The organism is Pectobacterium sp. F1-1 (genome assembly GCF_025643735.1).
Taxonomy (GTDB): Bacteria; Pseudomonadota; Gammaproteobacteria; order Enterobacterales; family Enterobacteriaceae; genus Pectobacterium; species Pectobacterium colocasium.
Genome location: NZ_CP104733.1, coordinates 2,998,912 through 3,056,582 on the forward strand (window position 1 = coordinate 2,998,912; position 57,671 = coordinate 3,056,582).

The 57,671-nt window shown below is 49.5% G+C and carries 53 protein-coding genes, 2 tRNA genes and 4 pseudogenes (2 of these 59 only partly in view); 30 read left to right on the plus strand and 29 right to left on the minus strand.

The genetic code is table 11. The annotated features are described in order from the left end of the window. The 4 genes in view from NAL19_RS13250 to yceD are tightly spaced (at most 29 nt apart) and all read right to left on the minus strand, a layout consistent with a single transcriptional unit that may run on beyond the window. On the minus strand, window positions 1-746 hold the 5' portion of the coding sequence (locus NAL19_RS13250) for a beta-ketoacyl-ACP synthase III (protein ID WP_263057602.1). It extends 208 nt beyond the left edge of the window; the window shows 746 of its 954 coding nt (coding positions 1-746); the start codon lies at window positions 744-746; its stop codon lies off the left edge, out of view. Between the two features lie 6 nt (window positions 747-752). After that, window positions 753-1,799: a phosphate acyltransferase PlsX gene (gene plsX, locus NAL19_RS13255; RefSeq protein WP_225085017.1), complete on the minus strand. Its 1,047-nt coding sequence runs from the start codon at window positions 1,797-1,799 to the stop codon at window positions 753-755. A gap of 29 nt (window positions 1,800-1,828) precedes the next feature. Next, on the minus strand, window positions 1,829-1,999 hold the full coding sequence (rpmF, locus tag NAL19_RS13260) for a 50S ribosomal protein L32 (protein ID WP_011093369.1): 171 nt from the start codon (window positions 1,997-1,999) through the stop codon (window positions 1,829-1,831). A gap of 16 nt (window positions 2,000-2,015) precedes the next feature. Then, the gene (gene yceD, locus NAL19_RS13265; protein ID WP_263057603.1) at window positions 2,016-2,537 is read right to left on the minus strand and encodes a 23S rRNA accumulation protein YceD; all 522 of its coding nucleotides are present in this window, start codon (window positions 2,535-2,537) and stop codon (window positions 2,016-2,018) included. Between the two features lie 140 nt (window positions 2,538-2,677). Here yceD and NAL19_RS13270 point away from each other — a divergent pair, with 140 nt between their 5' ends. Next, a complete protein-coding gene (locus tag NAL19_RS13270; RefSeq protein WP_263057604.1) occupies window positions 2,678-3,262 on the plus strand; it encodes a Maf family protein in 585 nt (194 codons plus the stop codon). Window positions 3,263-3,324: 62 nt separating this feature from the next. Here the strand turns inward: NAL19_RS13270 and rluC are convergent, their stop codons facing one another. Further along, a complete protein-coding gene (gene rluC, locus NAL19_RS13275; RefSeq protein ID WP_263057605.1) occupies window positions 3,325-4,281 on the minus strand; it encodes a 23S rRNA pseudouridine(955/2504/2580) synthase RluC in 957 nt (318 codons plus the stop codon). A gap of 622 nt (window positions 4,282-4,903) precedes the next feature. Between rluC and rne the strand changes: the two are divergent. Continuing rightward, window positions 4,904-8,247, plus strand: a pseudogene (rne, locus tag NAL19_RS13280) (ribonuclease E). Between the two features lie 78 nt (window positions 8,248-8,325). Here the strand turns inward: rne and NAL19_RS13285 are convergent. Further along, window positions 8,326-8,613, minus strand: a complete 288-nt coding sequence (locus NAL19_RS13285; protein ID WP_263057606.1) for a putative quinol monooxygenase — start codon at window positions 8,611-8,613, stop codon at window positions 8,326-8,328. Between the two features lie 184 nt (window positions 8,614-8,797). On the opposite strand from NAL19_RS13285, the gene pyrC reads away from it, so the two are divergent. The 6 genes from pyrC (at window position 8,798) to NAL19_RS13315 (ending at window position 12,575) form a co-directional block, all read left to right on the plus strand. Further along, window positions 8,798-9,841, plus strand: a complete 1,044-nt coding sequence (gene pyrC, locus NAL19_RS13290) for a dihydroorotase (protein WP_263057607.1) — start codon at window positions 8,798-8,800, stop codon at window positions 9,839-9,841. 106 nt (window positions 9,842-9,947) lie between these two features. Next, entirely contained in the window at window positions 9,948-10,187 is a 240-nt protein-coding gene (gene dinI / locus NAL19_RS13295; protein ID WP_263057608.1) for a DNA damage-inducible protein I, read from the plus strand. A gap of 88 nt (window positions 10,188-10,275) precedes the next feature. Further along, entirely contained in the window at window positions 10,276-10,533 is a 258-nt protein-coding gene (locus NAL19_RS13300; protein WP_225085025.1) for a hypothetical protein, read from the plus strand. Between the two features lie 239 nt (window positions 10,534-10,772). Beyond that, window positions 10,773-11,027: a biofilm formation regulator BssS gene (gene bssS / locus NAL19_RS13305; protein WP_263057609.1), complete on the plus strand. Its 255-nt coding sequence runs from the start codon at window positions 10,773-10,775 to the stop codon at window positions 11,025-11,027. Window positions 11,028-11,414: 387 nt separating this feature from the next. Continuing rightward, on the plus strand, window positions 11,415-11,969 hold the full coding sequence (locus NAL19_RS13310) for a cytochrome b (protein ID WP_263057610.1): 555 nt from the start codon (window positions 11,415-11,417) through the stop codon (window positions 11,967-11,969). A 30-nt stretch (window positions 11,970-11,999) separates the two neighbouring features. After that, the gene (locus NAL19_RS13315; protein ID WP_263059717.1) at window positions 12,000-12,575 is read left to right on the plus strand and encodes a YceI family protein; all 576 of its coding nucleotides are present in this window, start codon (window positions 12,000-12,002) and stop codon (window positions 12,573-12,575) included. 75 nt (window positions 12,576-12,650) lie between these two features. On the opposite strand, the gene NAL19_RS13320 is transcribed toward NAL19_RS13315, so the two are convergent. Beyond that, window positions 12,651-13,718 carry a rhodanese-related sulfurtransferase gene (locus NAL19_RS13320; protein ID WP_263057611.1) on the minus strand — a complete coding sequence of 356 codons (1,068 nt, stop codon included), beginning with the start codon at window positions 13,716-13,718 and terminating at the stop codon, window positions 12,651-12,653. Between the two features lie 235 nt (window positions 13,719-13,953). Here NAL19_RS13320 and NAL19_RS13325 point away from each other — a divergent pair, with 235 nt between their 5' ends. Both NAL19_RS13325 and NAL19_RS13330 read left to right on the plus strand, forming a co-directional pair. Beyond that, entirely contained in the window at window positions 13,954-15,048 is a 1,095-nt protein-coding gene (locus tag NAL19_RS13325) for an NADH:flavin oxidoreductase/NADH oxidase (protein WP_263057612.1), read from the plus strand. Window positions 15,049-15,306: 258 nt separating this feature from the next. Further along, window positions 15,307-16,227 (plus strand): Kdo(2)-lipid IV(A) acyltransferase, encoded by a 921-nt coding sequence (locus tag NAL19_RS13330; protein WP_225085029.1) that lies wholly within the window; start codon window positions 15,307-15,309, stop codon window positions 16,225-16,227. A gap of 127 nt (window positions 16,228-16,354) precedes the next feature. Here NAL19_RS13330 and mdoH read toward each other — a convergent pair whose 3' ends face one another. Further along, a complete protein-coding gene (mdoH, locus tag NAL19_RS13335; RefSeq protein ID WP_263057613.1) occupies window positions 16,355-18,919 on the minus strand; it encodes a glucans biosynthesis glucosyltransferase MdoH in 2,565 nt (854 codons plus the stop codon). Next, window positions 18,912-20,414, minus strand: a complete 1,503-nt coding sequence (locus NAL19_RS13340; protein ID WP_263059718.1) for a glucan biosynthesis protein G — start codon at window positions 20,412-20,414, stop codon at window positions 18,912-18,914. The genes mdoH and NAL19_RS13340 overlap by 8 nt, the downstream gene beginning before the upstream one ends. 443 nt (window positions 20,415-20,857) lie before the next feature. On the opposite strand from NAL19_RS13340, the gene NAL19_RS13345 reads away from it, so the two are divergent. Then, window positions 20,858-21,322 (plus strand): DUF2946 domain-containing protein, encoded by a 465-nt coding sequence (locus tag NAL19_RS13345; RefSeq protein WP_263057614.1) that lies wholly within the window; start codon window positions 20,858-20,860, stop codon window positions 21,320-21,322. A 103-nt stretch (window positions 21,323-21,425) separates the two neighbouring features. Then, window positions 21,426-22,949 carry a PepSY-associated TM helix domain-containing protein gene (locus NAL19_RS13350; RefSeq protein WP_263057615.1) on the plus strand — a complete coding sequence of 508 codons (1,524 nt, stop codon included), beginning with the start codon at window positions 21,426-21,428 and terminating at the stop codon, window positions 22,947-22,949. A gap of 122 nt (window positions 22,950-23,071) precedes the next feature. Here the strand turns inward: NAL19_RS13350 and NAL19_RS13355 are convergent, their stop codons facing one another. The 3 genes from NAL19_RS13355 to NAL19_RS13365 form a co-directional block, all read right to left on the minus strand. Next, window positions 23,072-24,736, minus strand: a complete 1,665-nt coding sequence (locus NAL19_RS13355; protein WP_263057616.1) for a methyl-accepting chemotaxis protein — start codon at window positions 24,734-24,736, stop codon at window positions 23,072-23,074. Window positions 24,737-25,591: 855 nt separating this feature from the next. Next, window positions 25,592-25,873, minus strand: a complete 282-nt coding sequence (locus tag NAL19_RS13360) for a hypothetical protein (RefSeq protein ID WP_225085034.1) — start codon at window positions 25,871-25,873, stop codon at window positions 25,592-25,594. A gap of 155 nt (window positions 25,874-26,028) precedes the next feature. Beyond that, entirely contained in the window at window positions 26,029-26,328 is a 300-nt protein-coding gene (locus NAL19_RS13365) for a hypothetical protein (RefSeq protein WP_225085035.1), read from the minus strand. 155 nt (window positions 26,329-26,483) lie between these two features. Here NAL19_RS13365 and NAL19_RS13370 point away from each other — a divergent pair, with 155 nt between their 5' ends. Both NAL19_RS13370 and NAL19_RS13375 read left to right on the plus strand, forming a co-directional pair. Further along, window positions 26,484-26,669 carry a GhoT/OrtT family toxin gene (locus tag NAL19_RS13370; protein WP_225085036.1) on the plus strand — a complete coding sequence of 62 codons (186 nt, stop codon included), beginning with the start codon at window positions 26,484-26,486 and terminating at the stop codon, window positions 26,667-26,669. Between the two features lie 83 nt (window positions 26,670-26,752). Further along, window positions 26,753-27,258: pseudogene (locus NAL19_RS13375) on the plus strand (DUF523 domain-containing protein). A 48-nt stretch (window positions 27,259-27,306) separates the two neighbouring features. Here NAL19_RS13375 and NAL19_RS13380 read toward each other — a convergent pair. From NAL19_RS13380 to NAL19_RS13395, 4 genes are all read right to left on the minus strand, one after another. Continuing rightward, window positions 27,307-27,735, minus strand: coding sequence for a universal stress protein (locus tag NAL19_RS13380; protein ID WP_225085038.1), 429 nt, complete (start codon window positions 27,733-27,735; stop codon window positions 27,307-27,309). A 181-nt stretch (window positions 27,736-27,916) separates the two neighbouring features. Next, on the minus strand, window positions 27,917-28,372 hold the full coding sequence (locus NAL19_RS13385) for a GNAT family N-acetyltransferase (RefSeq protein WP_263057617.1): 456 nt from the start codon (window positions 28,370-28,372) through the stop codon (window positions 27,917-27,919). 4 nt (window positions 28,373-28,376) lie between these two features. After that, window positions 28,377-28,901: an isochorismatase family protein gene (locus NAL19_RS13390; RefSeq protein WP_263057618.1), complete on the minus strand. Its 525-nt coding sequence runs from the start codon at window positions 28,899-28,901 to the stop codon at window positions 28,377-28,379. Between the two features lie 107 nt (window positions 28,902-29,008). Next, window positions 29,009-29,431, minus strand: a complete 423-nt coding sequence (locus NAL19_RS13395) for an NUDIX hydrolase (protein WP_225085041.1) — start codon at window positions 29,429-29,431, stop codon at window positions 29,009-29,011. A 526-nt stretch (window positions 29,432-29,957) separates the two neighbouring features. On the opposite strand from NAL19_RS13395, the gene NAL19_RS13400 reads away from it, so the two are divergent. Continuing rightward, complete coding sequence (locus NAL19_RS13400; protein WP_225085042.1) at window positions 29,958-30,212, plus strand: biofilm/acid-resistance regulator YmgB/AriR; 255 nt, start codon at window positions 29,958-29,960, stop codon at window positions 30,210-30,212. Between the two features lie 583 nt (window positions 30,213-30,795). Here the strand turns inward: NAL19_RS13400 and NAL19_RS13405 are convergent. Further along, window positions 30,796-30,883: transfer RNA gene (locus NAL19_RS13405), tRNA-Ser, on the minus strand. A 288-nt stretch (window positions 30,884-31,171) separates the two neighbouring features. Here NAL19_RS13405 and yccA point away from each other — a divergent pair. After that, the gene (yccA, locus tag NAL19_RS13410; protein WP_107167731.1) at window positions 31,172-31,831 is read left to right on the plus strand and encodes an FtsH protease modulator YccA; all 660 of its coding nucleotides are present in this window, start codon (window positions 31,172-31,174) and stop codon (window positions 31,829-31,831) included. Window positions 31,832-31,941: 110 nt separating this feature from the next. Next, window positions 31,942-32,271, plus strand: a complete 330-nt coding sequence (gene tusE, locus NAL19_RS13415; protein WP_225085043.1) for a sulfurtransferase TusE — start codon at window positions 31,942-31,944, stop codon at window positions 32,269-32,271. A 12-nt stretch (window positions 32,272-32,283) separates the two neighbouring features. On the opposite strand, the gene yccX is transcribed toward tusE, so the two are convergent. Next, on the minus strand, window positions 32,284-32,562 hold the full coding sequence (gene yccX / locus NAL19_RS13420; RefSeq protein WP_263057619.1) for an acylphosphatase: 279 nt from the start codon (window positions 32,560-32,562) through the stop codon (window positions 32,284-32,286). Window positions 32,563-32,803: 241 nt separating this feature from the next. Between yccX and hspQ the strand changes: the two genes are divergently transcribed. Beyond that, a complete protein-coding gene (gene hspQ, locus NAL19_RS13425) occupies window positions 32,804-33,112 on the plus strand; it encodes a heat shock protein HspQ (protein ID WP_015840746.1) in 309 nt (102 codons plus the stop codon). 98 nt (window positions 33,113-33,210) lie between these two features. Here hspQ and NAL19_RS13430 read toward each other — a convergent pair whose 3' ends face one another. Then, a complete protein-coding gene (locus tag NAL19_RS13430) occupies window positions 33,211-33,624 on the minus strand; it encodes a CoA-binding protein (protein ID WP_263057620.1) in 414 nt (137 codons plus the stop codon). A gap of 193 nt (window positions 33,625-33,817) precedes the next feature. Between NAL19_RS13430 and NAL19_RS13435 the strand changes: the two genes are divergently transcribed. Together NAL19_RS13435 and NAL19_RS13440 are read left to right on the plus strand one after the other, a co-directional pair. Next, window positions 33,818-34,342, plus strand: a complete 525-nt coding sequence (locus NAL19_RS13435) for a DUF2057 family protein (protein ID WP_225085046.1) — start codon at window positions 33,818-33,820, stop codon at window positions 34,340-34,342. Between the two features lie 137 nt (window positions 34,343-34,479). Next, a complete protein-coding gene (locus NAL19_RS13440; RefSeq protein WP_225085047.1) occupies window positions 34,480-34,938 on the plus strand; it encodes a methylglyoxal synthase in 459 nt (152 codons plus the stop codon). A gap of 84 nt (window positions 34,939-35,022) precedes the next feature. Here NAL19_RS13440 and helD read toward each other — a convergent pair whose 3' ends face one another. After that, the gene (gene helD, locus NAL19_RS13445) at window positions 35,023-37,080 is read right to left on the minus strand and encodes a DNA helicase IV (RefSeq protein ID WP_263057621.1); all 2,058 of its coding nucleotides are present in this window, start codon (window positions 37,078-37,080) and stop codon (window positions 35,023-35,025) included. A 198-nt stretch (window positions 37,081-37,278) separates the two neighbouring features. Here helD and NAL19_RS13450 point away from each other — a divergent pair, with 198 nt between their 5' ends. Further along, window positions 37,279-37,725: a YccF domain-containing protein gene (locus NAL19_RS13450; protein ID WP_225085049.1), complete on the plus strand. Its 447-nt coding sequence runs from the start codon at window positions 37,279-37,281 to the stop codon at window positions 37,723-37,725. Between the two features lie 20 nt (window positions 37,726-37,745). Then, a pseudogene (gene yccS, locus NAL19_RS13455) lies at window positions 37,746-39,881 on the plus strand (YccS family putative transporter). A 16-nt stretch (window positions 39,882-39,897) separates the two neighbouring features. On the opposite strand, the gene NAL19_RS13460 reads toward yccS, so the two are convergent. After that, window positions 39,898-40,518, minus strand: a complete 621-nt coding sequence (locus tag NAL19_RS13460; RefSeq protein ID WP_263057622.1) for a TfoX/Sxy family DNA transformation protein — start codon at window positions 40,516-40,518, stop codon at window positions 39,898-39,900. Between the two features lie 223 nt (window positions 40,519-40,741). Here NAL19_RS13460 and sulA point away from each other — a divergent pair, with 223 nt between their 5' ends. Both sulA and ompA read left to right on the plus strand, forming a co-directional pair. Next, entirely contained in the window at window positions 40,742-41,248 is a 507-nt protein-coding gene (gene sulA, locus NAL19_RS13465; RefSeq protein ID WP_263057623.1) for an SOS-induced cell division inhibitor SulA, read from the plus strand. 362 nt (window positions 41,249-41,610) lie between these two features. After that, window positions 41,611-42,711 carry a porin OmpA gene (ompA, locus tag NAL19_RS13470; RefSeq protein WP_225085052.1) on the plus strand — a complete coding sequence of 367 codons (1,101 nt, stop codon included), beginning with the start codon at window positions 41,611-41,613 and terminating at the stop codon, window positions 42,709-42,711. 150 nt (window positions 42,712-42,861) lie between these two features. Here ompA and matP read toward each other — a convergent pair whose 3' ends face one another. Next, window positions 42,862-43,320: a macrodomain Ter protein MatP gene (matP, locus tag NAL19_RS13475; RefSeq protein WP_263057624.1), complete on the minus strand. Its 459-nt coding sequence runs from the start codon at window positions 43,318-43,320 to the stop codon at window positions 42,862-42,864. A gap of 177 nt (window positions 43,321-43,497) precedes the next feature. Between matP and NAL19_RS13480 the strand changes: the two genes are divergently transcribed. Then, window positions 43,498-45,267 (plus strand): Lon protease family protein, encoded by a 1,770-nt coding sequence (locus NAL19_RS13480; RefSeq protein WP_225085053.1) that lies wholly within the window; start codon window positions 43,498-43,500, stop codon window positions 45,265-45,267. A gap of 91 nt (window positions 45,268-45,358) precedes the next feature. Beyond that, window positions 45,359-45,877 carry a bifunctional 3-hydroxydecanoyl-ACP dehydratase/trans-2-decenoyl-ACP isomerase gene (fabA, locus tag NAL19_RS13485; protein WP_039353100.1) on the plus strand — a complete coding sequence of 173 codons (519 nt, stop codon included), beginning with the start codon at window positions 45,359-45,361 and terminating at the stop codon, window positions 45,875-45,877. Between the two features lie 223 nt (window positions 45,878-46,100). Here fabA and NAL19_RS13490 read toward each other — a convergent pair whose 3' ends face one another. The 4 genes and pseudogenes from NAL19_RS13490 to betI form a co-directional block, all read right to left on the minus strand. Further along, a complete protein-coding gene (locus NAL19_RS13490) occupies window positions 46,101-46,754 on the minus strand; it encodes a tellurite resistance TerB family protein (protein WP_225085054.1) in 654 nt (217 codons plus the stop codon). Window positions 46,755-46,900: 146 nt separating this feature from the next. Continuing rightward, window positions 46,901-48,579, minus strand: a pseudogene (betA, locus tag NAL19_RS13495) (choline dehydrogenase). Window positions 48,580-48,598: 19 nt separating this feature from the next. Beyond that, window positions 48,599-50,071: a betaine-aldehyde dehydrogenase gene (gene betB / locus NAL19_RS13500; protein ID WP_263057625.1), complete on the minus strand. Its 1,473-nt coding sequence runs from the start codon at window positions 50,069-50,071 to the stop codon at window positions 48,599-48,601. Window positions 50,072-50,139: 68 nt separating this feature from the next. Further along, window positions 50,140-50,727 carry a transcriptional regulator BetI gene (gene betI / locus NAL19_RS13505; RefSeq protein WP_225085057.1) on the minus strand — a complete coding sequence of 196 codons (588 nt, stop codon included), beginning with the start codon at window positions 50,725-50,727 and terminating at the stop codon, window positions 50,140-50,142. Window positions 50,728-51,077: 350 nt separating this feature from the next. Between betI and NAL19_RS13510 the strand changes: the two genes are divergently transcribed. The 3 genes from NAL19_RS13510 (at window position 51,078) to NAL19_RS13520 (ending at window position 54,274) form a co-directional block, all read left to right on the plus strand. Continuing rightward, on the plus strand, window positions 51,078-53,111 hold the full coding sequence (locus NAL19_RS13510) for a choline transporter (protein ID WP_263057626.1): 2,034 nt from the start codon (window positions 51,078-51,080) through the stop codon (window positions 53,109-53,111). Window positions 53,112-53,326: 215 nt separating this feature from the next. Beyond that, the gene (locus NAL19_RS13515) at window positions 53,327-53,965 is read left to right on the plus strand and encodes an RpiB/LacA/LacB family sugar-phosphate isomerase (protein WP_263057627.1); all 639 of its coding nucleotides are present in this window, start codon (window positions 53,327-53,329) and stop codon (window positions 53,963-53,965) included. A gap of 219 nt (window positions 53,966-54,184) precedes the next feature. Further along, a tRNA-Ser gene (locus NAL19_RS13520) sits at window positions 54,185-54,274 on the plus strand. 88 nt (window positions 54,275-54,362) lie between these two features. Here NAL19_RS13520 and phoH read toward each other — a convergent pair. The 3 genes from phoH to NAL19_RS13535 form a co-directional block, all read right to left on the minus strand. Then, entirely contained in the window at window positions 54,363-55,151 is a 789-nt protein-coding gene (gene phoH, locus NAL19_RS13525; RefSeq protein ID WP_263057628.1) for a phosphate starvation-inducible protein PhoH, read from the minus strand. A 531-nt stretch (window positions 55,152-55,682) separates the two neighbouring features. Beyond that, entirely contained in the window at window positions 55,683-56,198 is a 516-nt protein-coding gene (gene fliZ / locus NAL19_RS13530) for a flagella biosynthesis regulatory protein FliZ (RefSeq protein ID WP_263057629.1), read from the minus strand. Window positions 56,199-56,399: 201 nt separating this feature from the next. Continuing rightward, complete coding sequence (locus tag NAL19_RS13535) at window positions 56,400-57,122, minus strand: RNA polymerase sigma factor FliA (protein ID WP_015840766.1); 723 nt, start codon at window positions 57,120-57,122, stop codon at window positions 56,400-56,402. A gap of 477 nt (window positions 57,123-57,599) precedes the next feature. Here NAL19_RS13535 and NAL19_RS13540 point away from each other — a divergent pair, with 477 nt between their 5' ends. Then, window positions 57,600-57,671, plus strand: partial view of a glycosyltransferase gene (locus tag NAL19_RS13540; RefSeq protein WP_263057630.1) — the start only. It continues 969 nt past the right edge of the window; the window shows 72 of its 1,041 coding nt (coding positions 1-72); its start codon is at window positions 57,600-57,602; its stop codon lies beyond the right edge, outside the window.

The following is a 57,671-nucleotide window of genomic DNA, read 5'->3' on the forward strand; positions in this document are numbered from 1 at the left end:
CGCAGGTTAGCCTGATGAGGCACCAGCCAGTCTAATTCACTTTTGTCCAGTTGAGCCGCTTGCAGCGTTTCCTCAACAATATGTGCCAGTTCAGTCACGGCCACTTTAAAGACTTCATTACCCGCCATAGTCAGGTAAGCAGGCGTATCCGCATGGCTACGAGCCTGATTAGGTAGAGCCAACAGTTCACCATAGCGCCCATCGGCATGCAGATGGGTAGAAAGAATGCCCGGCTGCTCTGATGGCGTTAACAATACAGCGCCTGCGCCATCACCGAATAAAATCAGCGTGCCGCGATCTTCAGGATCCAATGTCCGAGACAGCGTATCGGAACCGATCACCAGCGCGTATTTCACCGCACCATTTTTAACGTATTGATCGGCTACGCTCAATGCATAGGTAAAACCGGCACAGGCGGCGGCCAAATCGAAGGCGATCGTATCTTTGATCCCTAACAACTGCTGAATCTGGCAGGCAGAGCTCGGGAAAGCATGGCTTGATGATGTTGTAGCAACAATCAGAAGGCCGACTTCAGAAGGATCGACATTTGCCATTTCCAGCGCGTTCTGCGCGGCACGGTATCCCATGGTCGCAACGTTTTCATCCGGCGCAGCAATTCGGCGCTCACGGATTCCAGTACGTGTGACGATCCATTCGTCCGTCGTTTCCACCATCTTTTCTAAATCAGCGTTCGTCCTGATTTGCTCAGGCAGGTAACTGCCCGTTCCGATTATTTTTGTATACATGTACGCTTAGTCACTCTTGGGTAATACCGCTTCTAGACGGGCGGCAATCCGATCGGGAAGCTGCCGCCGTACCGTCTGCATTGCCTGTTCAATAGCAACCGCAAACGCTCTCTGGTTTGCTGCACCATGGCTTTTGATTACAGTTCCCCGCAATCCTAACAGGCATGCGCCATTATATTGATCGGGGTTCAAATGACCGAAACGCTTTGATAAGCGCTTTTGTAACAAACGTCCCAGCCATTTCAACCACCAGGACCGTTTTTGTGTTTGCCCAGGGCCTGAGGCTGGCGATTTCAGCAGTGACAGGAACATCCTTACCACGCCTTCCACCGTTTTCAGTGTGACATTACCCACAAAGCCATCACAGACCATCACATCCGTTTTCCCCGTCAGCAGATCGTTGCCTTCCAGATAACCGATATAATTTATTGATGGTGCTTCTTTTAACTGTGCTGCTGCTTCACGGATAGTGCTCAGCCCTTTGCTTTCTTCTTCACCAATATTCAACAACGCGACTCGGGGATTCTTCAGCTCCAGCACTTCTTCCGCCATCACTGAACCCATCACGGCAAACTGAACCAGCATTGTGCTATCGCAATCGACATTCGCCCCCAGATCCAACACGACAGTCTTTCCGTGCTGCTGATGAGGTAAGACTGACACCAATGCCGGTCGTTCAATACCTTCAAGTGGCTTAATCAGGAGCTTAGCCAGCCCCATAAGCGCACCCGTGTTGCCTGCGCTTACACAGGCCTGTGCCTTGCCGTCTTTAATCAACTCAAGCGCAATGCGCATCGAGGTACCACGACTCGCACGAATAGCCTGCGACGGCCTCGCATCACTCGCAATAACCGACTCCGCCGGAACAACCTCTAAGCGGGAAAGTAAATCAGAATCGACTTTGGCAAGTAATGGTGTAATCGCAGCAGGATCGCCGACTAATAACAAATTGAGAGCTGGATTAGAAGCCAGTGCCTGCAATGCAGCAGGCACTGTTACGCAGGGACCAAAATCCCCGCCCATCGCATCTAACGCCAGAGTTAGGCGTGTCAAGGTATTGCCTTGCAAATAATTCGCAAGAATTACTTAGCAATAACCTTGCGACCGCGGTAGTAACCATCCGCAGTGATGTGGTGACGCAGGTGAGTTTCGCCAGAAACTTTATCTACGGATACAGAAGAGGTAGTCAGCGCATCGTGTGAACGACGCATACCACGTTTGGAACGGCTAGGTTTGTTTTGTTGTACGGCCATGGACCTTACTCCTTAATTACTTACGCTTTAAACTGGCTAATACGGCAAACGGATTTGGTTTTTCCGCCTCTTCAGGCAGTTGGCCAAACACCATGTCCGCTTCGGACACTTCACAGTGTTCAGAATCATGCACCGGGGCGATAGGCAACATCAGAATAATTTCATCTTCAATCATTGCCAGCAGATCGACTTCGCCAAACTCATCAACGCCGATCGGCTCATACGCTTCCGGTAACGCTTCGGCCTGCTCATCATTGACGACCGGGCTAAAACAGAATGTCGCATGGACTTGATGCTCAAACGGCTTTCCGCAACGTTGACACATCAGTGTGACCGTAACATCGGCGTTACCGTCGATCACTGCCAGACGCTGATTATCAATATTGAAAGATAAAGAGGCCTGAACATCACTATCCACACTCACCACTGATTCGGCAACACGCTCTACTTGTTCCGGCGAATAGACACCAACGTAATCTAAACGCTTCTGAGCAGTGCGGACCGCATCAAGGGTTAAGGGTAATTTTACCTTTTGCATAGGGCGCGCATATTAACGTCGTAACGACATAGAGTCAAAGAAAAAGGCAGTGAGGCACCACCTTTCACCAATATTCGCTTCCAGAGCGGCGCACAGTTTAAAATGCCTTTCATCATTACGCTACGGTTTATCAAAAAATTATGCAGCAGATTGTTCTTGCCTCAACCTCACCTTATCGCCGCGCCTTATTGGACAAGCTGGCGATCCCCTTTGTTTGCGCAGCACCGGATATTGATGAAACACCACACCCAGGAGAAAGCGCCATCGATCTTGTAATCCGCCTTGCTGAAAACAAAGCTAAAGCGTTGGCCACGCACTACCCCAATCACCTGATTATCGGCTCCGATCAGGTTTGCGTTCTGGGGAATACCATTACAGGAAAACCACATAATAAGGTTAACGCGACGCGGCAGTTACAAGAGGCCAGCGGGAAATGTGTTTCCTTTTTTACCGGTTTAGCACTTTTCAATAGCGCGACGCAGGAAATACAGAGCATCGCTGAGCCATTTGATGTGCATTTTAGAACGCTAACGGAAACGGAAATTGATGGCTATCTGGAGAAAGAGCAGCCGTGGAACTGTGCTGGCAGCTTCAAAAGCGAAGGGCTGGGCATTGCGTTATTTGAACGATTATCCGGGCGCGATCCCAATACGCTCATTGGGTTACCATTGATCGCGCTGATTCAGATGCTACAAAAGGAAGGCATTAACCCTTTGACGGCATAATACCAATCGGGATAGCACAATGACGCGCTATCCCGACAGATAAAAGCATTAGGTATCAGCAGTTACGCTTTTGTCTTGCGCAGCGCCTGAAGACAGCGACGTAGTCCGCTATCCAATGGCGCTTCGATTCTCAGCGTCTCGCCAGTATTCGGGTGCTCAAAACGCAGCGCCTGCGCATGCAAGAACAAACGTTTTAAACCGGTGTCCGCCAGCTGTTCATCGAACTCCCGATCGCCATAACGGTCGTCAAATGCTATCGGATGCCCGGCATACTGCGTGTGTACACGAATTTGATGCGTACGTCCGGTGACAGGACTCGCTCTCACCAGCGTCGCATTCTCAAAACGCTCTTCTACCTTAAAGCGCGTTTCCGACGGCTTACCTTCGCTGTTAACACGCACGACGCGCTCACCGCTTTGCAGAATATTTTTCAACAACGGAGCCTGAACGACTTTACAGTGAGACTGCCACTCGCCACGAACCAGCGCCAGGTAATCTTTTTGCATACCTTTTAGCCGCAGCTGTTCATGCAAAGAACGTAAAGCTGAGCGTTTTTTTGCCACCAGCAAAACGCCTGACGTGTCGCGATCGAGACGGTGTACCAGCTCCAGAAAACGTGCTTCCGGGCGTAAAGCGCGCAGCCCTTCAATCACGCCGAAGCTCAGGCCACTACCGCCGTGTACGGCGGTACCCGAAGGTTTATTCAGCACCAGTAAGTAATCATCTTCGTAAATAATGCACTCGGCCAACGCCGCGACTTTACCAAGACTCGCAGAAACAGGCGTTTCATCACGTTCCGCCTGTCGAATAGGCGGAATACGAATAACGTCACCGTCGAGCAATTTATACTCAGGCTTGACACGCTTTTTATTTATCCTTACCTCACCTTTACGCAAGATGCGGTAAACCATGCTTTTAGGCACACCCTTTAAGTGGGTATGCAAAAAATTATCGACGCGCTGCCCCGCTTCATCTGCGGAGATCGTCACAAATTGTACTGAAGGATTATCTGTTTTCATGATGCGCGATTCTAAATAGAGCAACCCGATAGCGCCACTTCTTTTTCTGTGCTTAACTGTGTGTCTGACTTATGAAGATATTGTTGCACTATCTGCTAAATAGCGTGGCTGCCAGATAACACGGGTAAGTAACGGGTGAATTGCGTTGTAGCATCAAACCCTGCTCGTTTTGCTGATAACGACAGAACTATCTTTATACAGACAGGCAAAGTCACCTTGCTATAACGGTATCAGCAGTGGAATAATGCTTTTGCGTTTCCCACGCGGATTTCCGATAAAACACGGGGAAATTGCGAAATTATTAAATTTGCCTGATGACGCACACACGCAGCAATGGCGTAAGACGTAATGCGAAATCAAGCAGTTAGCGGGCTGCGGATTGCAGCTTGGCCGGCAAATGGAATCAGATCTGGCGACATTATTCAGAAGCTGTTCCCTCAGTAAATGCGCTGTTTTCCATCAGGAAACACAGGCTACCGAAACATGCGTCTCTATGCAGGCGACAACCGGGAGGTTGACGTCCCTGCGATAAGCCACGAGGCCATCGGTTCACTCCGGTCATGCGGTTCTTTTGTCCGCAGCTCTATCAATAATGCAAGTAAAAATAACGAGTAAGTTGAAGATGAAAAGAATGTTAATTAACGCAACTCAGCAGGAAGAGTTGCGTGTTGCCTTGGTTGATGGTCAGCGGCTGTATGATTTGGATATCGAAAGTCCAGGTCATGAGCAGAAGAAAGCAAATATCTACAAAGGTAAAATCACTCGTATCGAACCCAGTCTTGAAGCGGCTTTTGTTGATTACGGCGCAGAAAGACATGGTTTCCTCCCTCTTAAAGAAATCGCCCGCGAATACTTCCCCAGCAACTATGCTTCCCATGGTCGTCCTAACATTAAAGATGTGTTACGTGAAGGTCAGGAAGTCATTGTTCAGGTAGACAAAGAAGAGCGTGGCAACAAAGGCGCAGCGCTGACCACCTTTATCAGCCTGGCGGGTAGCTATCTGGTCTTAATGCCGAATAACCCGCGTGCCGGTGGAATCTCCCGCCGCATCGAAGGTGACGATCGCACCGAGCTCAAAGAAGCACTGGGATCGCTGCAACTACCTGATGGTATGGGACTCATTGTTCGCACCGCGGGTGTAGGCAAATCCGCTGAGGCTCTGCAATGGGATCTGGCTTTCCGTCTGAAACACTGGGACGCGATCAAAAAAGCCGCCGAAGGCCGCCCTGCACCATTCCTGATCCATCAGGAAAGTAATGTCATTGTCCGCGCTTTCCGTGATTATCTGCGCCCGGACATTGGCGAAATTTTGATTGATAACCCCAAAATTCTCGATCTGGCGAAAGAACATATTTCTGCGTTGGGTCGCCCTGATTTCAGCAGCAAATCAAACTGTACAGTGGTGAAATCCCGCTTTTCAGCCACTATCAGATCGAATCGCAGATCGAATCGGCTTTCCAGCGTGAGGTTCGTTTGCCATCCGGCGGTTCTATCGTTATCGATACCACCGAAGCGCTGACAGCGATTGATATTAACTCCGCCAGAGCAACGCGCGGTGGCGATATCGAAGAAACAGCGTTTAATACCAACCTTGAAGCCGCAGATGAAATTGCTCGCCAATTGCGCCTGCGTGACCTCGGTGGCCTGATCGTTATCGACTTCATCGATATGACTCCGGTTCGCCACCAGCGTGAAGTGGAAAACCGCCTGCGTGATTCCGTACGTCAGGATCGTGCGCGTATTCAGATTGGCCGCATTTCTCGCTTCGGCCTGTTGGAAATGTCGCGTCAGCGCCTGAGCCCGTCATTGGGCGAATCCAGCCACCACGTCTGCCCACGCTGTAGCGGGACAGGGACGATTCGTGACAATGAATCACTTTCACTGTCCATTCTTCGTCTGATTGAAGAAGAAGCGCTGAAAGAAAATACCAAAGAAGTCCACGCGATTGTTCCAGTCCAGATTGCTTCTTATCTGCTGAACGAGAAGCGTGACGCTGTTAACGCCATTGAGAAACGTCAAGGTGGCGTGCGCGCCGTCATCGTGCCACACGACGGTATGCAAACGCCGCACTACTCCGTTGTCCGCGTCCGTAAAGGCGAAGAAAAGCCAACGCTCAGCTATCTGCTGCCTCAGCGTTTGGAAACGGAAACGCAGCAACAGCAAGACGAACAAACCATTGAGCGTAAACAGCCGGAGCAGCCCGCTTTAGCAACGTTTACCATGGCAGAAATGCCAGCGGAAACCGCACCATCGGTAGCTAAAGCGACGCCTGCTGCTGCAAAACCAGCAGAAGCCGCTCAGCCAGGCCTTATCAGCCGTTTCTTCAGCGCCTTAAAAAGCGTCTTTGCTTCTGAATCCGCGGTAAAAGCAGCGGATAACGTTGACGAGAAGAAAGCAGAAGAAGAGAAATCCTCGGAAGGTCAGCGTTCTGAACGTCGTAATTCACGCCGTCAGGGTAATAATCGCCGCGATCGTGGTTCTCGTGACAATCGTGACAATCGTGACAATCGTGACAATCGTGAACAGCGTGATGAGCAGCGCCGTAATAAGCGACAGAACGAGGAAGTAGTTGCGGAAAACGCGGAGAAAACCGGTTCAGAAGAACAGCCGCGTCGTGAACCGCGTGCTGAGCGCCAGCGTCGTCGTCAGGATGAGCGCCGTCAGGCTTCTAATGAGGTAAAAGCTCAGCCAGCAGTTGATGATTCCGATGACAGTGCAGCCGAGCAGGATAAACCGACTCAGGTTATGCCGCGTCGCCAACGCCGTCAGTTGACACAGAAAGTACGCGTTCAGTCCGACGTTCAGCAGGATACCCTCTCAGATAGCACGGCACCTGTCGCCACGCCATCTGAGCAGGCTCAATCTTACGTCAAACCAAACGATGCTGCGGTAGACAATACCGAGGTCGATAGCGAGCAAAGCGACGCAAATCGTGCCAACGCCGAGAACGGCGGTATGCCACGTCGTTCACGTCGCTCGCCGCGTCACCTGCGCGTCAGCGGTCAACGTCGTCGTCGCTATCGTGATGAACGCTACCCGTCCCAGTCACCGATGCAGTTGGAATTTGCTGCCGCGTCGCCAGAAATGGCATCAGGGAAAGTGTGGGTTAGCTACCCTGTTGCGCAGCAGGCTGAAAACCAACCGCAGGACGAAAACGTTGCAGCGATTGAAACACCACTGTTACCTGCCGTCGTTGAAGCCGTAGTGACGACACCGTCAGATACAGCAGAATCCAACGCAGTGGAAAACGTGGTGGTAGCTGAAGCTGTCGCTCAGGAAGACGCTGTTGTCACCGCAACAGCACAATCTGCCGACGTGATTCAGGATAGCAATGTCGCCAATATCGAGGTGAGTGCCGCAGACGAAGAAACTGTCGTCGAGCCTGTTACCGAAAGCACCGCGATCGATGATGCTATCGCTGCGGTTGCCCTGAGTGCCGTTGAGGAAGCAAAGGCTGTGGATACGGCTCTGGCTACTGAAGACGCGCAGATCGCTGAACCTGTTGCGACTGCAAGCACAATCGCTGAAACGGTCGTGGCTGACGATGTCGTTACAGAAGCGGCAGCAGAAGACAAGCAGGTGGATAGCATCGCTGATGCAATCGAGAACGCAGATGTGGCAGTTCCCGTTGCTACTCCAGCGGTTTCCGCAGTACAAGAAACCAGCGCGCCACAAAACGTTCAGGATAACCCCGTAGCCACGACGATCAGCGCACAGCCGATTGTGGCAGAACCTGTATCGAGCGTAACAAAAGCAGCAACCGTTGCTGAGCAACCTCGCTATAAGTTCCATGCGACAGCGCCAATGACTAAAGCGCCAGCGCCGGTATACCACGCGGAACCTGCCCGACACAGTGATTGGGTTCGCCCTGCCTATCCGTTCTCTGGAAAAGGTTCGGCAGGTGGCCATTCCGCAGTTAATCAGTCAACTGCGCCAGCAACCAAGCCTACGCCAGTCAGCGAGTAGTCCTGATTCCTATAGACAAACACCCGCCAATTGGCGGGTGTTTTTTTATGCACTACCTTTTTTATTCACTAACTGTTATTAGCCTAAAAAATTCAATAGTTTGATATCTACACTGTCCGTTTTACCATTCAGTTCAGCCAACAGGCTCTTGAAGTGTTCGCTCTGCTCATGTGATGTCAACGCCTCTCGATCTTTCCAGCGCTCGAAGAACACAAACGAACCCGCTTTATCTACGACTTCATGCAGATCGTACTGCACATTACCTGTTTCCTGTCGGCTAGGTGCCACCACACGTTTTAGCGTTGCGGCAACGTCTGCAATAAACTCTGCTTTTGCCTGAATGGTGGCGACAATACGAATTTCCATATACATCCCTTATTTATCAATGAAAAGATAATGCTATCAGATGCCAATCTGCGGTTAATTTCAAGCATTCATCAACAAACGGATGCATTCGAATGGCTTTACGCTTATCCTTATCCCCCGCCGTATCAGTCCCGAAACCAACCGAAAGACGATGTTTTTCTACTGACCGCCGGAGCGCAATTCCATGACCGCACAGCCCACTATTCTTAAAATCCGTCGCCCTGACGATTGGCACATTCACCTGCGTGACGATCGGATGCTGGAAACCGTTCTCCCCTATACCAGCCGTTTCTTTGGCCGTGCGATTGTTATGCCTAACCTGACGCCACCGATTACCAGCGTGGCCAGCGCTATCGCATATCGTCAGCGTATTCTGGCCGCGGTTCCGCAGGGCGATGACTTTCAGCCGTTGATGACGTGCTACCTGACCGATGCGCTTGATGCCAATGAAATCGTGAATGGCTTTGAGCAAGGCGTCTTTACCGCAGCCAAATTATACCCGGCCAATGCCACAACAAACTCCAGCCATGGGGTAACCAGCGTCGCCAATATCTCCAGTATTCTGGAGAAAATGCAAAAAATGGGTATGCCGCTGCTCATCCATGGTGAAGTGACCGACGCTGCCGTTGATATTTTCGATCGGGAAGCACGTTTCATCGAAACGGTGCTGGAGCCATTGCGCCAAGATTTCCCGGAACTGAAAGTCGTCCTTGAGCACATTACGACAAAAGAAGCCGCGCAGTATGTTGTTGAAGGTAATGATTATCTCGCCGCTACCATTACACCGCAGCATCTGATGTTTAACCGCAATCATATGCTGGTTGGCGGCGTTCGCCCTCACCTGTACTGCCTGCCTATCTTAAAACGCAATACCCATCAGCAGGCGCTACGTGAAGCCGTCGCCAGCGGCTGTGAACGCCTTTTCCTCGGTACTGACTCCGCGCCTCACGCAAAACACCGAAAAGAATCCAGCTGTGGCTGTGCCGGCGTGTTCAATGCTCAGGCGGCATTAAGTACCTACGCCACCGTTTTTGAAGAAATGAACGCGCTTGATAAACTCGAGGCCTTCTGCTCCCTGAACGGCCCACGTTTTTATGACCTACCGGTGAACGACAGTTGGATTGAACTTCACCGTGAAACGGTCACGTTCCCGGAAGAAATCTCTCTCGGCGACGAGTCACTCATCCCCTTCCTGGCGGGACAAAGCCTCAACTGGTCAGTCTGCTAATCGACAAGCCCATCTGCATTATGCCGATGGGCTAAATTTTATTGCGCGTCTTGTTCTCCACTTGCAATAACTGTATAAATAAACAGTTTAAAATTTGGAGGTCACGATGCGCGTAGAAATCACTCTTGCAAAGACAACGCCGTTACCCGCCGGTGCGATTGAAGCACTCAGGCATGAGCTGGAAAAGCGTATTCACAAAATTTACCCCGATACCCCCATTCAGGTTCGTTATGCATCCGCAAATAACCTGACGGTCATGGGTGCAGGCAAAGATGACAAAGATCGTATCTCTGAAATCTTGCAGGAAACGTGGGAAAGCGCCGACGACTGGTTTACGGCAGAATAATCTAAAGCTTGAAAGATAAGGAAGATATGGGCTGTAATGGCAGTTTAAAGCGGCATTTCGCCATGTGCTATGACCGAGGGTATCTGTTATGACGGTAGAAAAACCAGAAGAGGCAATGACATTCGGGGAACTGCTGGAGCTGATTGGCGAGCAGCAACGTAAAATTGATGCTCTGGAACTCGCCTTCTCGTCTTTGGCATTCTGCCTTGATGAAAAAGCTAACAAACTGATGATTCACAATTTAACATTGGAATCTCAGAATGAGAATCGAGATCCCGCGATGAAGAAATATCTTGCTCGGCTTGCCGCTGCATTAGAGAACAATACAGGAACCAGCGCAGACTAATGTTCTCCCCCCAGTGACAATACCCTCGGGATGAAAATCTATTCGTCCCGATATTTCATCAGAACCATCACCTACGCCTTCGTCATACCTGCCTGTGTAATTTTTTTTACACAAAAAATGAAAATATTTCCCATAAAACAAATAAGCAGCAGTATACTCATAATGCTCATTCAAAAATAATGAGCTACCAGAAGCCTCATTAGTCACTCATGTTAGTAACTAGTCAATAAGGGGTATTTATGGATAGAAAAAATGAAGTTATTCAGACACATCCTCTTGTAGGTTGGGACATCAGCACCGTTGACAGTTATGACGCCATGATGATCCGTTTACACTACTTATCCACCTCGGATCAAGCACCAGACGAAGCGCATGTTGATCGAACCCTTTGGCTAACGACCGATGTTGCCAGACAGCTGATACATATACTTGAAGCTGGCATTGCGAAAATCGAATCGACAGACTGTGACGTCAGTGATTATCAAAAACATTAGCCATTGATAGCGTTATTAATATTATATTCAATACCCACGAATTTGCGTTAATACCATTTGCATTCATAACAATACCGCCCTACTGGCGGTATTGTTATTTCAGAACACGGTATTTCCCTCATGTTTTAAGACTCGTAAGTTGAAGTACAACCCTCCTGTAATCGCGAAACAGCTGACCTGCTTTGTTCATTATTACCACTGTTCTCCTGCTAAAGTGATTGCCTTTCCCCTTTAATTATCAAAAAAATTGAATGCATTTTCATAATAAAATCAAAAAAATCGTTACATAATTTAGTCATGTGATAATCACAAATATTATGTTGATTTTGCATTCACTTCTGTTTAGCTTTTGTTTAACAAACGCACTCGACTTAAAGGAATCATAATATGACTTGGCGTAACTCCCCATCCCGTTACGGTCATATCAGTATTTTTCTGCACTGGATTGCAGCGTTAACCGTTTATGGCATGTTCGCCTCAGGACTCTGGATGGTGACACTTAACTATTATAGTGTTTGGTACCACCGTGCCCCTGAAATTCACAAAGCGATTGGTGTACTGCTTTTTGCGGTCATGATTTTTCGCGTTATATGGCGCTTTATTTCTCCCCCTCCGCCGCCACTGAAAAATTACTCTACGGCCACTCGCGTGGGTTCCACACTGGCTCACATCGCACTTTACGTTATTTTGTTCTCCATTCTGATTAGTGGATATCTTATTTCCACTGCAGAAGGGCATTCAGTTCCCGTTTTTGGCTGGTTTTCTGTTCCGGCCATTATCAGCGGCTTGACGGATCAGGCCGATATAGCAGGCGACGTGCATCTTTATCTTGCATGGGCGGTGGTTGCCTTATCAGTACTGCACGGTTTAGCTGCATTAAAACACCACTTTATAGATGGTGATAACACGTTGAAACGAATGTTGGGTCGCAACGTTCATTAACCTTATGGATTTTATGGAGAAATACCAATGCTGAAGAAAACACTACTGAGCCTGACCGCAGTATCTATGCTTGCCTCTGCCGGTTCTGCACTGGCGGCAGAGTACAAGTTCGATAAAGAAGGCCAGCATGCGTTTATTGAATTCCGCATTAAACACCTCGGTTACAGTTGGCTTTATGGCAGCTTTAACGACTTCGATGGCGCCTTTACTTTTGATGAGAAAAATCCATCAGCAGATAAAGTGAATGTCACAATTAACACCAACAGCGTTGACACTAACCACGCTGAGCGTGACAAGCACCTTCGCAGTGCAGAATTTCTAAACGTTACCAAGCATCCGCAAGCAACGTTTACCTCCACTGAAGTGAAAAAAGACGGTGAAGATTACGATATTACCGGCAACCTGACCTTAAATGGCGTCACCAAACCAGTTAAGCTTGATGCCAAACTGATCGGTCAGGGCGATGACCCTTGGGGTAGTTATCGTGCAGGTTTTCAAGCTGAAGGCACTATCAAGTTGAAAGATTTCAACATCACGACAGATTTGGGCCCAGCTTCGCAGGATGTAGAACTGATTATTTCCGTTGAAGGCGTGCGCCAGAAATAAGGCGGCACTGCACATCAACAGAACAAAGCCCTTTCCTATGGAAAGGGCTTTTTCTATTACGCGATTAGCCGCTAATTATTCAGTCTTGTCTTTCGCGACAGGAACCGGAATGTGCAGCGTTGACTGTAATAATCCTTTGGATTTATTAAAGATTTTCATTCCATTTTCACGCCCGCTGCGTATCGCTCTTTGTTCTTCCAGCGGCAGCTTCATTTCATCCTGACACTGCGTGCTACAGCAGCCTTCGTATTTTGCAGCGCAGGCAGGGCATTGGATAAACAGCAGATGGCACCCTTCATTACGGCAGTTAGTGTGGCTATCACACGACGCTCCGCACTGATGGCAATGCGCGATGACGTCATCAGAAATGCGCTCTCCCATTCGTTCATCAAACACGAAATTCTTGCCGATAAACTTCAGCGGTAGCCCCTGAGCTTTAGCCTGACGCGTATATTCAATAATACCGCCCTCGACGTGATACACGTTCTTAAAGCCATGATGCAACATGTAGGCGCTGGCCTTCTCGCAACGAATCCCGCCTGTGCAGTACATGACAATATTTTTGTCGCGCGACTCATCAAGCATTTCAACTGCCATCGGCAACTGCTCACGAAACGTATCCGACGGCACTTCCAGCGCATTCTCGAAGTGCCCGACTTCATATTCGTAATGGTTACGCATATCGACAAACACGGTGTCGGGATCGTTAGCCATTGCATTAACCTGATCGGCTTTCAGGTATTGCCCGACATTCGCTGGGTTAAATGTCGGATCGTCAATCCCATCAGCGACAATCCGTTCGCGTACTTTCATACGCAATACCCAGAACGATTTCCCGTCATCTTCCAGAGCGATATTTAAGCGAATCTGATCGAGCGCCGGGTGCGCACTGAACAATACCGCCTTAAAGGCCTCGAACTGATTATTAGGCACGCTGATTTGTGCGTTAATCCCCTCAGTCGCAATATAAATGCGACCGAAGACCTTACATTGCTCAAGCTGAATATACAGACTATCGCGAAAGGCTTTTGGATCATCAATGGTGAAATATTTATAGAAGGAAACTGTGGTACGCGGCTCGGTTTCCGCAAGCATACGCGCCTTCAGTTCCTCATTAGAAATCCGGTTATGTAACACTGGCATGGTGTACGTTCCTGTCTTCATTGAGGTTAGCGTGTGGCGTTCATCATCGAGACATCGCTCGACATATGAAATCGCCCGGCATCATACCTGATAGCGTGGTGACTGTCAGGGCATGAAATGAATAGCGCGACGTCAAAGAGTGATCTACCGTAAACCTATGACCTTACCGTAAACCCATGACCTCTGGGATTCATTTTTGCTTTCATGAAGTATCATCATCGAAGGATCTGTCATTATGAGTCAGCTTTTCTCACCCGTATCACTTGGCAAACTCGAACTGCCCAATCGGATCATCATCGCCCCCATGTGTCAATATTCGGCTGAGGACGGCAAAGCGACGGCCTGGCATACAATGCATTTAGGTAACCTGTCACATTCCGGGGCAGGCCTGCTCATCATCGAAGCTACCGCGGTTTCGCCGGAAGGCCGGATTTCCCCGCACGACCTTGGTTTGTGGGATGACGCGACAGAACAGGCTCTTGCTGGCGCGGTTAACGCAGTCAAAACCTATTCTGCCATGCCTCTTGGCATACAATTGGGCCACGCGGGCCGCAAAGCCTCAACGGGCGTTCCGTGGAGCGGACGCGCATTTTTGCGCCCGGAACAGGGCGGCTGGCAAACCATTGCCCCCTCCGCTCTCCCTTACAATGCCAGCGATGCGGCACCGCTGGAAATGTCAGAACAGCACATCCATACATTAATTAATTCGTTCGTGGATTCAGCTAAACGCGCGGATCGTCTGGGCTTTGATCTGATAGAAATTCACGCCGCTCACGGCTATTTGCTGCATCAGTTCCTTTCACCGCTGACAAACCATCGCACGGATAACTACGGAGGAACGCTTCAGAATCGGATGCGTCTGGTCGTTGAAATTTACCGCGCAATACGCGATGTTTTCCCCGCGCACAAAGCCGTTGGCGTGCGAATTTCTGCGACGGATGGCGTGGAAGGAGGCTGGGATCTGGAACAGTCCGTACAGCTCAGTAAGGCACTGCACGAATTAGGCTGCGATTTCATCCACGTATCCAGCGGAGGACTCTCGCCGTTACAGCAAATCCATCCTGCGCCTAATTATCAGGTGCCGTATGCGCAGCGGATTAAGCAAGAGGTTGGCATCACCACCATCGCCGTTGGGCTGATAACCGAGCCGGAACAAGCAGAAGCGATTGTCGCAACGGGTGAAGCTGACGCTATCGGGCTGGCTCGCGCCATACTCTTCGATCCCCGTTGGCCATGGCATGCGGCCGCCAGACTGGGCGCGCAGGTATCCGCCCCCGCACAATACTGGCGTAGTGAACCACGCTACGCCAGAGGCATTTTCAAACAATAGCGATAAATACGCCGTGTCAGGCGATCCTACCTGGGTCGCCACTTCTCTACCTCACCACACGTCATGCCACCAAAGGTTAAAACTCATTTGCTGAAAATGATACGATCACAGCCGTTTTTTGCATAAAAATCAGTCAATAAGACGACAGTAATTTGTGTTATTGGCAAAGCGCCGCAATAATCTATCTTGCAGTTAACCATTAACTCGTTTTTTAACGGTTCGCGTGCTGAGCAGCACCAAAATATTGATACTGAGGCCATGACACAAATCCCTTCTTTTAATCGTTCATTGCTACATCCGCGCTATTGGCTCACCTGGTTGGGCATCGGCATCCTTTACCTGATCGTTTTGCTACCCTATCCCGCTCTATATCGTATCGGTATCGCACTTGGTCATTTGGCTATGCGTCTATTACCAAAGCGCGTCAACGTGGCTACCCGTAACCTTGAACTGTGTTTTCCCGACATGCCGCAGACTGAGCGTGAAGCATTAGTCAGGAAAAATTTTGAATCTGTCGGTATGGGTGTGATTGAAACCGGTATGGCCTGGTTTTGGCCAAACTGGCGTATCGAACGCTGGTTTACGGTGACCGGCCTTGAACATATCCGCCCTGTATTGGAAAAACAACAAGGCGTGTTACTCATTGGTCTGCATTTCCTGACGCTGGAATTGGGAGCCCGTATCTTTGGCATGCACAATCCCGGTATCGGCGTGTACCGCCCAAACGATAACAAGCTGATCGATTGGTTACAGACCTGGGGAAGACTACGCTCTAATAAGTCCATGCTGGATCGTAAAGATCTCAAAGGTATGATTCGCGCACTCAAGCAGGGAGAGATCATCTGGTATGCTCCCGATCATGATTACGGCCCACAAAGCAGTGTCTTTGCTCCGCTCTTCGCCGTCGATAACGCAGCGACAACCCGCGGTAGTTATATGCTGATAAAGACCGCGCGGCCTGCCGTCATTCCTTTTGTCCCACGCCGCCTGCCTGACGGAAAAGGCTATGAACTGCTGATTCAACCTGCGGAACAGAATGCCCCTGTAGATAATGAAACCGAAACTGCCGTGTGGATGAACAACATCGTTGAACAGAATATTCTGCTCGCACGTGACCAATACATGTGGCTGCACCGCCGTTTCAAAACCCGCCCGGAAGGCGAACCGTCCCTGTATTAACGAGCACCTTTCTATACCGGTTACTCATTGCAGGAACGGGGATACCTTACCTTGTGACAGAGTGACAGACGAAAAAAAAGCAACGGCAATTGGTTGCCGTTGCTTTATCTTTCATACCAACACGAAGTTAGCTTTTGATATGAGGTGCGGGAAGTTTCTGGTAAGACTCAATCCACGCAGCATAGGCTTCCGGTTTTTGCCACACATGATAGTGTAAGCGCGAGATCGTAACGGGATCGCTAAGCAGTGCCAGACGTTGATTATTGCTCACCTCTTCCGGCTTGCGATTCAAGGCCTCACGCACATTCTTCTCACGTACGTCTTCGATCGCCCGACTAAAGCGATGACGCGCCGTCGCCATTGCGCTGGCAAGGGCGTTAATTGACGGATCAAAGACAGCCTGCATAAACCCGCTATCCAGTCTACGCTGATGGTTCAGCCGGCAATATTCATCGGTTGCAACCAGTTCACGCGGCGGATTGAACTCTTCCGGTATCAGCAACAGCTTGGCACGTTTACAGCCCAACCCTAATGACGCACGGCTCGAATACACCGAAACAAACGGCGACAAAATCAGCGAAAAGACTATCGGAGCCAGCCACCACAGGAAGCGCAGATCTAACCATGCCATACCAATCGCCCAGACCAGCCCCAAAATCAATTGGGAACCGTGGCGCACAAACGCCTCGCTCCACGGAGTTGCATCATCGTCACGCTGCGGAGAATTCCACTGCACCGACCAACCGAGAAACGCACTGACAACAAACACCGTGTGGAACAGCATACGAACCGGTGCCAGCAGAACCGAGAACAGCATTTCCAGCAACAGCGAAATAAATACCCGGAAAGCGCCGCCGTATTCTTTTGCGCCTTTCGCCCACACCAGAATCACGCTCAACAGTTTTGGCAAGAACAGCAAGACCAATGTCGTCGAGAACAGTGCAATAGCCAGTTCCGGCCGCCACTGTGGCCAGACGGGGAACAGTTGCCGAGGCTGCAAGAAGTACTGGGGTTCCATAAGCGTATGCACAACCTGCAACGCCGTAGAGAGCATCAGGAACATAAACCACAGTGGCGCCGACAGATAAGACATGACCCCTGTCAGGAAAACAGCGCGGTGAACCGGATGCATACCTTTGACCAGAAACAGCCGGAAGTTCATCAGGTTACCATGACACCAGCGGCGGTCACGTTTCAACTCATCCAGCAAGTTAGGCGGCAGTTCTTCATAACTTCCCGGCAGATCGTAGGCGATCCACACCCCCCATCCAGCACGACGCATCAGCGCCGCTTCGACGAAGTCGTGAGAAAGAATCGCGCCAGCGAACGACCCTTCACCCGGCAGCGGTGCCAGAGCACAGTGCTCAATGAACGGCTTCACGCGGATAATCGCGTTATGTCCCCAGTAGTGCGATTCACCCAGTTGCCAGAAGTGCAGACCAGCGGTGAACAACGGGCCGTAAACACGCGTCGCAAATTGCTGACAGCGCGCATACAGCGTATCCATGCCCGACGCCTTCGGCGAGGACTGAATGATACCGGCGTTCGGGTTCGCTTCCATCAGCCTGACCAGAGACGTCAAGCATTCACCGCTCATGACGCTATCAGCATCCAGAATAACCATGTAGCTGTACTGATTACCCCAGCGGCGGCAGAAATCATCGATATTGCCACTCTTACGTTTAACGCGACGACGGCGACGGCGATAGAAAATACGCCCTGCTCCGCCGACATCACGACACAGCTCCATCCAGGCTTTTTGCTCTGCCACACAGATATCGGGATCGTTACTGTCGCTCAGAACGTAAATATCAAAATGCTCAAGATTGCCCGTCGCTTCAACAGATTCATACGTCGCACGCAATCCCGCAAATACGCGTTCTACGTCTTCGTTACAAATCGGCATGATTAACGCCGTGCGATGCTCTGGATTCAGCGGTTCATTACCCACCGTCGTGGAAGAGATGCTGTATTTATCTCGACCAATCAGCAGTTGCAGGAACCCCATCAGTGCGGTCCAGAACCCAGCCGACACCCAGCAGAACAACACTGCAAACAGAACCAGTATGCCGCTTTGCAACACATAAGGAAGCAGTTGCATCAGCGAGCGCGTCCACGGTTGCCCCGCCATTTCAAAAGGATTGATGAGCGCCCATCCCTGATAAGGTAGGATAGTTTTCATGTACCAGGTCGCGATGGCGGTCTGGAACAGCGTTAACACCAATAGAATATAGCGGCGGATTGTTCCCACCAGACGCCAGCGGTTTTCGGAAATTTTCTCTTCCGGGCTGTAATGAGGCCGAGGCGGCACAGTACGGCCCAACAGACTTTCCCACCAACGAACCAACGGATTCGTCCGCCAGATGTCAGGGAACATAGAAGCGCGGGTAATAACGGGCATCGCTTTTAATGCCGTCCGCCCTTCTCTGTCAGTGCCGAGTTGCTTACCCTTGTCCAGGCCATCTTCCCAGGCCATTTCAAGACGTGCCTGCACAGAATGCAGTGCAACATCATCTTCGGCCTGAACATTAACCTGATGGCCTTCAGACTGGCTATTCTCAGATAAGGTCTGATGCAAAACGGCCTGATCGTTCCAGGCCGCTTGCGGTAATTTTTCGCGAAGAACCTCTGCCTGTTCGGCAGGCAGAGGTAGTTTCTCAATATAATCGAGAGAAGAAGTTGACTTATTCATTAGCAGGCAGCTGATTGCTCCAGGTTTCAGTCAATGTCGTCTCGCCATTAACCAACGCAGCTCTCATTTCAGTCGGCTGTTTCGCATCTTTCACACGCAAACGCAGCGTCAGACGCCAGCCATGAGTGACCGGGTTATAGCGAACATTATTTTCTACAATCTCGCCGTTGTCGCCAATACTGACCTGAGAAGCTAACGGAGTGCTCTCATCCAGCTCTTTTAAATTCGGTCCAACAAAATCCACAATGTACGCGATCGTGCCGTCAGGCTGGCGGATCAGGTTAGATTGTTTAACATCACCGGCAGAACGGCGAGTCTGTTGAACATAGGCAATGTTCGGGGAATGCAGTTGATCTTCGTCGCGCGTAAAGTGCAGACGATATTTAATATCCAGCGGTTTGCCTGTTTCAGGCAATACATCAGGCGTCCAGAAGGCAACGATGTTGTCGTTGGTTTCATCCGCAGTAGGAATTTCAACCAGCTCAACTTTTCCTTTGCCCCACTCGCCTTTCGGCTCAACCCAGCCGCTTGGACGCAGATCGTAACGATCGTCAAGATCTTCATAAGCCGCGAAATCACGACCACGCTGTAGCAGACCAAACCCTTTCGGATTTTCTACCGAATAGGTGCTCACGGACAGGTGCTTCGGATTATTCAGCGGACGCCAGATCCATTCGCCATTGCCGGCATGAATTGACAAACCGTTAGAGTCGTTCAGCGCCGGACGGTAGTTCAGCGTCGGTGACGGCTGGTTCGGCCCAAACAGATACATACTGGTCAGCGGAGCGATGCCCAGCTTGCCCACTTTGTCACGCATGAACACTTTAGCCTGGACATCGACCACACTGTCACGGCCGGGATAAACGGCAAAACGATAAGCTCCTGTCGCACGCGGAGAATCCAGCAGCGCATAAATCACCAGGTGTTTATCATTTGGTTTTGGACGTTCAATCCAGAACTCACGGAAGCGAGGGAATTCTTCACCAGAAGGTAACGCGGTATCGATAGCCAGACCGCGAGCAGACAAGCCATAAATCTGACCTTTACCTACCACACGGAAATAGCTGGCGCCCAGCATACTGACGATTTCATCGTTCTTATCGGCTTTATTGATTGGATAGAGAACTTTAAAACCGGCAAAGCCGAGATTTTTAACCGTATCAGGATCGTGATTGACGGAACCAAAATCAAAATACTCAGGTGAGTATTTAATCTCATCAACCGTGGTCGCCGTGACTTCATTAATTTTCACCGGGGTATCGAAATACATTCCCTGATGGTAAAACTGGAGCTTGAAAGGCGTCTGTACATTATTCCAGTATGACTTGTCGTTATTGAAACGAATTTGCTGATAGTCCGCAAATTTCATATCACGGAATTGCGCAGGAAGATTACTTTTCGGCGCTTCAAAACCTTTTTCAGCCAGCTTTTCAGCCTGCTGTGCCACATCATCAATAGAGAATGCCCACGCAGGCACTGCGCTTACAGACAGCATAACGGCGACAGACAGCCAGCGAAGGCTGGCAACCCGCTGTTTAAACCCAAATTTATTATCCAGCACAGCTCCCCCTGTTCGTGTGCTTCAATCAACTAAAATCCATATTAATGGATAAGTTAGCTTCCCGACAACTTGATAAAGATATTGTTCATCATAATAGGTCAGCGTTTAAACAACGAGAACGCTAAAGCATGATAAACCGAGTGATAAACGTGGAAAACAGCCACGGACTATAGCGAATATCGACCGGTGCGTGCGTAGGATTATTCCGTTTACGCCCGTGCAATTTTCTGGCTCGCCACCTATCAGCACAGGAACGAATATCAGCATCAGATCACATATTACCTGAAGTCTATCGATATAAACATTTGTGTAACAATGCAAGGACAAGTAAAGTACACTCCCTGACTGAACCCGGTATTGTTGAATATAAGACTGCTATGCTTTTGTCCGCGCTACGACGGCGAAGTTTCCCAGCCTGGGTCGGCATCTTCGCTATTTTGACCATCTTTGTTGCACCCGTGATTTCACAAACACTTGTGCTTCACGAGCGTGAGCATCGCGTTCATGAACAGGGGCATCATGAAGATGGGAACCCTAACAATAGTGCAAGCCATAGCAGCCACGGCGGCAATCTAGCGGAGCAACAGCATACCGGACATACGATGTTCGGACACCACGGCACGCCATCACACCATTCTCCTTCATCACCGTCGATGATGATGGATCATGCCGCTTGCGGTTATTGCGTACTCTTTTCTTATACGCCGGCGCTGTTCGCAGCAGGCTCCCCCAACCCCATACTGATCGCTTCTTTATCTGAAGCGCTGGTTATTCATTTTATCTCCCGTATTGTCCTTCCTGAACGTTATGCTTCCCCAGTGGTGCGCGCCCCACCGTTCTGAATCATGCATCATCATGCCCATATGCATTTATAACGCATCGTGCTATGCCTTATTCAGGTGTGGCGTTTGCTCATTTTTTTGCTAAATGATTTCAGAGGGTTTTATGTCACACCCTACTCAGGCATCAGCCACTGCTGCCGCCTCCGGTACGCGCTCAGCCGGAGAAACCGCATCGGCTCAACACGCGGTAGACAACGTATCGCCACGTACCGCGATCGTCGCTCTGTTCATCCGACTACATTTCTATATCGGTATTTTTGTCGGTCCTTTTATTTTTATCGCCGCCCTGACAGGAACGCTGTATGTCCTGACGCCGCAGATTGAAAATCGGCTGTATTCACACCAGCTATTTACTGAAAGCCAGGGCTCGCCGCATTCGCTGGCTGAACAAATCCGTGCCGCACAGGCGGGGCTCACTCATCACCAGGATGCAAAATTACTGGCGGTACGTCCGGCACCGACGCCCAATGATACTACCCGTGTAATGTTTGCCTTACCGGAACTCGGGCCATCGGAAAGCCGCGCTGTTTTCATCGATCCCGTTTCGCTGGAAAACCGCGGCAGTGAGATAGTTTACGGCACCAGCGGCATCCTGCCATTTCGTATCTGGCTTGATTACCTTCACCGCGGACTGCTGCTAGGCGATATCGGACGTAATTACAGCGAGCTGGCGGCATCCTGGCTGTGGGTGGCCGCACTGGGTGGCATCGTCATTTGGTGGTCAACTCGCCACCAGTCGTCAGCAGCCAAACGGCGGAAGTTGAAAAATAGCCAGACGACGGCAGCGAAGACACAGCGCATGCGTCACTGGCATGCCACGATGGGGCTGAGTCTCGTGCTTGGCCTGCTCTTTTTCTCCGCAACGGGGTTAACCTGGTCACAGTGGGCTGGAAGCAACATTTCTGTCGCCCGCGCCGCGCTAGGATGGCAAACCCCATCAGTGAAAACTCAGTTGCCTACCCCTATGTCTAACCACGACATAATGCACGGTCACGATATGGCGATGGCTACGGATGAACACGCGGAACACCATGCGTCAATGCCGATGGGAAATGTCGACGCATCTTCACCCGCGTTATTTGACAAGGTGCTGACTGCCGCACGTCATGCCGGGATTGATGCCAATAAAATCGAAATTCGCCCCGCCACTCAGCCACACCGCGCCTGGACCGTCACGGAGATCAACCGCGCCTGGCCAACGCAAGTGGATGCCGTGTCGGTAAATCCTGATACGCTGGAGATTGTAGACAAAACCGATTTCAACACCTTCCCACTGGCCGCAAAGCTCACTCGCTGGGGGGTGGATGCGCACATGGGCGTGTTATTCGGGTTACCAAACCAACTCATCCTCGCGGCGTTTGGGCTTGGACTCTGTACGATGATCGTGTGGGGCTATCGGATGTGGTGGATACGCCGCCCGAAATCTCGTCATGGTGCGAATCCGGTCAACACGCTGACGGCGGCTTTGATGCAGGTTCCTGTCTTTCACCGCCTGCTCATTATGCTCATTACGGTGCTGTTGGCTGTGAGTTTGCCTGTCATGGGGATCAGCCTGCTTATTTTTCTGCTGATTGACACGGCTCGGTGGTACATGAACCATTCAAAGCGGGCTATGGCCAAAAGCTGATTTCCGCACGGCTATCATCCCTGTAGAGCCATAAAAAAACCGCCATTATGCGACATAACTTGTGCAACACAATTTATGCAACATAATGGCGGTCAATCAGTAATATGGGCTAACGACAGACGTTAGAACGTCGTCCAATCCGCTAGCTCACCTTTGGCAGTGGTTTTTTCTGCACGGTTATTTTTAGGTGCAGCCAGTGCTGGCGTTTCCGTTTTTCTATTCAACGTCGCACTTTTGTACCCGGAGCCAAGATTGAATACGCTGACCGTACGTGCGAGGCTATTTGCCTGATCTTGTAACGAGAGCGCAGCAGCGGCGGATTCTTCAACCAACGCGGCGTTCTGCTGGGTTGTCGTATCAATCTGCCCTACGGCCAGGTTGATCTGGTTGATACCATCGCTTTGCTCACGGCTGGCCTGCGCAATTTCGCTGATGATTCCCGTAACACCCTGTACATTCGTCACCAGCGAGTTCATCGTAACGCCGGTTTCTTCTACCAGATCCATGCCGTCCTGCACTTTCTTGAACGAGTCATCGATAAGCTCTTTGATTTCTTTTGCCGCCGTCGCACTTCGCTGAGCCAACGCGCGAACTTCACTGGCGACAACGGCAAACCCTCTCCCCTGCTCACCAGCACGCGCCGCTTCAACGGCCGCATTCAGCGCCAGAATGTTAGTCTGGAATGCAATACCATCAATCACGCCGATAATTTCCGCCATCCGCTGTGACGAATCCCGAATGCCGCGCATTTCCTGCGTTACCGTTTCCATCATGGCACCGCTTTTCTTCACCGTTTCAGACGCGCTGGCTGCAAGATCTGTCGCCTGCGTCGTATTATCGGCGGTATTTCTGATCGTTGACGTCAACTGTTCCATTGATGACGCCGTTTCTTCCAGCGAGCTTGCCTGCTCTTCCGTTCTGGCAGATAAATCCTGATTCCCCGCGGCAATTTGCGATGCCGCGCTGGAGATCGTTTCTGCACCATCACGCACCTGGCTGACAATCTGTCGTAGGCTGCTATTCATATTGCTCAAGGCGGATAACAGCTGACCGGTTTCATCTTTACGATCGTTATAAATCTCAGAGGTCAGATCGCCTTTCGCGACATTTTCAGCAACACCCAGCGCTTCCTGTAGCGGCTGAGTTACGCTACGGGTAATCAACGAAGCAATAATCAACCCAGCCAGCGCACTGATGATAATGATCGTAGCGAGAACCATCAGCGCGTTTTTGTAGCTTTCTCCCACCGCTTGCGCTGAGGATGACATCTTGTCATCCTGTATCTTGATGAATTCGCTGACCTTGCTGGTATATTTCACCTGGGTGACACGCGTGACATTGAAGTATTCTTCGGCAGCGGCGTCCGTGTTCCCTGCCGAGATCAGCGAAGCGAGTTTGTTCGCTGAACCAAGGAAATCGCGTCGGATGTCGCCAATATCACGCAGTACCGCAACAGATTTATCGTCATTGACGGACTGGTTCAGATACTCCATGAGTTCAGATATTTTCGCCGAACGTTCTTTGTTCAGCGCCAACTGTTTATTGATTTCACTTTCTGATTTAAGTAATAGTAACAGCTGCTGATTATTGAGGTAGCCATTCAGCTCATCAATCAATTGATTACTCTTGACGGTCAGTGGATAATTTTGTGAAACAATTTCATCCATTTTTTCGTGAAAGTTACTTAATTTTGAAATGGCAACACTGCCAATGACCAAAAGCATTAATACCAGAAAAGAAAACCCCGCCCCTAGTCGATATCCTATACGCCAGTTGGATAAACTCATTAACATCTCCTTAATTAATTTTCTCTATCTGTATAAAAATATGTAATTAAAAAATTAATATTCATTCAGTAAATACAGATAGCTCCAATACTCTTTTTCATAACAAAAAATACACATCTCTGGACAGATCATTTATATGCCCTGGTGAGAAACATAAACAATATGTAGGCAGACAGGCTGATCAAACCATATTCATGGCGGCACGGTCGAATTGGTCTAACCAGATATGGCGTGCGATACCAGACCTTTGCACACGCTGGCAGTCGAAAAAACGTCATCCTTTACACCTCATCTTTCACCGTATTTTCCCGTACCATGACCTTGACTTGCTACATTCCCATGCCGTGTAAAACCCAGAAGAATGACTGTCACTAAAATTATGGTTTAATAGCAGCGGCAACGAACAACTACATAGCAGAACAAATTTCCCTGACGCCGAAGGCGGTATCGGCTTTTTATAGATAATCTTTATATTTTCTAACTTATGGTATTAATATCTATTTAATCGATCATTTTTTTGCAATCTATCTATTTATAAGATAGGTAATTCTTAGGTGAAGTGAATATGGCATTTAAGATGTAACAATAAACCAGAAAATAAATAATAACAATTTGTTATATATTTAAATAAATACTGTCTGTGTTTATATTAAGCGGCGAATGGGAAGTAGAAAGAGAGAGAGTGAGATGAATGACGTGCGATAGCGTGCTTCCAGCCGCTTTCCGAGTTCGATACAAATGGCGTGCCGTTGAGCAAAAAACTCACCCAGACGCATTTTCATTAACGCGCCTGGGTGATTTAATTTTGCTATTTATTTTTTGAATCAATCAGAGATGCAGAGCCACAGCCCAGTATTACTTTTTCTTGGACGTCGCTTTGGATTTACCTTTCAGCAATTCCCTGATTTTCTTTAGTTCTTTCTGCGTCAACGGCGCTTCTGCACCGACTTCTTCTGTACCCTGACTATCCACCAGCTCAGAGGACAGTTCAGAGCCCTGATGGCTTTCATCAAAGCTCTTCAGTAACCGAGCGCTGACTTCTGCACTGATAGAGACTTCGTTTTCCAGGGCAGCAGCTTTGATTTTTTCTTTCAGCTCTGAGGAAATTTTCAGGGACAGGCTAGATATCTCACTCATTTTATTACCTTTCTCATAGGGTAAAATAGTAAGCTATGACAGCCAGCCAGTAATGTCCATACTGAAATAAAAATTTAATATTTCTGTCACAAAAATAGCGTAATTAATTTCTTAGTAAAGGTATTATTTCGCTATTTTATTTCCCCTGCTGAATATTACCTATTCCCCTTTCTCATCTTCCAGTCATCAATCATTTTCCGAGTCACGTCGTCTTTGTAACAAATCGGGGAATATCCCCCAACCCGACTCCATGCGCTACGTTTGCCACACTTGCTGCCATTACGCGCTAGATTATAAGGACAAGGGCAATTACCGGAATAAGAAGAAATTGATTCCTGAATGATCCGTTCTTTGATCTGTTCATCAGAAATCTGAGTCGTTTTCGCCATACTAGGCGTAGAAAAAGAAAACAGAACCACAGCGCACACCATCGCAATAGCCAGCGTCGTTTTCATACCGAGGGTCTCATTTTAGCCAGAGGATAATAACTGTAGTACAAAATACGTACCGCAGAACGCGGTTCTCCAGCTACCCATCATGGGTTAAAAAATTGATCATAAAATATTAACAACATAAAATGCAGGCGCTCTGAGGATAAAAGGAAACAAACGTGCCACATCACTCCCTATGGGAACTCATTAAACTTACCTACACGATCGGTTTTGTCATCGCTCTGATCGTCACTTTCTTGTTAAGTAAAGATAAGTCTCTGTTCATCCGATTCTTTACCTCGCTAATTATCGGCCTTACCTGGCCGCTGAGCTTTCCTGTTGTCCTGCTGTTCTCCCTTTTTTGAAGCATCGCATCTCCTCCAGATAACCTGCATGATGAATCAGCACGGTCGTGCCTATCCATACCTTTTAGAGAGTATGCCCCACGATGAGTAACATTCTGATCAGCGCCTGTCTGTCTGGCTTTCCCGTTCGCTATAACGGCACCAAAAAGAAATCGATTGACGACTATCTTACCCAGTGGCGCCAACAGGCGAGACTGATTACGTTTTGTCCGGAACTGGCCGCGGGTTTCCCAACGCCCAGCCTTCGGCGGAAATTATCCCGGCCTCTGGCAGCACTTCAGTCATCACGGCTGGCGCTAAGGTTGTCGAAGCAACCGGCGGCGATGTGACCGAACGTTATATTTTGGGCGCCTGGCTAACGCTGCAAATGGCGCAACAGCATAACTGCCGCTTTGCACTCCTCACGGAAGGGAGTCCATCTTGCGGTAGCCGCATGATATACAGTGGGCGATTTGATGGTTCACAAACGGCGGGAAGCGGCGTTACCGCAGAATTACTGATTCGCCACGGTGTAGAAGTGTTTTCCGATCGTGAGATCGAGCAGTTAATCGAACGTGTTGAATACTGCGATCGCCACGCTGATGCGTAACATCGCCACTGCCCCATTACAATGCGGCAGTGGCGTTATGCCAAAAAACTAACGGACAACCAATACCGATATTTTCGCATGGCGAACGATAGCAGCGGCATTTGAGCCGAGCAAATAGGTTTTTACATCTGGCCGCCGCGAACCGATTACGATCAAATCCGCGTTCATTTCCTCCGCCAGCGCTAACACTTCGTCTCTGGCCGCCCCAAAACTGACGCTGCATGACAAGCGCGATGCTGGCAAATCAATCGTTTTCATCAGTGATTTAAGCTTGTCATTCGCTTTCACCACCGCCTCATTCTCAAACTCTTTTATGCCAAAAGAATATGCAGATAAGAACGCCGACGCATCCGGGAGGGAATGAAAGAGGTGTATTGCGGCACCTGACATTTTGGCCAACCTGACGGCATGCGTAATCGCGTGTTTGGTGAGTTCATCTTGCTCTATATCTACTGGCACCAGGATGCTCGTGTACATAATCACCTCCCCCTGCGTGGATAATTGATTACCTCTCAGTATGTAAGAAGCGTAGTTCGACTATCGTCAGCAGAATATGATCCCGTTCACTTTTACACATGTTGCCCATTATTTTTAGCCAGCCCCCATTAACTCACCACCAGCGTTTCTTTAAAGCGATCGTGACTTTCCTTTACAGCGACTACAGCGACCGCGAATAAATTCGCGATGCTTCCCCCCAAGGGTGATAGCCCATTCCGATAAAGTGGAAGTCATAGCGTTCATAAAAACCGAGCAGTTCAGTGCATAAATGCAACGTAGAAAAACCCACACGACGAGCTTCCTGCGCAAGGTGTTCTATCAACTGTCCCGCATATCCATTGCCGCGATGATCTTCTTCAACGTAAAGCGCGCACAGCCAGGGATAAAGATCCATACGGCTGATGAAATCATTGGTAATTAACCCTGCACCACCAATAATATGCCCGTCCTGTTCCAGCAAATACCAATCAGGTAATGGGTTTTCAGCACCAATGCAGTGGTTGATACAGTCTTCGTAAAGCATCAACGTCTCATCGGATGCCCAGTGGCGCTGGAAGTAATGAATCGCCCGTTCTTTATATTCAGGGTGATGTCTGACAGAAATAATATTCACCATAGGATTAGCGACTCATCTCCCATGAAGCAACGATGTGCTCCGTTGTTTCTACGGTAATCGTGTTACCTGGAATAATAAAATTCCGCCACACGTCGTTGTAATGTGTGATTAATTGTTCTGCTTTCAGTTCCCCACGATTGGCCGTCGTGTGCGCATCAGCGGCAATTGTCAACGCGTAGCCTCGACTGGCCGCATTTTTAATGGTTGCATCAACACAATAATCCGTCGCACATCCGCAAATCGTAAGGTGGTCAACTCCCAGTTTCGCCAACACATCGGCTAACGGCGTACGATAAAACGCATCGCACGCCGTTTTCGTGATAGACAAACAGCCCTCTGGCTGGTTGAGCTCAGGCAATAATTGCCACCCTTCGCTGCCTGACAACATACCTTCTTCTTCATGCTGGATGAAAATCGTCCGATCTGCTGCACCTGAAAGCTGGTTTATCAATGCGACCGTCTGCGCCTGTCGCGCCCTTGGCGTTGCAAACACCGCATTTTGCATATCAATGACCATCAAAACCTGCATCTTTTTTCCTTATGTTGGCATGTAACATTATATTGGCACGTAACATCAGCACTCATTATCATCACGAAGGTAACAACCTGCCATCACGCCAGCCAGGCTGACTCGGACTAGATCATGTCCACGATACCATCAGGATAAAACTTGATTTTCCCTGAGCGCAGCAAATCAATATCAAACCAACGAGTAACGATCGGCACGCCGTTTGTCTCTATGCCATGAATGATATCTTGCTGGTAAAGTGACTCATCCTGAAAACGTGCCTCATAAACAAAGACAATCTCATGTCCAGGTTTGCCATTGTAGGAGAAAATATTTTCTGAAACGCCTAACAGCGAAAAATCCTTGGTCGCCGCGCTAATTTCCTCCTGAACTTCCCTTTCTGCTGCTGCCTGCGACAATTCGCCAAAATCAACGCCACCACCGAGCGGCAACACGTAGTGCTCATCTTTTATAGGGTCATACCCTTCAGCTAACAGAATCTTGCCATTGTTTCGGAAAAGACAAACTGCTTTTGTTCTGATCTTTTGCATGCCAACACTCCAGGTAAACTACGGCACTCTTTTGATAAAAAGACGTTTTTGATAAAAAGACATTCCCTGATAAACATACATTTTTTGACAAAATGACATGAATTGATAAAAGGCATGTAATACAGAAAAATGCCGCCTTTTTGTACAGATAAAAATCTTATAGCGCTTAATCAAAATGCATTAATAGTCTTTAATGTTCAGTGAATGTTTTTTCCCGCCTCCTCTCATTCCATCATGTTTAACTTATTGAAGTCATGCGTCTCACATAATTATTTCAGACATAATATGAGTGGGAAATGATAAATTCATATTTATCCGCCTGACCATTAATCGGCGTCATCCTTTGGCGTTCGGAAGCATCGCCAAGTCACGCCATGTTTATTTATCTTATCGACTGGTTTTATGCGTATGATCGACTAAAGTTAACTAACCATTTCTTCATGTCTGGCGGACAGCAAATTCGTGCTGTCTGGCAAGACGTGCATTAATCACGTCAGAAAACACACAAGGCAAGGGAGGAAAAGCAATGCATTCAGAGGTGCCCCCAAATGAGCTCCCGATATCTGACGCGCTTGCCCTTGATTCTCAGGTCAGCGATATGGAAATGCTCGGCAACATTGTGGAAGAGATCATTCAATCCGGCCACTCCGTCAGTAACAAGGCCATCATCGCTAAATTAATTCACAAAATTGAAACAGAGGCCAATGCCGCTTTTCAGGAGAAATATCGAGCATTGCTGGAACTGGTTGTTTATAAAACTCAGGATGACTTCCTGATTTAATGTAAGGTCACGGTACTTATCTATCGTTTTCCGATAACGTTTATACTCGTCATACTTCAAGTTGCATGTGCGTTGACTGCGTTCACTCACCCGAATCACTGACTTGAGTAAGCTCATCGGGATTCCCTCGCTTGCCGCGTTACAAGGCTTATAAATAAGCCTTGCCCTAGCGGGCCAACGCTTTGCGTTGTTCAAAAACGCCTCGTCGTTTTTGTCCTGAAGCTCGAATTATTTAGGGTATATGCTTTATCGATCAGGATTTTATTTAATTTTCACAACCGACTATGAATATGTCCGCAATAAATAACACAGATGTTTGTATTGTTATTATTCCTGACCAACAACTATCGATTTATTAATGACGCAGAATGCGACACCTATTTATTTTACTCATCGTTAATATTCATTTCTGAATGAATAGGAAAGGGAAAAATTCGTATCGCAGCGTCGCGACACGCTCACAGCAGCTTGGTTCGAACGCCGTTACGGACAACAGGTTTATTAGCGATACAAGGTAGACATGCTGTCGAATTGAATAACACAAACGAAAACGGGCTAGCCTAAGCTAACCCGTTGAATTTTTTGGCGGAGGAGTAGAGATTCGAACTCTAGAACACTTTCGCGTCGCCGGTTTTCAAGACCGGTGCCTTCAACCACTCGGCCACTCCTCCGCAATGACGCGAACTATAAACAGTGAATGAGATCTTGTAAAGCATCACTGCGCTCAATTGCCTGAAAAATAATCTACCGCAGTGCGTTTGAACGCAAAATCGTCACACAGTAGATAAAATAGCGCAACTTATCTCCCACCTCCTAAAAATCACAGAACAAAACACGAGCGCAGACTCGAAGGATGAACTATTTTCAGCGTAAAGAAGGGTAAACCACCTTTAATCACGTCCTGAAACTATTTACTCTTTGACATTGGATAATAGCACCCTGAAGAGAGAGTCGCTGATATGGATCGTATTGTTGTTTCTTCTACTCGTGAAAGCTCGCTACTCAGCACGCACAAAGTGCTGCGCAACACCTATTTCCTGCTGTCGCTAACGCTGGGCTTTTCCGCCGTTACCGCAACGGCAAGTACCGTACTTAACCTGCCTGCCCCTGGCTTGATTCTGATGCTGGTTGGGTTTTATGGCCTGATGTTCCTGACGCACAAACTGGCAAACAGCCCTGCGGGTATTCTGGCGGCATTCGCTCTGACTGGATTTATGGGTTATACGCTGGGCCCGATTTTAAGCTCGCTGATTTCTTCCGGCGCAGGCGACATTGTTATGCTAGCGCTAGGCGGCACGGCACTGGTGTTCTTCTGCTGTTCAGCCTATGTCTTAACGACACGTAAGGATATGTCCTTCCTGTCAGGCATGATGATGGCAGGGTTCGTGGTTCTGATTGTTGCCGTCATCGCCAATCTGTTCTTGCAGATTCCGGCATTACATCTGGCGATCAGCGCCCTGTTTATTCTGTTCTCTGCGGGTGCCATCCTGTGGGAAACCAGTAACATCATTCACGGTGGCGAAACCAACTACATCCGGGCAACCGTTAGCCTGTATGTCGCGATATACAATATTTTCGTTAGCCTGCTGAGCATTCTGGGCATCATGCGTAACGACTAAGTCTCGTTTAGCACTACACCGAGAAAGCCCCTGTCGGGGCTTTTTTTTATTCCGGCGCAGACAGAAATATTTGCTAAACTGCAGGCTGATTTATCGCTGGTGGAGAGAAGATGTTGGAGTTTGAAGGACGCACAATCGCAACAGACGCGCAAGGTTACCTAATGGATAGCACCGCGTGGAGTGAAGCGTTGGCTCACGTGTTAGCAGAACAAGAAGGCATCACGCTAACTGAACCGCATTGGGAAGTTGTCCGGTTTGTACGAAATTTTTATCAGGAATTTAATACATCACCCGCGATACGCATGTTGGTTAAAGCGATGGCGAAAAAGTATGGCGAAGAGAAAGGAAACAGTCGCTACCTGTATAAACTGTTCCCGAAAGGACCAGCGAAGCAGGCAACGAAAATTGCCGGCTTACCCAAACCGGTCAAATGCATCTAACGTCATCCGCTTTCAATAGCGGATCGTAAAACTCTCATAGTCCGTCTTGCCGTGTGGCTCAATAAGCACCCTATCCACTCTGGCGCTTCGTGGGCCACCTTGCTTCAGCCACTCAATCAACGCCTCTACCGCATGAGGTTCGCCATTTGCCACCACTTCCACGCTGCCATCATCGCAATTGCGCGCATACCCATTAAGCCCAAGTCGCCTGGCCTGATGCTGCGTGTTGTAGCGAAACCCGACGCCCTGAACCATGCCATAGACATAGGCGACTGTTGCTATCTTTACCATATTCTTCCCCCTTTCATCTTCCTCCCCCTTTTCACCCCGAGAGGCTAAACAACATTTCATTAGCAGGGGTGTATCTTCTAAAAATTTACACCATACTGTTAATAATGTGTTCAGCCAGTGATTCACCAGCGAACACATCGCTTGAAAAACGCTGTACGCTAAAAGGCGTTATCAGATGCGTTTGTCCTCCTCCACGTCATCCGCAGCGAGTAGAAAGTGTAATCTATTTCCAGGGGGTTATATGATCATCTGTAAATTTGGCATCGGACAACAGATTCGTCATAAGCTGCTGGGGTTTCCGGGGGTTGTTATTGATATCGATCCCGAATACTCATTAGAAACGCCCACCTGGGAAGAAATTAGCGGCAATGATACGCCGCGTTCAGAACCGTGGTATCACGTGGTGATGGAAGATGACGAAGGCCAACCGATACATACCTATCTGGCAGAAGCACAATTGATGAAGGAAGAGCTTTCAGAACACGAGCATCCTTCACTAAATGAATTAGCCGAGGTCATTCAGCGCCGCGCACCACAACTGCGCCATTAGCTTTTCCCGACGGAAAATATTGGCTACCGAAGGCAGACATTGGCGATGTTGTGATACTCAACATCGCCCTGCGCTTGTAACGCATTTCCCCCACACGCTTACTTACCCAGCCCTAACCGTGGAATTTCAATTTTCGGGCAGCGATCCATTACGACTTTCAGCCCGGCATCGTGAGCCAAAATTGCCGCTTGCTCATTGATGACGCCGATCTGTAGCCATAGCACGTTAGCGCCAATGGCGATTGCCTCTTTGGCGACCTCATAAGCTGCTTCCGGCTGGCGAAAGACATCGACCATATCAACCGGTTTAGGAATATCCGCCAAGTTGGCATACGCTTTTTGGCCCAGAAGCGTCTGGCCTGCCAGTTTGGGGCTAACGGGAATAACGTCGTACCCCTGTTCAAGCAAATACGCCATCACACCATAACTCGGGCGAGACGGTTTATCACTGGCTCCCACAAGTGCAATGGTTTTTACCGTTTTCAGTACAGATTCAATATCACTGTCATTCATGCTATTCCGCCTCTCTTGCGTGATTTATTACAGTGTATCGCACATTCTACGAATAGCAGGAAATGGCTCAAAAACCCACCGTCTGCACCCTATAGAACGAAAAATGCCATAACAGCCTGTTTCAAATTGAAACCTTTGACACATTCAGACAATTCCTCAACAATACCTAGATTAGGTGTCATTTGGGAAAATTATGAAATTCGGCTTCATCACTGTCTGTCTCTTTATTGCAGGTTTCAGCTCTTCTGCAATTGCGGCAACAACGTTGAAATTAGATCAGAAAATCGATCTCCTGATGGTTGACGGGCAAAAAATGTCAGGCTCGCTGCTGAAAGGCGCCGATAGCCTCGAACTTGGCAGTGGGCAACATCAGATTTTGTTCAAAGTTGCCGATACCATCGATGCCCAAACCGGTGCGCCGATCACCTATTTTCCTTCCACGTTTATTGCGGCGTTTAACACGGAAAAAGTGGCATCGGTATCATTTAAACTCCCACCGCTGCACACCCTTGAGGAGCGCAAAAATTTCACTGCTCAGCCTCAATATCAACTACTTGATGAGAAAAATCAGGCTATCCCCGTGCGTACCGATGCGCTTGTCATCGCTGACAATGAGCTGCTCGATATAGAGCGGAAGATGTCGGAATACAACGCAGCGGCGAAAGGCGCTTCCGTTGCAGGCTTTGCCACCGCACTGAATGAATCCGTAACCTGGTGATTTTACGCGCAGTCACATCAGATTTTTGATACCCGTTCGCCTTTTCCTGCTTTTATCGCTTTGCACCGAAACAGCGTTTCCGTAATCTGTCTGTACCCTAGCGTCAGCTTTACTACACCAGATTGAAGGACGTAACCATGGAGTTCACCACCCGTACCATCGCCGCGCAAAAACATATTGCGCTGGTAGCACACGACCACTGTAAACAATCCCTGCTGGATTGGGTTGGTACGAATAAAGAACAGCTCAAAGAGCACACGCTTTACGCCACCGGAACCACCGGAAACCTGATTCAGTTGAATACGGGACTGCCCGTAAAAAGCATGCTGAGCGGGCCAATGGGAGGGGATCAACAGGTTGGCGCTCTCATCTCCGAAGGAAAAATCGATTTAATGATCTTCTTTTGGGATCCGCTTAACGCCGTACCACACGATCCCGATGTGAAGGCGCTCCTGAGGCTAGCTACAGTGTGGAACATTCCCGTGGCCACCAACCGTGCAACGGCGGATTTTCTGGTCAACTCTGCGCTATTTAAAGAATCCGTACAGATCACCATCCCTGATTATCAGCGCTATCTGCAAGATCGCCTGAAATAGTTACCGCAATGACCATGGACCAGCGGCGTATCACACCGTCGACGCTGGTCTCTGCAACCCCCACTTCCCTGTTTTCGCTTTTCGTTATCCCGGCTTACGCTGTGTCGGCACGCCTAAGCGATGGAGATGTTCAATAAACACCGAGGGATTTGCCACATCCTGTAGCAGCCAGACACGATGTTTCGCTCTCGTCAACGCCACATACAGTAAGCGTCGTTCTTCTGCATCGGGGAAATCCTCAGGTTCAGGTAACAGCACCGCCTCAATCACAGATTCCCTTGCCGGCGCCGGGAAGCCGTCTTTCCCCTCATGCATACCCACGATGATGACATAGTCCGCCTGCTGCCCTTTACTGGCATGCACAGTCATGAAATCAATAGGCAAATTCGGCCATTTGGTCGCAGCCTTATCCAAAATAGCAGGACGTAAATGGTGGTAGCGGGCAAGCACAAGAATGCGCTCATCCGCTTTCACAAAGCCACTCAGTTTATCCAAAAGTGGCTCAAGCTGATCCTGAGGTAGGATCGTCACCGCTTTTTTATCCCCTTTACTCAGGCTATTAAGCGGTTTTTTCAACTGATATGGGTTTTGTTGTATGAACGTGTTGGCGATTTCACCAATGCGTTCATTAAAGCGATAGGTGGTATCCAGCGCGCACTGTTCACCGACGCCGAAATGCTGCTCAAAGGCCGTCGTCAACGTCAGTTCAGCACCGCTAAAGCGGTAAATGGCCTGCCAGTCATCCCCTACGGCAAAAAGACAGGTACGACTATTCTGCCGGCGCAGTGCCGCCAACAGACTCGCACGCTGTGGCGAAATATCCTGGAATTCGTCCACCAGAATATGTTTCCAAGGGCTAACAAAACGCCCTTTATCCAGCAGGTTTACAGCCTGATGGATGAGGCCGGAGAAATCGACCGCGTTTTCATCCTTAAGTGCCTTTTTCCAGGCTTTCAACAACGGTGCCATCAGGCGAACGCGTTGCTGAAATTCGGTCCGAATGGATTCTGGCGCCTGCTCAACCATTTCGCTCTGACTGCCGCCATGCATACGCATCAGCCCTAGCCAACGCTCTAGTCGCCCGGCCAGTCGCCCCGCGAGTTTCGGGTCATGCCAGAAATCACCTTCTGGCACATCCCACTCCAGCTCTTCTGTTAACCAACGCCGCCACCCGTTAGCCTGCGTTTTCTTCTCGGCACACTGCTGCTGCCAGTGAGAAATCAGCAGTTCCCGACGCTGTTTCGCATCGCTTTCCAACTGGCTTATCATCGGTGCCTTACGGCTAGCCTGCTGAATGATGTGCAATGCCAGCGCATGGAACGTCTTGGCCTGAATGTCGTCCGTGTGGAGCCGTTCCTGAATGCGCTCGTTCATCTCTTCTGCCGCTTTACGACCAAACGCCAGTAGCAAAATTTGATCGGGTGTAGCCTCCTGCCGATGCATTAACCACGCCGCTCGAGCCACCAGCACGGAGGTTTTCCCGCTACCGGCACCTGCCAGCACCAGTACGCCTTCTTCGCCATTTATCACAGCCTTACTCTGCGACACGTTTAATGGCGAACTCTCAACCGTTTCAAAGAAAGACTGCTCTGCCGCCAACGTGCGATCCATCCATGCCTGATTCGCCGCAGTGCGCATCTCATCGCCCAGCTCAAGCCAGCGCAGGCAGTCCCGGTAGTGATCACGGCAGTTATCAAAGGTTTCCAGACGAGAAACAGGCAGGGGAAGCGCTGCCAGAGAATCGCGAATAGCATTCTGCAATGTTGACAGCGCCTGACGGCTAAACCATTTATCCTGCTGCATCAGCGCTTGAATACTGTCCGTTTGACGCTGCAAAACCTCGGCGCTGACCAGACTCATCTCCTCGCTCCAGTCAAGCCAAGACTTGAGAAGATGGCGGTAAAAAGCCTGCGTTTCCTGCCATTCTGTTCCGTGCAAGCGCACCACTTTTCCGGCTGGCAATTCAAATTCCAGCTCTCCCCACACCAGCCCTCTTTTACAGTGAATGCCCAGCAGTTGGTTAAAGGGGAGCAGGTATTGATGTTTATCGCCACTCACTTCGACACCGGCATTCAGTAACCGCACCCGATTGTAAGGATGCTGGGCCAGATGTTTACCTAACGAGGTGGATTTCAGTTCCATGATGTTCGCGCCATGACTATGTGAGAGGTTATTCGTCCATTTTTCGTCGTTTATCTGTTCCCTAGTTTACCCGTTATCAGACTTCACGCTCTAGCCTTAAAAACAGGTTAGAATATCCTAATGCTTAATGTGATAATTCTTTTACCATCAGTGAGTTTGGTTACTTTAACGGGTTACCTTATACGTACAGGAGAGATTATGCGAACTGTGTTGAATATCCTTAACTTCGTATTAGGTGGTTTCTTCACCACACTAGCCTGGCTTCTGGCGACGGTCGTCAGCGTGCTGCTGATTTTTACCTTACCGCTAACACGCTCATGTTGGGAAATCACCAAGCTGTCGCTCTTGCCTTATGGCAATGAGGCCATCCATGTTGATGAACTGCGACCGGATGAAAAGAGCACGATTCTCAACGCCGGCGGCTCTCTGCTGAATATCTTCTGGTTTATTTTCTTTGGCTGGTGGCTTTGCCTGTCGCACATCATTACAGGTATCGCGCAGTGTATTACGATCATTGGCATTCCCGTTGGCATCGCCAATTTTAAGATCGCTGCCATCGCGCTGTGGCCAGTAGGACGTCGCGTGGTTTCCGTCGAGCTTGCACAGGCTGCGCGGGAAAATAATGCTCGCCGCCACTTTCGTTAACGGCATCTAAGGATATTACGTTGCTCACCTTTGCCCCAAGGGAATTCGCCGCTATGTGTACAATAGCAGTTGGCTGTACACCATTCGTATCCTAATTGCACTCAGTGGTGCGGCGGCAGTTCCCTGGTGGCTAGGTCAGCCAACATCGACCATTCCCGTCACGCTTGGCGTCGTCGCGGCCGCCCTCACCGACCTTGACGATCGCCTCACCGGGCGCCTACGTAATCTGTTCATTACACTGGCCTGTTTTTTTGTCGCTTCCATCTCTATCGAACTGCTTTTTCCCTATCCCTGGCTGTTCGGGATTGGTCTGGCAGTATCGACCTGCGGCTTTATTCTGCTCGGCGCATTAGGGCAGCGCTATGCGACAATCGCATTCGGCGCACTGCTGATCGCGATTTACACCATGCTGGGCATCTCTCTTTATGACAACTGGTATCAGCAACCCATCATGCTGCTGATCGGCGCCTCGTGGTACAATCTGCTTACGCTGTTCGGCCATCTCATCTTCCCTATCCGCCCGTTGCAGGATAACCTCGCGCAGTGTTATCAGCAGTTGGCGCGTTATCTGGATGCAAAAGCCAACCTGTTCGATCCCGATATTGAAGAAGAAACCGACAAACCCTTGATTGACGTCGCGATGGCAAACAGCCAGTTGGTTGCGATACTCAACCAGACCAAGTCTTCGTTGTTAACCCGTCTGCGTGGCGATCGCGGACAACGCGGGACGCGCCAAACGCTGCACTACTATTTTGTCGCTCAGGATATTCACGAACGGGCCAGTTCGTCGCATGTTTACTATCCGCAACTGCGTGAAAAACTGCGCTATAGCGACGTCTTATTCCGCTTTCAACGCCTGCTGAGCATGCAAGCCAAAGCCTGTCAGAAACTGTCGCAATCCATTCTGTTGCAGCAAAAATATCAGCATGATAGCCGCCTTGAGCGGGCTTTCGTGCACCTTGAATCCGCTATTGCACGCATCACGGCCAACAACATGGCGGACGCGACCCAAATCAAGGCGCTCACTTATTTATTAAATAACCTGCGCGCGATTGATGCCCAGTTAGCGACGATCGAATCCGAACAGGCCATTGAGCAAGAAAATAACCCGGAAAACACGCTGGCAGATGACAAAATCACGGGATGGAGCGACATCCGCTTACGCATTAGCCGCCACCTAACCCCAGTCGGCACTGTTCCGTCATGCTATCCGTATGTCCGTATTACTCTGTAGCGGCTATGCACTGATTCAGGTCACGGGGATGCAGCACGGTTACTGGATTCTGCTGACTAGTCTGTTTGTTTGTCAGCCAAACTATAACGCTACCCGGCGGAGGCTGACGTTGAGGATTATCGGCACCTTGACCGGCATTTTACTCGGCTTGCCTGTCTTGTATTTCGTTCCTTCACTAGAAGGGCAGCTCACGTTAATCGTCATTAGCGGCGTACTGTTCTTCGCCTTTCGCAACGTACAGTATGCACACGCGACCATGTTTATTACGCTGCTTGTCCTGCTCTGTTTCAACCTGTTGGGCGAAGGCTTCGAAGTCGCAGTGCCACGTATTATCGATACTTTATTAGGGTGTGCCATTGCATGGGCTGCGGTGAGCTTTATCTGGCCGGATTGGCGTTTTCGTGGTCTGCCAACCGTTATCAATCAGACATTAGACGCCAACTGCCGTTATCTGGACGCGATAATGGTGCAATATCATCAGGGGAAAGATAATAGCCTGCCTTATCGTATCGCCCGCCGGGATGCGCATAACTGCGATGCCGAGCTGGCATCCGTTGTATCGAATATGTCTTCAGAACCTCACGCAACCCGGAACAAATTGGATAGTGCATTTCGCTTCATGTGTCTGAATCATACGTTGTTAAGCTATATTTCAACGCTCGGCGCACACCGCGGGAAAATTACTTCATCGGAAACGCTGCTGTTACTGGATGACGCCGTTTGCCATGTTGATGACGCACTACACGGTAGCGAAGAGGAAAGTGTGCGAATCAATCAGGGATTGAAAACTATTACCGCCAGCATTCAATCCCTTTCACCCGAATCAGACAGTAAAGAATCATTAATTATTCAGCAAATCAGCCTGCTGCTCGATCTCCTGCCTGAACTTGTACAGCTAAAAAATGACATGATTACACAGTAAGAATAAAGCGAATTTCTTAGTGCTTGGATCCTTTGGAGACCGCATTGTTTTTATACCATTCCAACAGTTCGTTGCGGATATCGCGGGGAAGAGCTGCCTGATGCGTGCCACAAATGGCGCCAGCAAGCGCCAATAGCACGTTAACACTCAGATTAGTGCGAACCTTCCGTAACTCGAGATAGCTGTTTTTCGCACCATAATGCTGTAGTTCATCGACATTTCTTATCCCTGCTTTCCACAACAGGCGTTCAATATCGTGGTTAAGATTAGGGAGATCTTTTAGCCGTCCGTTGGTGCTTCTGACGGCTTTGTCATACTGCGCGCCGACCAACGCCAAACGGGCAAAATACAGTAACTGCACAGATTCTTGCCACAATACCTCATCAACAAGAAAATAATTCAACGGAACTGGCATGCCGCGTTTGGTATAAATCAGATTGGGCATATCACGCTGCTGAAAATATTTTTCATCCTTCTTACTCGCGCGAAGATAAAGCTCCCCTTCTGACACCAACCCGAAAATCGTTTTATTTGCTGCGATGCTGTAGCCACCAAATTGAGAACGTGAGGTGATTTCCCCCAAAGATGAAAAAGAATGCTGAGATTGCAAAATCCTTTTTCTGCATAATTGCTTCATTGCCATAATCCTTAGTATTGAAATGATTTCTTCCTGAACAATTAAAAATATCTGTAGCAGGAACAAATAATTAAACACAGCCCCGATGCGGCTTCAAACAGTAAATGTGTTTACTGTCTCTTGCATAAGGAATATGCGAAGCGCTTTCAAAAAATCAGGTTGATTTTCACACACACAGTAGGTACTGTATACCCATACAGTAACACTATGGGTAGAACTCATTATGCGTACGCAATCAATCAGCTCTCACAACATTCAGTCGTCATCGTTTTCTGCAAGTCAGCATGCTGCGGAAACTTCGATCAGCGCCGGCGGAATTATCAGCGAAATCGTGTACAACGCCGATCAGCCCATAGTCACACACCTGCTATTACCGCTCTTACAGCAGCTAGGTACGCAATCGCGTTGGCTGCTGTGGCTTTCTCCTCAACAAAAATTGAGCCGCCCTTGGGTACAGCAATCTGGCTTACCGCTGGATAAAATGGTGCAACTTCACCACCTCAATCCACTATTTACAGTGGATGCGATGGAAAGAGCCTTGCTGACAGGAAATTACAGCGCGGTATTATGCTGGTTACCACACGAATTAACGGAAGAAGAGAAGGTTCGGCTACGCCACGCCGCACAGGCAGGAAATACGTACGGCTTTATTATGCGGCCGGAAAGTACTGGCGGTGACGCGTATAGACTATTTCCCAGCCTTAAAATTCATTCGACATTGTATCATTAAGTAAATTAAGAATTTTCTCAGCCCTGGCTGGTTATGTGTTATACAGATCGCCGCAGAGCGGTATTCTGCGGGCTTCTTGAGTATATTTGATACAGCTAAAAGGCGTAAGATCTGTCAAAAGCATCTACTATTTGTTAGCAAGTATGTATGAATCGTGCGGTTTTCTTATGACGCAAATCACATCATACTTGTAACTTTCTCATCACGTTGTAGACTTTAACTCGCTGGAGTTGCTCTTTTATAACGTCAGTTGACTGACAGTAAGTCATAAATAAGGGCAAAGTCTCCAACCAAAGGATTTTAACCAAAGGTTTATTAGCCCCTCAGGTTAATTACCGATTTGGATGATAATGAGGCGTAAAATGAAAAAAACAGCTATCGCAGTTGCAGTGGCACTGGCTGGCTTCGCGACCGTCGCGCAAGCAGCTCCTAAAGACAATACCTGGTACACCGGTGGTAAACTGGGTGTGTCTCAATTCCACGATACTGGTTTCTACGGAAATGGTTACACTGGTGTCAACAACAACCCAATCAAAAGCAAGTTAGGCGCGGGCGCATTTGTTGGTTATCAAGCCAACCCGTACCTGGGCTTTGAACTGGGCTACGACTGGCTGGGCCGCATGAAGTATGCAGGTTCTACTGCTAGTGCAGCAGACAGTGCGAGCTTCAAAGCACAGGGCATCCAACTGGCTGCTAAACTGAGCTACCCAGTTCTGCCAGATCTGGATGTTTATACCCGTCTGGGCGGCATGGTATGGCGCGCAGACAGCCATGCAGCTACCTCTGTAAACACCGGTACAAGAGCTGACATCAATAACGACGACACTGGCGTTTCTCCGCTGGCTGCGATCGGTGTTGAATACGCTATCGACAAAAACTGGGCTACTCGTGTTGACTACCAGTGGGTAAGCAACATTGGTGATGCTGGTACCGTTGGTGCACGTCCAGACAACATGCTGATGAGCGTTGGCCTGTCTTACCGTTTCGGTCAAGATGACCGTGTAGCACCAGTTGTTGCTCCGGCTCCAACTCCAGCTCCGGCTCCAGTTGTTGAAACCAAGCGTTTCACGCTGAAATCTGACGTCCTGTTCAACTTCAACAAAGCAACGCTGAAAGCAGAAGGCCAGCAATCACTGGATCAACTGTACACTCAGTTGAGCTCTCTGGATCCGAAAGACGGTTCCGTTGTTGTTCTGGGCTTCACTGACCGTTTAGGTTCAGAGCAATACAACCAAGCCCTGTCTGAAAAACGCGCACAGAGCGTTGTTGATTACCTGGTATCTAAAGGTATCCCTGCGAACAAAATCTCTGCTCGTGGCCTGGGCAAATCTCAACCTGTTACCGGTTCTACCTGTGACAACGTGAAACCTCGTGCTGCGCTGATCGACTGCCTGGCACCAGATCGTCGCGTAGAGATAGAAGTTAAAGGCATCAAAGACGTTGTAACTCAGCCTCAGGCTTAAGTTATTAACGAAAAAAAACCTCGCTCCGGCGAGGTTTTTTTATGACCGACATTCTTGCCCATCACTCTACGGGCCGTTGCTGCGCAACGTTGAAAAATGCTCTCTGCTTTTTTACACCTGTTTATCGGCAAGCTAAATGACAACCGCCTATCATATCTCGTCGTTATTCAGAATGGCTTTGAGATCCTGCTTGAGCAACGACATCTGGCTGGCGTATTTCTCTTTATGCTCAGCATCTTCAATTAGCTGCACTATCGTTTCTGACAAGGTCACTCCGCGTCGTTGAGCCAAAGCCGCGAGACGCTGCCAGACCAAATATTCCAGATCGATCGATTTCTTGCGCGTATGTTGGTGCTCTGCATTGAAATGACGTTTACGCCGTGCGCGGATCGTCTGCTTCATCCGATTTTCTAAGGTTGGATTCATACATTGTGCAATCCACTCCAGCACTTTCACCGGCTGGTTTTCCATTTTAAGCAATGCCTGTACCGCTTCGTCCGCAGCACTTTGCTCCAGAAAGCGCGTGATCTCTTCTCCCTCTCGGTGTTTTTTCACCAGGTACTTCCATTTCCACCCGCACTCAAGATTTTCTAGTTGTTGATATTTCATATTAAATTCTTCAGTGACCGCGTAACGTTACTTTCAGCATAACAGTTTTCCGCGATTTTAACCGCTTTCTGGCGATTTTTTGACAGCTTTTAAGACAATCAGCCAAGCACGGCTCGGGCTTCAATATGCTAAAGATGACGGGGAGATGACTCTCCTTATGTGCACTCGACATTATTCTTGTATAATCACGGTTTTCCATCAGACGATTACATTGATACTTTGACCAGTAACCGACTCTCATGGCAGCATTTACTGCCCAATAATACGCCTTATCAAACGCTATTCACTCAGGCAGCTCAGCTTGCTCCTGCTGAATTTTCCGCTATTCAGTCGCGTCTGGCAGACAGTCTGACGCTCTTTTGCCACCCTCGATCGCCTTCCCGCTTTATGCTGTTGAAAGCGCAGGAGAACGATGAATATATGGCATTGATCGCCCGTGCGCTAAGCGCAATCAGGCCAGACTCCGGGGCGATACATGGCAGTAAATATATCATTGAGGGTCGTCATATCCGGGTCGAACCAGCCACACAGCCTGCGGATAATTTTGCCGCACAGCAGTCCTGTGGCTACCAGGAATGGATCGAACCTGAACAGCTCTTCGGCTGTGTGCGCAGTTTTCACGATGAAATCACGCTGCATCCAGGACTGATTCATCAGGTTAATGGCGGTACGCTGATCCTGTCAGCCAGAGCACTGTTGGCTCAGCCTTTAATGTGGCTGCGTCTGAAGCAGATTATGGCTGAGGGACGCTACCGCTGGTTATCACCCGATGAGCGTAAGCCACTGCCCGTTGATGTGCCCCCAATGCCGCTTGATATTCGCCTGATTATTCTCGGTGACCGCGAGAGTCTGGCTGATATTCATGACATGGAACCGGAATTAGGCGAGCACGCAATTTACGGCGAGTTTGAAGCGCAATTGCAGTTGATTGAAACCGATGACATGGCGCGCTGGTGTGCCTACATCAATGCACTATGCAGCGAGAATCAACTACCGCTACTAGACGCTGATGCCTGGCCAGCCTTCGTCAACGTCGCAGTGCGCTACAGCGGCGATCAGGGTAATTTGCCATTATGCCCACGCTGGTTAATCAACCAGCTAAAATATGCTTCGCTGTATGCCAGAGATGGTCAGATCACGGAACAGGCGCTGGTTGATGCCGTTGCCGCGCGCCAGTGGCGTGAAGGCTACCTGCGTGAGCGAATGCAGGATGAAATAGAATTAGGTCAGATCCTGATTGAAACGGAAGGCGAAGTCGTCGGCCAGGTTAATGGCCTATCCGTACTCGAGTTCCCTGGCTATCCAGTTGCCTTTGGTGAACCAACGCGCATCACCTGCGTCGTTCACGCTGGCGACGGTGAATTCACGGACGTAGAGCGCAAAGCCGAGCTTGCTGGCAATTTGCACGCGAAGGGCATGATGATCATGCAGGCGTTCCTGATTACGGAACTGGAGCTCGATCAACAGCTTCCCTTCTCCGCGTCTATGGTCTTTGAGCAGTCATACAGCGAAGTGGATGGTGACAGTGCTTCTTTGGCAGAGCTATGTGCGCTTGTCAGCGCCCTCTCCTTACGGCCAATCAATCAGCAATTCGCAGTGACCGGTTCCGTCGATCAGTTTGGTCGTGTGCAACCCATTGGCGGCGTGAATGAGAAAATTGAAGGCTTCTTTGAGGTCTGCCAGCGTCGCGGATTGACGGGAACACAGGGCGTGATTTTACCGGTGGCTAACCTACGTCATCTCTGTTTACAAGAAGAGGTCGTTGACGCGGTGCGCCAAGGGAAATTCCATCTTTTCCCAGTAGAAACCGCGCCAGAAGCGTTGTCATTATTGACCAACTTCGCTTATGACGATGAGCAGCAGCCAAATCTGCTGGCCGCGATCCGTGAGCGTATTGGACAACTTGCACCGCAGGAACGCCGACGTTTCCCTTGGTTTTTCCGTTAAACCAACTGGTTCAACCAGACGTAACAGACTTGCCCAGCGTACAGCTGTACGCTAACCTGCGTGCTTCATTAAAATAAGGCTTACAGAGACCATGGTAGATAAACGCGAATCCTATACAAAAGAAGACCTCCTTGCCTCCAGTCGTGGCGAGCTGTTTGGCCCGCAAGGCCCTCAGTTACCCGCCCCTAACATGCTCATGATGGACCGCGTCGTTAAAATGACAGAAGACGGCGGTAAGTATGGCAAAGGCTATGTGGAAGCCGAATTGGATATCACGCCTGACCTGTGGTTCTTCGGTTGCCATTTCATCGGCGACCCGGTGATGCCTGGTTGCCTCGGTCTGGATGCCATGTGGCAGCTCGTTGGTTTCTATCTGGGCTGGTTAGGTGGCGAAGGTAAAGGCCGTGCTCTCGGCGTGGGTGAAGTCAAATTCACCGGACAAGTGCTGCCGACGGCGAAGAAAGTGACTTATCGCATTCACTTCAAACGTGTGATCAATCGCCGCCTGGTGATGGGTATTGCTGATGGCGAAGTACTGGTTGACGGTCAGCAGATCTATACCGCAGACGAACTGAAAGTGGGTCTGTTCAAAGACACCAGCGCTTTCTAAGCGTCAGATAGCACTGCGGGCGAAACACCTTTCGCCCGCGTTATCCGTTTTATCTCTTCAACACTATCTTATCCCAGCATAAACCACTCGCCCTATCATGACTAATGCCGATCGTTTAAGAATCGAGATACCGGGGGCTACCACGGTGCGAGGTATCCCTACGGGAACCTCATCACCGTGTTTCCCCCTAAATCCATGCTTAAGTGAACAGCATTACGCCCTATCATGACGGGCTTTTCAGCTCATTGGTGATCGACTGCCGTACATCTTGCGGTATCTTCAATTCGGTCGCTAACGCATCCAGATAGCTTTTCTCCATGAAGTGATCGACGTCAATGACGGCACAACTTAGGAAGTAGATCTCAAGTGCCTCTTCTTCATTCTTCACATCTTTCGCCAACAGAACCGGGTCAAGCGGCTGCTCTATCGCTTCCTGTACCCAGCGGTGTGCTTCACTGCCCAGTTGCAGTTGCTGAATGTTTTCATCAATACGCTGTTTCTCGGTGGTATCAATGTGGCCGTCACTTTTAGCAGCAAAAACCAGAGCCTGAATCAGACGACGGGCGCGGATAGTGTCGGCTGAGGATTGGGTGCCAAACTGCGGATCGTCCTGATGCGTGTCGCGAACGCGTTTCTTATACTGGTTCCACAACACCACGCCCGCCGCAGCGCTGCCGCCAATGATCAACGCATTCTTACCCAATGAGCCCATGATCTTCCGCGTGGATTTATTCGACAACAAGACGCCAGCCAAACCGCCCAGTGCAGCGGGCTTCAGCATGTCGCCCAAATTACCGTTTTTGCCCCCTTGATGATGATTCCCCTGCTTGCTACCGGAGTTTAATAAGCCCTGAATCTGTTGCAGCCAATTATTCATTTTCATTCCTCAAGGAAAAGTGACATCACTGATGGTGTTATCACCCATAGTAATCGTGCGGAAGGCCTTTGTTTGTCAGATTGTGTATAACAATGAAAAGTATGGACCACCCTTTCTGGGCAGCCCATCTGGCAATGCGAGGAGCGTTATGAAGCGGGTTTCAGCGGTGCTTTTCTGACCGGCGTGTTTCCCGACACGTAGTAACGCGCTTTGCTGCGCGGCAACGGCTGGCGACGGCGGATTCGGTCGGCAATCTTCTCGGCAATCATGATGGTTGTCGCGTTAAGATTCCCCGTAATAATCTGCGGCATGATGGAGGCATCCACGACTCGTAACCCTTCCATACCGTGGACCCGGCCTTGCCCATCAACCACCGCCATCTCATCTTCTCCCATCTTACAGGAACAAGAGGGATGGAATGCCGTCTCAGCATGGGTGCGGATAAACTCGTCCAGTTCCTCATCGGTCTGAACCTCTAACCCAGGGCTGATTTCTCGCCCACGGTATTTATCCAGCGCGGGCTGCGCCATGATTTCACGCGTAATGCGGATTGCATCGCGAAACTCCTGCCAGTCCTGCTCAGTCGACATATAGTTGAACAGAATGCTGGGGTGCTCACGGGCATCTTTGGATCGAACCTGCACACGCCCCCGACTCAGTGAGCGCATAGAACCGACGTGAGCCTGGAACCCGTGCTCTTTTACCGCGTTACTACCGTTGTAGTTAATCGCAACGGGGAGAAAGTGGTATTGAATGTTCGGCCAGGCGAACTCATCACGGCTGCGAATAAAGCCGCCCGCCTCAAATTGGTTGCTGGCTCCAACACCTGTGCCGTTAAACAGCCATTCCGCCCCGATTTTCGGCTGATTAAACCATTGCAGCGCGGGGTACAGCGATACCGGCTCTTTGCAGGCGTATTGCAAATACATTTCCAGGTGATCCTGTAAATTTTCACCGACGCCTGGCAAATCGTGCACGACGGGAATATCGAGACGCTGAAGCAGATCTTTCGGCCCCACGCCGGAACGTTGCAGGATCTGCGGCGAGGCGATCGCGCCTGCACACAATAGCACTTCGCGGCGTGCCTTTGCCGTCTCCGCATTGTCGCCTTTAAAGTAAGCCACGCCAATGGCGCGCTTTCCGTCAAAGAGAATCGTGTCGGTTAAGGCATGCGTCACGATGGTCAGATTTTACGGCCTTTTGCCTGATCCAGATAACCTCTCGCGGTACTGGCTCGACGTCCCTTAGGCGTAACGGTCCTGTCCATCGGCCCAAACCCTTCCTGCTGATAGCCGTTAAGATCGTCCGTACGCGGATACCCTGCCTGTACACCCGCTTCAACCATCGCGTGAAACAATTCGTTGTTGCCCATCTTCGGTGTGGTCACCGACACTGGCCCCGTCGCACCATGATAGTCATTCGATCCCACATCCCGCGTTTCTGCTTTGCGGAAATACGGCAGGCAATCAAGGTAACTCCAGTCCTCCAGACCCGGCATCGTCGCCCAGTGATCAAAATCCATCGCATTGCCACGGATGTAGCACATGCCGTTAATCAGCGATGACCCACCCAACCCTTTGCCACGACCGCATTCCATACGGCGATTATTCATGTGAGGCTCAGGGTCAGTCTCATAAGCCCAGTTATAGCGCTTCCCCTGTAGCGGGAACGCTAATGCCGCAGGCATTTGCGTGCGAAAATCCAACCGATAGTCCGGGCCACCCGCTTCAAGCAGCAGTACGCTCACGTCGCTTTCTTCTGTTAAACGCGTCGCCAGCACATTGCCAGCGGAACCCGCGCCGATAATGATGTAATCATATTCCATTAGGCTTTCTCCCCTTCGTTTAAAATACCGAGCGGAATTCACCCAGTTCAACCTGTACAGACTTAATTTGCGTATAGTGTTCCAATGTTGTTATGCCGTTTTCACGTCCGACACCCGAATGTTTGTAGCCGCCCACAGGCATCTCAGCCGGAGATTCGCCCCAGGTATTGATCCAGCAAATCCCTGCTTCAAGCTGATGAATAACCCGATGTGCCCGATTCAAATCGCTGGTCACGATGCCAGCCGCCAGCCCATACTCGCTATCATTGGCACGACGGATAACCTCATCCTCATCCTGATACGTCAGAATGCTCATGACCGGGCCAAAGATTTCTTCCCGCACAATCTTCATATCGTCCCGGCAATCTGTGAACACCGTCGGGGCAACGTATGCGCCTTGTGCATATTTCTCGTCAGTCATCGGTTCGCCACCCACCAGCACGCGAGCGCCTTCGCGTTTTCCACTTTCGATGTAACGCAATACGGATTCTTTGTGCGGGAAGCTAACCAGTGGACCAAAATTCACCTGTTCGTCAATCGGGTCACCGATACGGATGCGCTGAACGCGAGCCAGAATTTTTTCCTCAAACTGCGCCTGCAATGCCTGTGGAACGAAGACGCGCGTACCGTTGGTGCACACCTGTCCTGAACTGAAAAAATTCGCCATCATGGCGATATCCGCGGCCTTATCCAGATCGGCATCAGCAAAAATGATCAGCGGCGATTTCCCACCCAGTTCCATCGTGACCGCTTTCAAGGTCGAGCCGGCGGCATTGGCCATTACCGTTTTTCCGCTGGCGATCCCTCCCGTGAAAGAGACTTTGGCAATCCCCGGATGCATGGTCAGCGCCTGACCAACGGATTGCCCCGTTCCCGTCAGTACGTTGAATACGCCCGCGGGTAAGCCCGCTTCGGTATAGATTTCTGCCAGCTTCAGCGCGGTTAGCGACGTGACTTCACTGGGCTTGAAGATCATCGCGTTGCCAGCCGCCAGCGCAGGGGCCGATTTCCACAATGCGATCTGAATGGGGTAGTTCCAGGCACCGATGCCAGCGACCACCCCAAGCGGTTCCCGGCGGGTATAGACGAACGAGGTATCACGCAGGGGAATCTGCTGCCCTTCGATCATGGGAATCAACCCCGCGTAATATTCCAGAACATCCGCACCGGTCACGATATCGACGGTGCGCGTTTCTGAGAGCGGCTTGCCGGTGTCGTGCGTTTCAAGCAATGCGAGTTCATCATTGCGCTCACGCAGGATATCCACGGCACGGCGTAAAATACGCGAGCGCTCCATCGCTGTCATCGCCGCCCATATCTTCTGCCCTGCGGCGGCTGCGCTGACCGCTCGGTCAACGTCAGCAGCCGTGGCCGATTGAAGCTGGGCGATGATCTCACCGTTCGCGGGGTTCACCGCATCAAACGTATCGTCACCCGTGCTATCGATATAAGCGCCGTTGATATAAAGCTGTTGTAAACCGTAGCGAGACATAAATTCTCCTGTCTGGTGGCTGCCCGAATATGCGTTCCGGGCAGAAAAGGCAAAATGATAAGGAAGGATTAGGCGCGAGTGAGCTGCTGCTCGATATAGTCGTAGGCAATGCTCAACGCTTCTTCGCGGTTGAAGGCGTCATGACTTAGCGCACCGCGCAGCCACAGCCCATCGATCAGACCCGCCAACCCTTTTGCCGCAATACGCGCGTTATCCTTCGGTAAACAGCGGCTAAATTCGACACACAGGTTGGAGTAAAGCCGACGATCGTTCACTTGCTGTAACCGATGGAGCATCGGGGAATGCAGGCTACTGGCCCAGAACGCCAGCCAGGTTTTCATCGCCGCGCTATTCGTCTGGCTATCATCAAAATTTCCCTGAACAATCGCCCGCAAGCGTGCACGAGGCGTGTTTTCTGTCAGGCTCAACAGCCTTGATTTCACCGCCAGCCCCAGATGACTAATCAGGTAGCGCATCGTCGCTTCCAGTAAGCCATTTTTATCGCGGAAGTAATGGCTGATGATGCCATTCGACACTCCCGCACGTCGGGCAATCTGTACAATCGAGGCGTCGTGCATCCCCACATCGTTGATCGCGGCCAGCGTCGCTTCGATGAGTTGCTGCCGTCTGATGGGCTGCATTCCGACTTTAGGCACTGCATTTCCCCTTCATTTTTTCCCTTCATTTTTGCGTGATGAATCACGGTAAAAGACGATGATTCATGATCCGATTTATCCCATTAAACTTTTTTTTGATTGAACGTTCAATAAAAAATGAATATCTTTTATTGCTGAAAGGTTAAAAATCTGTATCAATTATCACGAAAAGTAGTTTGAGTTCAGACGATAACTCCAACTTAAAAAGAATAATTTCTTTTTGTTCTGATGACCTTCTTCAACGGAAAGCGTACTCAGCGGATGTCCTGCGCCCCATTCTTGGTATGCGCTAAGCACGCTTCGTGGAGAGAGGAATCAGAGTATCTGTTCACGTAACGCAAGGGATAACCATGCCAACATCAGAAACGACCACTCAACAGGATCGCCTGAATCCTGTCGTGTTCTACACATCAGCGGGACTCATCCTGACCTTCTCGCTGATGACCATGTTGTTTAACAAAGAGGCGAACGATTGGATTACCCACGCGCTTAACTGGGTTTCTGCGACCTTTGGTTGGTACTATCTGCTCGCCGCCACGCTCTACATCGTTTTCGTCATCTTCATCGCCTCATCTCGCTTTGGTTCGATCAAGCTCGGGCCAGAGCAGTCGAAACCTGAATTTAGCCTGATGAGCTGGGCCGCAATGCTGTTTGCAGCGGGGATCGGCATCGATTTAATGTTCTTTTCCGTCGCGGAACCCATTACGCAATATATGATGCCGCCGGAAGGACAAGGTCAGACGATGGAAGCGGCACGGCAGGCGATGGTCTGGACGCTGTTTCACTACGGATTAACCGGTTGGTCAATGTACGCGTTGATGGGTATTGCGCTTGGCTACTTCAGCTACCGGTATAATTTGCCGCTGACGATTCGCTCCGCCCTATACCCTATCTTTGGTAAACGCATTAATGGCCCGATTGGCCACAGCGTTGATATCGCGGCCGTACTCGGAACCATCTTCGGTATCGCCACCACGCTGGGCATCGGCGTCGTTCAGTTGAACTATGGTCTGAAAGTCCTGTTCCAGATCCCAGAGAACCTCACCGTTCAGGCCTCGCTCATCCTGCTTTCCGTGATCATGGCGACCGTTTCCGTGACGTCCGGGGTCAATCGCGGCATTCGCTTCCTCTCCGAGCTTAACGTCCTGCTTGCATTGGGTTTAATTCTCTTTCTGCTCTTCTGGGGCGATACCGAGTTTCTGCTGAATGCGCTGGTGCTGAACGTCGGGGATTACATCAACCGTTTTACGGGCATGACGCTCAATAGCTTTGCGTTCGATCGCCCAACCGAGTGGATGAATAGCTGGACGCTGTTCTTCTGGGCATGGTGGGTGGCGTGGGCACCGTTTGTCGGGCTATTTCTGGCACGTATCTCACGCGGCAGAACGATTCGACAGTTCGTTGTCGGCACGCTGATCATTCCGTTTGTCTTTACCCTGCTGTGGCTCTCCATTTTCGGCAACAGCGCGCTTTATCAGGTCATCCACGGTAATCTGGACTTTGCCAATGAAGTTATGCAGCACCCAGAGCGCGGCTTCTATAGCCTGCTGGCTCAGTATCCTGGTTTCAGCCTGAGCGCCTCTGTCGCGACCATTACCGGCCTGCTGTTTTATGTCACCTCTGCTGACTCTGGTTCATTGGTACTGGGTAACTTTACTTCTCGCCTTGGCGACATCAACAATGACGCGCCAAACTGGCTGCGGATTTTCTGGTCAGTCGCGATTGGCCTGCTGACGCTAGGTATGCTGATGACAAACGGCGTGTCAGCATTACAGAACACCACCGTCATCATGGGATTACCGTTTAGCTTTGTGATGTTCTTTATTATGGCCGGGTTATATAAATCACTACGCGTGGAGGACTACCGTAAAGCCAGTTCCTTACAAACCTCGGCACCAATGCCCATTTCAGGCGACGATCGTTTGAATTGGAAACAACGTATCTCACGCGTCATGAATTTCCCTGGTACAACGCATACACAGAAAATGCTGGATAACGTCTGTAAAGCGGCGATGGAGGATGTTGCACGTGAACTGCGCCTGCGCGGTGCCAGCGTTGAAGTCAACGAATTGCCACCTGTCGAAGATGAGCGCCTGAACCATCTCGAACTGCTGGTGGATTTGGGTGATGAACAGAATTTCCTTTATCAAATCTGGCCACAGCGCTATAGCGTCCCTGCCTTTACCTACCGCGCTCGCTCGGGGAAATCAGATTATTACCGCCTTGAGACTTTCCTGTTGGAAGGAAGTCAAGGGAATGACCTGATGGACTACAGTAAAGAACAGGTGATTAACGACATTCTGGATCAGTACGAGCGCCACCTGAATTTTCTTCATCTTAATCGAGAAGCACCCGGTAATACGCTAACCTTCCCGGATGCCTAACCCTACCCTATGGCGCTGAAATACAGCGCCATTTTTCAATAGGTTATACCTTTATTATCACTTTTCCGTTCATCATGTTTTTCCTGAATCTATGGGCTGTGCCGCATTCTTTGCTTCCACGATTTGCGCTTTATTTTTGAAACGGTATACTGCACACATCAAATTGAAATACAGTTTTAAAAAATGTATTTGTCCGTCACAAAAAAGGAACGAACATGAAAATTGCACTGATTAACGAGAACAGCCAGGCTGCCAAAAACGCCATCATCGCCGAGTCTCTGACCAAAGCGGTTGCACCGTTGGGCCACACTGTACACAACTACGGTCAATACGCCGTTGAAGATGCCGCACAGCTGACCTACATCCAGAACGGTATTCTGGCTGCAATCCTGCTGAACTCTGGCGCAGCTGATTTCGTTGTGACCGGTTGTGGTACGGGCCAAGGCGCGATGCTGGCGTGTAACTCCTTCCCTGGCGTAATCTGCGGTCTGGTTGTTGACCCATCTGATGCTTACCTGTTCTCTCAGATCAACAACGGTAACGCTGTATCTGTTCCTTACGCTAAAGGCTTTGGCTGGGGCGCTGAACTGAACCTGGAAAACCTGTTTACCCAGCTGTTCAAAGAAGAAGGCGGCAGAGGCTATCCGAGCGATCGCGTTGCTCCTCAACAACGTAACAAGAAAATCCTGGATGCCGTAAAAGAAGTCACCTACAACGACCTGATCACCATTCTGAAAGGCCTCGATCAGGATCTGGTTAAAGGCGCCGTTGCTGGTCCTAAATTCCAGGAATACTTCTTCGCTAACAGCAAAGACGAAGCACTGACCAGCTACATCAAAACGCTGCTGGCGTAATCGTCAACTCGCTGACAAACACACCACAGGCCATGGCGGTCTGTGGTTTTTTTATGCCCATTACCCACCCATTTTGCCTACATCTTAACGACACTATTACGCGGACTATCCGTTACCGTTCAATGCTTAGCCAGACGCACCGTTCGCGCTAAATACTGCTTGACCGGAGCTAAGCGACTCCCTATAGTAGCGCCCCGTTGCCCCTTGTAGGTAACCCCCGGTGAGGTGTCCGAGAGGCTGAAGGAGCACGCCTGGAAAGTGTGTATACGTGAAAACGTATCAAGGGTTCGAATCCCTTCCTCACCGCCATATAAAAGAAAACGCCCCTGACTCACGTCAGGGGCGTTTTCTTTTATGGTGATGGCACAGGCATTTTCATTCCTGTACCACACAGGCATCAACCATAGGCATGGAGCGTACGCTGGCACAAGGCCGAACGTACGCAATCCTCTTTACCGAAAGAGACCACGCCAATCATATCATCCTCAACAAAGCGCTCTAGTGCGTCGCGCAGGCCAGATTTCACCCCGGCAGGCAAGTCACACTGCGTCACATCACCATTGACAATAACCGTGACATTCTCGCCTAAACGCGTCAGGAACATTTTCATTTGGTTCACCGTCACGTTTTGCGCCTCATCCAGAATCACAACCGCATTTTCAAATGTCCGCCCGCGCATATACGCAAAAGGCGCAATTTCGACTTTGGCGATTTCCGGCCGCAAACAATACTGCATGAAAGAAGCCCCCAGCCGACGCAAAAGTATGTCGTAAACCGGACGGAAATAAGGCGCAAACTTCTCCGCAATATCTCCGGGTAAAAAGCCAAGATCCTCGTCGGCCTGTAATACCGGCCGCGTAACAATAATACGCTCAACCTCTTTATGGATTAGTGCCTCCGCCGCTTTCGCAGCGCTCAGATACGTTTTACCGCAGCCAGCTTCACCTGTGGCAAAAATCAACTGTTTGTTTTCTATCGCAGACAAGTAATGTTCCTGGGCAGCCGTACGAGCTTGAATAGCAGAATTATCGCGATTCTCACGCGCCATTCCGATTGCTTCAATCCCGCCCATCTGTACCAGAGAAGTGACCGATTCTTCCTCACGCTGACGATGGCTACGCGACTCACGACGAATAACGCGTTTTGCTTCACGACGAGCCTTGATCACTGCTTTTTGTCTTCCCATAGTGGCACCTTACAGTTTGTTTCACTTACCGCACTGGTCTACAGCGCGTGACGTTTAACTCACTACTGAGGTTAGGCTTCCTTATTAAGCCAATAGCGGACAGAAAATACACATGATTCATCCACGAACCGAGTGGAAAATGGACAATACATTGATGGATAGAAAGAGAAAATACACGGAAAGTTTGGGTAACCAGAGAATGGCACAGCGTTGAAAATAAGTGGGAGGAACATCCCTCGCATCGGCGAGTCAGCAGCGTAGAATCTTGACATCGACTACAAAGTCCAAAAAAGGACATTACCATTCGCGTTCCTCACTGTGACAACGACTATTCCACTGAATAATGATTGATCGCATCGTAGAACTACTGCTAACCATTGCCTGAAAATTAGTGCCGAATGATTTCAGTATTATGACAGTGCAATAATTTGCCCCTAGAATGCAAGCATTTTTTACACTGTCATAACATTTACGTATAGTCAGTATCCCATGGTTTGGCAATGTCAGCCTAAAAATGACGCATTATGTGCGTCAGAAATGCCGCTGCCAGTCCAGATATTGATCGTATTTTCGTAAGGCACTGCGGTAAATATTTTGCTCAATATCGGGAAGGTAATCACACACGCGCTGCTGTACCCCATCGCGGTGCCGGGAAAAGGTTTCTGTGGGATAGTTATTGGCAGCCAGCAGTTCGTCCAACCGCCGCAGGCGAATGACATACTCGCGCATCGTGCTATGGCGGACTTCAGTCTGCTCGATCAGATACTGTGTGAAAGCTTTAATATCGAAATAGCTAGCAGTCGTATTGCATAATATTTCGCTACAAAAGCGGCAGAGTGGGATTAATTCCTGTTGCAGACCGGACCATATTTCGTCATCAATAAGCCTGTCGATGCTGCCAATCGATTTTTTATTAATGAGCTGATTGCGAAATACCAGTGAAACGCGGTCGAGTTCTTTATCACACTGGGAACAGTTGGTCTGTCTGTGTTTGAAGTCTTTCAGATAACGGCTTAGCAGCTGTTTCTTCCGAATTGATGGGTGCATGAATCCATTCCATGACGATATATAACTTCAATGTGAAGCAATAGCACCTTCATTACACCAGAAATGTTGGAGTGCTAAAAACAGGTAGCATTAATCATTTAAATACAGACGAAAAACACTCATCAATATTCAAACGTTGCCATGATCCTGCGCTTCAGAGACTGAAGATATATTTGATAACAGTATTCCTACGCAGCGCAATTAAACATCGTTCATTAATTTCACGCGCAGGCGCTTTATCGCCTGGCTATGCAACTGACTGACTCTCGACTCCCCGACTTCGAGAACGGCACCGATCTCTTTCAGGTTCAACTCTTCCTGATAGTAGAGCGTCAATACCAATTTCTCACGCTCTGGCAGGCTTTCAATCGCGTCCATTACACGATGGCGCAAATTACCTTCCATCAGTTGATGCAATGGGTTCGCATCTTCATTGCCTTCCAGTAGAGCCTCTGCGCTGTCACCATGTTCTTCGCGCCATTCATCGTAAGAAAAAAGCTGGCTGTTGTTCGTATCCAGCAATATCTGACGATAATCCTCAAGCGTGATATTCAGGGCCTGCGCAACCTCCTGCTCCGTTGGAGTACGACCGAGCTGTTGTTCAGCCTGCTGCATTGCTTGTGCCACTTCCCGTGCATTACGCCGTACACTGCGTGGAGCCCAATCACGACTGCGTAATTCATCTAGCATCGAACCGCGGATTCGTTGAACGGCATAGGTAGTAAACGCAGTACCTTGCAACGAATCATAGCGCTCGACGGCACTGAGCAAACCGATACCACCAGCCTGTAGCAGATCGTCAAGCTCAACGCTCGCGGGGAGACGAACCTGTAAACGCAAGGCTTCATGGCGCACTAGTGGAACATAGCGCTTCCAGAGGGAATTCTTATCCATTGTGCCTTCGGCGGTATACAAATCGCTCACAGTGACAAATACCTACGATGATAATGTTATCGACACTATTATGCTTTTAGGTAGGGTAGCCAATCGTCTGAATAGCGTCAAAAAAGAAGGGTTATTCCTGCTATGTATGGCAGAATTTGGTAAAGAGTCTGCGGTGAGAAACACAAATGGTAGACACATAGGGTGTAATACGACACCAAATTTGTGATGTATCTCTACTTCTGAAGGGAGCAAATTTAGCGCAGACACAAATAGGTAAACCGCACTTCTCCCTCAGAGAGTCAACTGTAATGTGAAACGTTTAGTACCGGTAGATATAAGCACTAATGATGCCAAAGGCATTATAGTCAATAATATAAAAGTCTACGCGCATTCACTCGGCCCCTTTATCTATCGTCGATGGCGGGCAAGTATAAAATTGTTATCACAGATAAATTAATATAGTATTGAGAGATATCAAGCCTTTGAAAATGTGGTGTATAAATGATATCAGTCTGCATGATCGTGAAAAATGAAGCTTTGCACTTAGGTAACTCGCTGAAAGAAATTGCAAAGTATTTTGACGACATT

Excerpts from the sequence above, each read along its gene's own strand:
- rpmF (WP_011093369.1), bottom strand. The coding sequence starts at position 1,999 with ATGGCCGTACAACAAAACAAACCTAGCCGTTCCAAACGTGGTATGCGT.
- yceD (WP_263057603.1), bottom strand. The coding sequence starts at position 2,537 with ATGCAAAAGGTAAAATTACCCTTAACCCTTGATGCGGTCCGCACTGCT.
- NAL19_RS13270 (WP_263057604.1), top strand. The coding sequence starts at position 2,678 with ATGCAGCAGATTGTTCTTGCCTCAACCTCACCTTATCGCCGCGCCTTA.
- rluC (WP_263057605.1), bottom strand. The coding sequence starts at position 4,281 with ATGAAAACAGATAATCCTTCAGTACAATTTGTGACGATCTCCGCAGAT.
- NAL19_RS13285 (WP_263057606.1), bottom strand. The coding sequence starts at position 8,613 with ATGGAAATTCGTATTGTCGCCACCATTCAGGCAAAAGCAGAGTTTATT.
- pyrC (WP_263057607.1), top strand. The coding sequence starts at position 8,798 with ATGACCGCACAGCCCACTATTCTTAAAATCCGTCGCCCTGACGATTGG.
- dinI (WP_263057608.1), top strand. The coding sequence starts at position 9,948 with ATGCGCGTAGAAATCACTCTTGCAAAGACAACGCCGTTACCCGCCGGT.
- NAL19_RS13300 (WP_225085025.1), top strand. The coding sequence starts at position 10,276 with ATGACGGTAGAAAAACCAGAAGAGGCAATGACATTCGGGGAACTGCTG.
- bssS (WP_263057609.1), top strand. The coding sequence starts at position 10,773 with ATGGATAGAAAAAATGAAGTTATTCAGACACATCCTCTTGTAGGTTGG.
- NAL19_RS13310 (WP_263057610.1), top strand. The coding sequence starts at position 11,415 with ATGACTTGGCGTAACTCCCCATCCCGTTACGGTCATATCAGTATTTTT.
- NAL19_RS13320 (WP_263057611.1), bottom strand. The coding sequence starts at position 13,718 with ATGCCAGTGTTACATAACCGGATTTCTAATGAGGAACTGAAGGCGCGT.
- NAL19_RS13325 (WP_263057612.1), top strand. The coding sequence starts at position 13,954 with ATGAGTCAGCTTTTCTCACCCGTATCACTTGGCAAACTCGAACTGCCC.
- NAL19_RS13330 (WP_225085029.1), top strand. The coding sequence starts at position 15,307 with ATGACACAAATCCCTTCTTTTAATCGTTCATTGCTACATCCGCGCTAT.
- mdoH (WP_263057613.1), bottom strand. The coding sequence starts at position 18,919 with ATGAATAAGTCAACTTCTTCTCTCGATTATATTGAGAAACTACCTCTG.
- NAL19_RS13340 (WP_263059718.1), bottom strand. The coding sequence starts at position 20,414 with ATGCTGTCTGTAAGCGCAGTGCCTGCGTGGGCATTCTCTATTGATGAT.
- NAL19_RS13345 (WP_263057614.1), top strand. The coding sequence starts at position 20,858 with ATGCTTTTGTCCGCGCTACGACGGCGAAGTTTCCCAGCCTGGGTCGGC.
- NAL19_RS13350 (WP_263057615.1), top strand. The coding sequence starts at position 21,426 with ATGTCACACCCTACTCAGGCATCAGCCACTGCTGCCGCCTCCGGTACG.
- NAL19_RS13355 (WP_263057616.1), bottom strand. The coding sequence starts at position 24,736 with ATGAGTTTATCCAACTGGCGTATAGGATATCGACTAGGGGCGGGGTTT.
- NAL19_RS13360 (WP_225085034.1), bottom strand. The coding sequence starts at position 25,873 with ATGAGTGAGATATCTAGCCTGTCCCTGAAAATTTCCTCAGAGCTGAAA.
- NAL19_RS13365 (WP_225085035.1), bottom strand. The coding sequence starts at position 26,328 with ATGAAAACGACGCTGGCTATTGCGATGGTGTGCGCTGTGGTTCTGTTT.
- NAL19_RS13380 (WP_225085038.1), bottom strand. The coding sequence starts at position 27,735 with ATGTACACGAGCATCCTGGTGCCAGTAGATATAGAGCAAGATGAACTC.
- NAL19_RS13385 (WP_263057617.1), bottom strand. The coding sequence starts at position 28,372 with ATGGTGAATATTATTTCTGTCAGACATCACCCTGAATATAAAGAACGG.
- NAL19_RS13390 (WP_263057618.1), bottom strand. The coding sequence starts at position 28,901 with ATGCAGGTTTTGATGGTCATTGATATGCAAAATGCGGTGTTTGCAACG.
- NAL19_RS13395 (WP_225085041.1), bottom strand. The coding sequence starts at position 29,431 with ATGCAAAAGATCAGAACAAAAGCAGTTTGTCTTTTCCGAAACAATGGC.
- NAL19_RS13400 (WP_225085042.1), top strand. The coding sequence starts at position 29,958 with ATGCATTCAGAGGTGCCCCCAAATGAGCTCCCGATATCTGACGCGCTT.
- yccA (WP_107167731.1), top strand. The coding sequence starts at position 31,172 with ATGGATCGTATTGTTGTTTCTTCTACTCGTGAAAGCTCGCTACTCAGC.
- tusE (WP_225085043.1), top strand. The coding sequence starts at position 31,942 with ATGTTGGAGTTTGAAGGACGCACAATCGCAACAGACGCGCAAGGTTAC.
- yccX (WP_263057619.1), bottom strand. The coding sequence starts at position 32,562 with ATGGTAAAGATAGCAACAGTCGCCTATGTCTATGGCATGGTTCAGGGC.
- hspQ (WP_015840746.1), top strand. The coding sequence starts at position 32,804 with ATGATCATCTGTAAATTTGGCATCGGACAACAGATTCGTCATAAGCTG.
- NAL19_RS13430 (WP_263057620.1), bottom strand. The coding sequence starts at position 33,624 with ATGAATGACAGTGATATTGAATCTGTACTGAAAACGGTAAAAACCATT.
- NAL19_RS13435 (WP_225085046.1), top strand. The coding sequence starts at position 33,818 with ATGAAATTCGGCTTCATCACTGTCTGTCTCTTTATTGCAGGTTTCAGC.
- NAL19_RS13440 (WP_225085047.1), top strand. The coding sequence starts at position 34,480 with ATGGAGTTCACCACCCGTACCATCGCCGCGCAAAAACATATTGCGCTG.
- helD (WP_263057621.1), bottom strand. The coding sequence starts at position 37,080 with ATGGAACTGAAATCCACCTCGTTAGGTAAACATCTGGCCCAGCATCCT.
- NAL19_RS13450 (WP_225085049.1), top strand. The coding sequence starts at position 37,279 with ATGCGAACTGTGTTGAATATCCTTAACTTCGTATTAGGTGGTTTCTTC.
- NAL19_RS13460 (WP_263057622.1), bottom strand. The coding sequence starts at position 40,518 with ATGAAGCAATTATGCAGAAAAAGGATTTTGCAATCTCAGCATTCTTTT.
- sulA (WP_263057623.1), top strand. The coding sequence starts at position 40,742 with ATGCGTACGCAATCAATCAGCTCTCACAACATTCAGTCGTCATCGTTT.
- ompA (WP_225085052.1), top strand. The coding sequence starts at position 41,611 with ATGAAAAAAACAGCTATCGCAGTTGCAGTGGCACTGGCTGGCTTCGCG.
- matP (WP_263057624.1), bottom strand. The coding sequence starts at position 43,320 with ATGAAATATCAACAACTAGAAAATCTTGAGTGCGGGTGGAAATGGAAG.
- fabA (WP_039353100.1), top strand. The coding sequence starts at position 45,359 with ATGGTAGATAAACGCGAATCCTATACAAAAGAAGACCTCCTTGCCTCC.
- NAL19_RS13490 (WP_225085054.1), bottom strand. The coding sequence starts at position 46,754 with ATGAATAATTGGCTGCAACAGATTCAGGGCTTATTAAACTCCGGTAGC.
- betB (WP_263057625.1), bottom strand. The coding sequence starts at position 50,071 with ATGTCTCGCTACGGTTTACAACAGCTTTATATCAACGGCGCTTATATC.
- NAL19_RS13510 (WP_263057626.1), top strand. The coding sequence starts at position 51,078 with ATGCCAACATCAGAAACGACCACTCAACAGGATCGCCTGAATCCTGTC.
- NAL19_RS13515 (WP_263057627.1), top strand. The coding sequence starts at position 53,327 with ATGAAAATTGCACTGATTAACGAGAACAGCCAGGCTGCCAAAAACGCC.
- phoH (WP_263057628.1), bottom strand. The coding sequence starts at position 55,151 with ATGGGAAGACAAAAAGCAGTGATCAAGGCTCGTCGTGAAGCAAAACGC.
- fliZ (WP_263057629.1), bottom strand. The coding sequence starts at position 56,198 with ATGCACCCATCAATTCGGAAGAAACAGCTGCTAAGCCGTTATCTGAAA.